The organism is Foliimonas ilicis (genome assembly GCF_039939195.1).
Taxonomy (GTDB): domain Bacteria; phylum Pseudomonadota; class Alphaproteobacteria; order Rhizobiales; family Rhizobiaceae; genus Foliimonas; species Foliimonas ilicis.
In genome coordinates this window covers 1-54,755 of record NZ_JBDUUH010000009.1, presented here as the reverse complement: position 1 = coordinate 54,755, position 54,755 = coordinate 1, and the positions used below count along the sequence as shown (strand labels likewise).

Annotated in this window: 59 protein-coding genes (1 of these 59 running past the window's edge); 28 read left to right on the top strand and 31 right to left on the bottom strand. The window is 59.5% G+C overall.

What is annotated here, in order from left to right; all coding sequences use genetic code 11:
• Positions 1–1,039: the 5' portion of an exodeoxyribonuclease VII large subunit gene (gene xseA, locus ABFT80_RS18695; RefSeq protein ID WP_347973448.1), read on the bottom strand. Its footprint begins 533 nt before the window's first position; only the first 1,039 of its 1,572 coding nucleotides appear in the window; the start codon lies at positions 1,037–1,039; the stop codon falls past the left edge of the window.
• Between the two features lie 126 nt (positions 1,040–1,165).
• On the opposite strand from xseA, the gene ABFT80_RS18690 reads away from it, so the two are divergent.
• Both ABFT80_RS18690 and ABFT80_RS18685 read left to right on the top strand, forming a co-directional pair.
• Positions 1,166–1,843, top strand: coding sequence for a DMT family transporter (locus tag ABFT80_RS18690; protein WP_347973447.1), 678 nt, complete (start codon positions 1,166–1,168; stop codon positions 1,841–1,843).
• Positions 1,795–2,115: a DMT family transporter gene (locus tag ABFT80_RS18685; RefSeq protein ID WP_347973446.1), complete on the top strand. Its 321-nt coding sequence runs from the start codon at positions 1,795–1,797 to the stop codon at positions 2,113–2,115. The genes ABFT80_RS18690 and ABFT80_RS18685 overlap by 49 nt, the downstream gene beginning before the upstream one ends.
• 142 nt (positions 2,116–2,257) lie before the next feature.
• On the opposite strand, the gene ABFT80_RS18680 is transcribed toward ABFT80_RS18685, so the two are convergent.
• The gene (locus tag ABFT80_RS18680) at positions 2,258–3,214 is read right to left on the bottom strand and encodes a LysR substrate-binding domain-containing protein (protein WP_347973445.1); all 957 of its coding nucleotides are present in this window, start codon (positions 3,212–3,214) and stop codon (positions 2,258–2,260) included.
• Between the two features lie 161 nt (positions 3,215–3,375).
• Here ABFT80_RS18680 and ABFT80_RS18675 point away from each other — a divergent pair, with 161 nt between their 5' ends.
• A complete protein-coding gene (locus tag ABFT80_RS18675) occupies positions 3,376–3,666 on the top strand; it encodes a DUF1127 domain-containing protein (protein WP_347973444.1) in 291 nt (96 codons plus the stop codon).
• 147 nt (positions 3,667–3,813) lie between these two features.
• On the opposite strand, the gene ABFT80_RS18670 is transcribed toward ABFT80_RS18675, so the two are convergent.
• The 5 genes from ABFT80_RS18670 to ABFT80_RS18650 form a co-directional block, all read right to left on the bottom strand.
• On the bottom strand, positions 3,814–4,680 hold the full coding sequence (locus ABFT80_RS18670; protein WP_347973443.1) for a DUF937 domain-containing protein: 867 nt from the start codon (positions 4,678–4,680) through the stop codon (positions 3,814–3,816).
• Positions 4,681–4,756: 76 nt separating this feature from the next.
• Positions 4,757–5,866: a DegT/DnrJ/EryC1/StrS family aminotransferase gene (locus ABFT80_RS18665; RefSeq protein ID WP_347973442.1), complete on the bottom strand. Its 1,110-nt coding sequence runs from the start codon at positions 5,864–5,866 to the stop codon at positions 4,757–4,759.
• The gene (locus ABFT80_RS18660) at positions 5,863–6,423 is read right to left on the bottom strand and encodes an acyltransferase (protein WP_347973441.1); all 561 of its coding nucleotides are present in this window, start codon (positions 6,421–6,423) and stop codon (positions 5,863–5,865) included. The genes ABFT80_RS18665 and ABFT80_RS18660 overlap by 4 nt, the downstream gene beginning before the upstream one ends.
• Complete coding sequence (locus ABFT80_RS18655; RefSeq protein ID WP_347973440.1) at positions 6,423–7,484, bottom strand: Gfo/Idh/MocA family protein; 1,062 nt, start codon at positions 7,482–7,484, stop codon at positions 6,423–6,425. The genes ABFT80_RS18660 and ABFT80_RS18655 overlap by 1 nt, the downstream gene beginning before the upstream one ends.
• 1 nt (position 7,485) lies before the next feature.
• Positions 7,486–8,793 carry a nucleotide sugar dehydrogenase gene (locus ABFT80_RS18650; protein WP_347973619.1) on the bottom strand — a complete coding sequence of 436 codons (1,308 nt, stop codon included), beginning with the start codon at positions 8,791–8,793 and terminating at the stop codon, positions 7,486–7,488.
• A 318-nt stretch (positions 8,794–9,111) separates the two neighbouring features.
• On the opposite strand from ABFT80_RS18650, the gene ABFT80_RS18645 reads away from it, so the two are divergent.
• The 4 genes from ABFT80_RS18645 to ABFT80_RS18630 all read left to right on the top strand — a co-directional run bounded on the left by ABFT80_RS18645 (position 9,112) and on the right by ABFT80_RS18630 (position 11,990).
• Positions 9,112–9,366 carry a hypothetical protein gene (locus ABFT80_RS18645; RefSeq protein ID WP_347973439.1) on the top strand — a complete coding sequence of 85 codons (255 nt, stop codon included), beginning with the start codon at positions 9,112–9,114 and terminating at the stop codon, positions 9,364–9,366.
• Between the two features lie 161 nt (positions 9,367–9,527).
• The gene (gene eno / locus ABFT80_RS18640) at positions 9,528–10,805 is read left to right on the top strand and encodes a phosphopyruvate hydratase (RefSeq protein ID WP_347973438.1); all 1,278 of its coding nucleotides are present in this window, start codon (positions 9,528–9,530) and stop codon (positions 10,803–10,805) included.
• Positions 10,806–10,905: 100 nt separating this feature from the next.
• Positions 10,906–11,313, top strand: coding sequence for an antitoxin Xre-like helix-turn-helix domain-containing protein (locus ABFT80_RS18635; RefSeq protein WP_347973437.1), 408 nt, complete (start codon positions 10,906–10,908; stop codon positions 11,311–11,313).
• Positions 11,310–11,990: an RES family NAD+ phosphorylase gene (locus tag ABFT80_RS18630; RefSeq protein ID WP_347973436.1), complete on the top strand. Its 681-nt coding sequence runs from the start codon at positions 11,310–11,312 to the stop codon at positions 11,988–11,990. Before ABFT80_RS18635 ends, ABFT80_RS18630 begins: the two co-directional genes overlap by 4 nt.
• Here ABFT80_RS18630 and ABFT80_RS18625 read toward each other — a convergent pair.
• Positions 11,977–12,510 carry a GNAT family N-acetyltransferase gene (locus ABFT80_RS18625; protein WP_347973435.1) on the bottom strand — a complete coding sequence of 178 codons (534 nt, stop codon included), beginning with the start codon at positions 12,508–12,510 and terminating at the stop codon, positions 11,977–11,979. The two genes, ABFT80_RS18630 and ABFT80_RS18625, sit on opposite strands and share 14 nt — an antisense overlap.
• Before the next feature lie 112 nt (positions 12,511–12,622).
• Here ABFT80_RS18625 and ABFT80_RS18620 point away from each other — a divergent pair, with 112 nt between their 5' ends.
• Positions 12,623–13,063, top strand: coding sequence for a DUF2214 family protein (locus ABFT80_RS18620; protein WP_347973434.1), 441 nt, complete (start codon positions 12,623–12,625; stop codon positions 13,061–13,063).
• Here ABFT80_RS18620 and nth read toward each other — a convergent pair whose 3' ends face one another.
• Positions 13,064–13,822, bottom strand: a complete 759-nt coding sequence (gene nth, locus ABFT80_RS18615; RefSeq protein ID WP_347973433.1) for an endonuclease III — start codon at positions 13,820–13,822, stop codon at positions 13,064–13,066.
• A gap of 22 nt (positions 13,823–13,844) precedes the next feature.
• Here nth and ABFT80_RS18610 point away from each other — a divergent pair, with 22 nt between their 5' ends.
• Positions 13,845–14,342: a DUF2244 domain-containing protein gene (locus ABFT80_RS18610; RefSeq protein ID WP_347973432.1), complete on the top strand. Its 498-nt coding sequence runs from the start codon at positions 13,845–13,847 to the stop codon at positions 14,340–14,342.
• 100 nt (positions 14,343–14,442) lie between these two features.
• Positions 14,443–15,342, top strand: a complete 900-nt coding sequence (locus ABFT80_RS18605; RefSeq protein ID WP_347973431.1) for a ribokinase — start codon at positions 14,443–14,445, stop codon at positions 15,340–15,342.
• On the opposite strand, the gene ABFT80_RS18600 is transcribed toward ABFT80_RS18605, so the two are convergent.
• The gene (locus ABFT80_RS18600) at positions 15,339–16,283 is read right to left on the bottom strand and encodes a nucleoside hydrolase (RefSeq protein ID WP_347973430.1); all 945 of its coding nucleotides are present in this window, start codon (positions 16,281–16,283) and stop codon (positions 15,339–15,341) included. The genes ABFT80_RS18605 and ABFT80_RS18600 overlap by 4 nt on opposite strands.
• A gap of 126 nt (positions 16,284–16,409) precedes the next feature.
• On the opposite strand from ABFT80_RS18600, the gene ABFT80_RS18595 reads away from it, so the two are divergent.
• The 3 genes from ABFT80_RS18595 (at position 16,410) to ABFT80_RS18585 (ending at position 18,363) form a co-directional block, all read left to right on the top strand.
• Positions 16,410–16,835, top strand: a complete 426-nt coding sequence (locus ABFT80_RS18595) for an Hsp20 family protein (protein ID WP_347973429.1) — start codon at positions 16,410–16,412, stop codon at positions 16,833–16,835.
• Between the two features lie 70 nt (positions 16,836–16,905).
• Positions 16,906–17,160 (top strand): BQ00720 family protein, encoded by a 255-nt coding sequence (locus tag ABFT80_RS18590; RefSeq protein WP_347973428.1) that lies wholly within the window; start codon positions 16,906–16,908, stop codon positions 17,158–17,160.
• A 126-nt stretch (positions 17,161–17,286) separates the two neighbouring features.
• Complete coding sequence (locus ABFT80_RS18585; protein ID WP_347973427.1) at positions 17,287–18,363, top strand: D-alanine--D-alanine ligase family protein; 1,077 nt, start codon at positions 17,287–17,289, stop codon at positions 18,361–18,363.
• Positions 18,364–18,425: 62 nt separating this feature from the next.
• Here the strand turns inward: ABFT80_RS18585 and ptsN are convergent, their stop codons facing one another.
• The 6 genes from ptsN to lptC form a co-directional block, all read right to left on the bottom strand.
• Positions 18,426–18,890 (bottom strand): PTS IIA-like nitrogen regulatory protein PtsN, encoded by a 465-nt coding sequence (gene ptsN / locus ABFT80_RS18580; RefSeq protein WP_347973426.1) that lies wholly within the window; start codon positions 18,888–18,890, stop codon positions 18,426–18,428.
• Positions 18,891–18,955: 65 nt separating this feature from the next.
• Complete coding sequence (gene hpf / locus ABFT80_RS18575; RefSeq protein ID WP_347973425.1) at positions 18,956–19,537, bottom strand: ribosome hibernation-promoting factor, HPF/YfiA family; 582 nt, start codon at positions 19,535–19,537, stop codon at positions 18,956–18,958.
• Positions 19,538–19,769: 232 nt separating this feature from the next.
• Positions 19,770–21,287 (bottom strand): RNA polymerase factor sigma-54, encoded by a 1,518-nt coding sequence (rpoN, locus tag ABFT80_RS18570; RefSeq protein ID WP_347973424.1) that lies wholly within the window; start codon positions 21,285–21,287, stop codon positions 19,770–19,772.
• Positions 21,288–21,477: 190 nt separating this feature from the next.
• Positions 21,478–22,296, bottom strand: a complete 819-nt coding sequence (gene lptB, locus ABFT80_RS18565) for an LPS export ABC transporter ATP-binding protein (RefSeq protein WP_347973423.1) — start codon at positions 22,294–22,296, stop codon at positions 21,478–21,480.
• Complete coding sequence (locus tag ABFT80_RS18560; RefSeq protein WP_347973422.1) at positions 22,296–22,892, bottom strand: LptA/OstA family protein; 597 nt, start codon at positions 22,890–22,892, stop codon at positions 22,296–22,298. The genes lptB and ABFT80_RS18560 overlap by 1 nt, the downstream gene beginning before the upstream one ends.
• Positions 22,892–23,629: an LPS export ABC transporter periplasmic protein LptC gene (lptC, locus tag ABFT80_RS18555; protein ID WP_347973421.1), complete on the bottom strand. Its 738-nt coding sequence runs from the start codon at positions 23,627–23,629 to the stop codon at positions 22,892–22,894. Before lptC ends, ABFT80_RS18560 begins: the two co-directional genes overlap by 1 nt.
• Before the next feature lie 414 nt (positions 23,630–24,043).
• Between lptC and sppA the strand changes: the two genes are divergently transcribed.
• The 9 genes from sppA (at position 24,044) to ABFT80_RS18510 (ending at position 32,548) form a co-directional block, all read left to right on the top strand.
• The gene (gene sppA, locus ABFT80_RS18550) at positions 24,044–25,036 is read left to right on the top strand and encodes a signal peptide peptidase SppA (protein WP_347973420.1); all 993 of its coding nucleotides are present in this window, start codon (positions 24,044–24,046) and stop codon (positions 25,034–25,036) included.
• 45 nt (positions 25,037–25,081) lie between these two features.
• Complete coding sequence (locus ABFT80_RS18545) at positions 25,082–25,360, top strand: integration host factor subunit beta (RefSeq protein ID WP_347973419.1); 279 nt, start codon at positions 25,082–25,084, stop codon at positions 25,358–25,360.
• Between the two features lie 47 nt (positions 25,361–25,407).
• A complete protein-coding gene (locus tag ABFT80_RS18540) occupies positions 25,408–25,734 on the top strand; it encodes a LapA family protein (protein WP_347973418.1) in 327 nt (108 codons plus the stop codon).
• 16 nt (positions 25,735–25,750) lie between these two features.
• Positions 25,751–26,716, top strand: coding sequence for an ornithine cyclodeaminase family protein (locus tag ABFT80_RS18535; RefSeq protein WP_347973417.1), 966 nt, complete (start codon positions 25,751–25,753; stop codon positions 26,714–26,716).
• Positions 26,717–26,834: 118 nt separating this feature from the next.
• On the top strand, positions 26,835–27,839 hold the full coding sequence (locus tag ABFT80_RS18530; RefSeq protein ID WP_455189965.1) for a class I SAM-dependent methyltransferase: 1,005 nt from the start codon (positions 26,835–26,837) through the stop codon (positions 27,837–27,839).
• Entirely contained in the window at positions 27,836–28,687 is an 852-nt protein-coding gene (locus tag ABFT80_RS18525) for a TrmH family RNA methyltransferase (RefSeq protein ID WP_347973416.1), read from the top strand. Before ABFT80_RS18530 ends, ABFT80_RS18525 begins: the two co-directional genes overlap by 4 nt.
• Complete coding sequence (lspA, locus tag ABFT80_RS18520) at positions 28,684–29,184, top strand: signal peptidase II (protein ID WP_347973415.1); 501 nt, start codon at positions 28,684–28,686, stop codon at positions 29,182–29,184. Before ABFT80_RS18525 ends, lspA begins: the two co-directional genes overlap by 4 nt.
• Positions 29,185–29,256: 72 nt before the next feature.
• Positions 29,257–31,539 carry a PAS domain-containing hybrid sensor histidine kinase/response regulator gene (locus ABFT80_RS18515; protein ID WP_347973414.1) on the top strand — a complete coding sequence of 761 codons (2,283 nt, stop codon included), beginning with the start codon at positions 29,257–29,259 and terminating at the stop codon, positions 31,537–31,539.
• A 208-nt stretch (positions 31,540–31,747) separates the two neighbouring features.
• Positions 31,748–32,548: a GNAT family N-acetyltransferase gene (locus ABFT80_RS18510; protein ID WP_347973617.1), complete on the top strand. Its 801-nt coding sequence runs from the start codon at positions 31,748–31,750 to the stop codon at positions 32,546–32,548.
• A 1-nt stretch (position 32,549) separates the two neighbouring features.
• Here ABFT80_RS18510 and ABFT80_RS18505 read toward each other — a convergent pair whose 3' ends face one another.
• The 9 genes from ABFT80_RS18505 to cysG all read right to left on the bottom strand — a co-directional run bounded on the left by ABFT80_RS18505 (position 32,550) and on the right by cysG (position 39,346).
• Complete coding sequence (locus tag ABFT80_RS18505) at positions 32,550–33,182, bottom strand: trimeric intracellular cation channel family protein (RefSeq protein WP_347973413.1); 633 nt, start codon at positions 33,180–33,182, stop codon at positions 32,550–32,552.
• A gap of 71 nt (positions 33,183–33,253) precedes the next feature.
• Positions 33,254–33,484, bottom strand: a complete 231-nt coding sequence (locus tag ABFT80_RS18500) for a hypothetical protein (RefSeq protein WP_347973412.1) — start codon at positions 33,482–33,484, stop codon at positions 33,254–33,256.
• Entirely contained in the window at positions 33,481–34,116 is a 636-nt protein-coding gene (gene grpE / locus ABFT80_RS18495; protein WP_347973411.1) for a nucleotide exchange factor GrpE, read from the bottom strand. The genes ABFT80_RS18500 and grpE overlap by 4 nt, the downstream gene beginning before the upstream one ends.
• A gap of 253 nt (positions 34,117–34,369) precedes the next feature.
• A complete protein-coding gene (locus tag ABFT80_RS18490; protein WP_347973410.1) occupies positions 34,370–34,507 on the bottom strand; it encodes a hypothetical protein in 138 nt (45 codons plus the stop codon).
• Positions 34,508–34,553: 46 nt separating this feature from the next.
• Positions 34,554–35,093 carry a DUF934 domain-containing protein gene (locus tag ABFT80_RS18485; RefSeq protein ID WP_347973409.1) on the bottom strand — a complete coding sequence of 180 codons (540 nt, stop codon included), beginning with the start codon at positions 35,091–35,093 and terminating at the stop codon, positions 34,554–34,556.
• 90 nt (positions 35,094–35,183) lie between these two features.
• Positions 35,184–35,936, bottom strand: a complete 753-nt coding sequence (locus tag ABFT80_RS18480) for a phosphoadenylyl-sulfate reductase (protein ID WP_347973408.1) — start codon at positions 35,934–35,936, stop codon at positions 35,184–35,186.
• Positions 35,911–37,581 (bottom strand): nitrite/sulfite reductase, encoded by a 1,671-nt coding sequence (locus tag ABFT80_RS18475; RefSeq protein WP_347973407.1) that lies wholly within the window; start codon positions 37,579–37,581, stop codon positions 35,911–35,913. The genes ABFT80_RS18480 and ABFT80_RS18475 overlap by 26 nt, the downstream gene beginning before the upstream one ends.
• Positions 37,582–37,592: 11 nt before the next feature.
• On the bottom strand, positions 37,593–37,901 hold the full coding sequence (locus tag ABFT80_RS18470) for a DUF2849 domain-containing protein (RefSeq protein WP_347973406.1): 309 nt from the start codon (positions 37,899–37,901) through the stop codon (positions 37,593–37,595).
• Positions 37,898–39,346 (bottom strand): siroheme synthase CysG, encoded by a 1,449-nt coding sequence (cysG, locus tag ABFT80_RS18465; RefSeq protein ID WP_347973405.1) that lies wholly within the window; start codon positions 39,344–39,346, stop codon positions 37,898–37,900. Before cysG ends, ABFT80_RS18470 begins: the two co-directional genes overlap by 4 nt.
• A 460-nt stretch (positions 39,347–39,806) precedes the next feature.
• On the opposite strand from cysG, the gene ABFT80_RS18460 reads away from it, so the two are divergent.
• On the top strand, positions 39,807–40,256 hold the full coding sequence (locus tag ABFT80_RS18460) for a host attachment family protein (protein WP_347973404.1): 450 nt from the start codon (positions 39,807–39,809) through the stop codon (positions 40,254–40,256).
• A gap of 182 nt (positions 40,257–40,438) precedes the next feature.
• The gene (gene ybaL / locus ABFT80_RS18455; RefSeq protein ID WP_347973403.1) at positions 40,439–42,256 is read left to right on the top strand and encodes a YbaL family putative K(+) efflux transporter; all 1,818 of its coding nucleotides are present in this window, start codon (positions 40,439–40,441) and stop codon (positions 42,254–42,256) included.
• A 217-nt stretch (positions 42,257–42,473) separates the two neighbouring features.
• Here ybaL and ABFT80_RS18450 read toward each other — a convergent pair whose 3' ends face one another.
• The 4 genes from ABFT80_RS18450 to ABFT80_RS18435 all read right to left on the bottom strand — a co-directional run bounded on the left by ABFT80_RS18450 (position 42,474) and on the right by ABFT80_RS18435 (position 47,340).
• On the bottom strand, positions 42,474–43,223 hold the full coding sequence (locus ABFT80_RS18450) for an SDR family NAD(P)-dependent oxidoreductase (RefSeq protein ID WP_347973402.1): 750 nt from the start codon (positions 43,221–43,223) through the stop codon (positions 42,474–42,476).
• A gap of 128 nt (positions 43,224–43,351) precedes the next feature.
• Complete coding sequence (locus ABFT80_RS18445) at positions 43,352–45,622, bottom strand: transglycosylase domain-containing protein (protein ID WP_347973401.1); 2,271 nt, start codon at positions 45,620–45,622, stop codon at positions 43,352–43,354.
• A 426-nt stretch (positions 45,623–46,048) separates the two neighbouring features.
• Positions 46,049–46,753, bottom strand: coding sequence for a hypothetical protein (locus ABFT80_RS18440; RefSeq protein ID WP_455189964.1), 705 nt, complete (start codon positions 46,751–46,753; stop codon positions 46,049–46,051).
• A 98-nt stretch (positions 46,754–46,851) separates the two neighbouring features.
• Positions 46,852–47,340 carry a hypothetical protein gene (locus ABFT80_RS18435; protein ID WP_347973399.1) on the bottom strand — a complete coding sequence of 163 codons (489 nt, stop codon included), beginning with the start codon at positions 47,338–47,340 and terminating at the stop codon, positions 46,852–46,854.
• 340 nt (positions 47,341–47,680) lie between these two features.
• Between ABFT80_RS18435 and ABFT80_RS18430 the strand changes: the two genes are divergently transcribed.
• Both ABFT80_RS18430 and ABFT80_RS18425 read left to right on the top strand, forming a co-directional pair.
• The gene (locus ABFT80_RS18430; RefSeq protein WP_347973398.1) at positions 47,681–47,947 is read left to right on the top strand and encodes a PepSY domain-containing protein; all 267 of its coding nucleotides are present in this window, start codon (positions 47,681–47,683) and stop codon (positions 47,945–47,947) included.
• A gap of 188 nt (positions 47,948–48,135) precedes the next feature.
• A complete protein-coding gene (locus ABFT80_RS18425; protein WP_347973397.1) occupies positions 48,136–48,336 on the top strand; it encodes a hypothetical protein in 201 nt (66 codons plus the stop codon).
• Between the two features lie 61 nt (positions 48,337–48,397).
• Here the strand turns inward: ABFT80_RS18425 and ABFT80_RS18420 are convergent, their stop codons facing one another.
• A complete protein-coding gene (locus ABFT80_RS18420; RefSeq protein WP_347973396.1) occupies positions 48,398–49,015 on the bottom strand; it encodes a ribonuclease D in 618 nt (205 codons plus the stop codon).
• 67 nt (positions 49,016–49,082) lie between these two features.
• Positions 49,083–50,471: a dipeptidase gene (locus tag ABFT80_RS18415; protein ID WP_347973395.1), complete on the bottom strand. Its 1,389-nt coding sequence runs from the start codon at positions 50,469–50,471 to the stop codon at positions 49,083–49,085.
• A gap of 396 nt (positions 50,472–50,867) precedes the next feature.
• Between ABFT80_RS18415 and polA the strand changes: the two genes are divergently transcribed.
• A complete protein-coding gene (gene polA / locus ABFT80_RS18410; protein ID WP_347973394.1) occupies positions 50,868–53,849 on the top strand; it encodes a DNA polymerase I in 2,982 nt (993 codons plus the stop codon).
• A gap of 63 nt (positions 53,850–53,912) precedes the next feature.
• A complete protein-coding gene (locus tag ABFT80_RS18405; protein WP_347973616.1) occupies positions 53,913–54,707 on the top strand; it encodes an alpha/beta fold hydrolase in 795 nt (264 codons plus the stop codon).
• Positions 54,708–54,755: the final 48 nt, after the last annotated feature.

Below are 54,755 nucleotides of genomic sequence, written 5' to 3'. Positions count from 1 at the left end.
GTTTCTTTTCCGTATTGACCAGCAGTGCGCGGGAAAACCGCGCCGTCGTCTCGTCGAAATGCCTGCGCGGCAAAGCCAGAAGCTGGTCGGCGGATGGCAGCGCGCGGCCAGCGGCGCGCAATGCCTGCGTGCGTTTTTCATGCAATCGCGACATGCAGCCGCGTAGCCGCGCCGAGAGGCTGGAAAGCGTCGCTTCCAGTTCGGCCCGCACCGGCACAGCCATTTCGGCGGCACCAGTCGGCGTCGGCGCGCGCCGGTCGGCAACAAGATCGATCAGCGTCCAGTCCGTCTCGTGGCCGACCGCCGAAATGACCGGGATGTGCGACGCGGCCACGGCGCGCGCCAGCGCCTCGTCGTTGAAGCCCCACAAATCCTCAAGGCTGCCGCCGCCGCGCGCGACGATCAGCACATCCGGCAGCGGGATCGATCCGGCCTGCCCGAGCGCGTTGAAACCATCGACGGCAGCGGCCACTTCCGGCCCGGACGTTTCGCCCTGCACCCGCACCGGCCAGACAAGCACATGAAGCGGAAAACGGTCCTTGATGCGGTGGATGATGTCGCGAATGACAGCGCCGGTCGGCGACGTGACCACGCCGATGACACGCGGCATGAACGGCAGAAGCTGTTTACGCGACGCCTCGAAAAGCCCTTCGGCGGCGAGCTTGCGCTTGCGCTCTTCCAGCAGGGCCATAAGCGCGCCCGCGCCTGCCGGTTCGAGATTGTCGATGACGATCTGGTATTTCGACGAGCCCGGATAGGTCGTCAGCTTGCCGTTGGCGATGACCTCCATGCCCTCTTCGGGGCGAAAGCGCAGCTTGCTCATCGTGCCCTTCCAGATCACGGCTTCCAGCCGCGCCCGGTCGTCCTTCAGCGCGAAATAGGCATGACCCGAAGAATGCGGCCCGCGATAGCCCGAAATCTCGCCGCGCACGCGCACATTGCCGAAAGCGTCTTCGACAGTGCGTTTCAGCGCGCCGGAAATTTCGCTTACGGTGAATTCCGCGGCGTTGGTCTTCGATTCGATGCTCGTATCCGTCATGGTTCGATAGGGCCGCTTCGGGCGTTGAAAATCAAGTGCGCAGCGGGTCTTATCCATCGCCCTTTGCAATGGGTGCATCAGAACATTTGGTTCGACAAGCGCTCAGCACTCGCATTAAGTCCGCCCATGAGCGCCGCTTCAACACCTGACGAACCAGTTCCCGCAAAGCCCGTTCGCCCGGTTGGAAACGACCATGCATTCGAGGCTACCGACTACGGCCTCTACGCGCTGACCGTTCTGACATGGAGCGTTTCCTGGTTCGCGATATCGTTGCAGGTCGGCGTCGTCTCGCCGGAGGTCAATCTGGTCTGGCGCTTCAGCATAGCAACCATCCTGATGTTCGGCTGGGTGATCGTCAGCGGGCGCCAATTGCGCTTCGGGCGCGCCGACCATCTGCGCTTCCTTGGCCTCGGCATGCTGATCTTCTCGACCAATTTCGTCTTTTTCTATCACGGCGCGCTTTATCTGGTCAGCGGGCTGCTATCCGTCGTGTTTTCGCTGGCATCGGTCATCAACATGCTGCTCGGCGCAGTCATCATGCGGGAGCGGCCGTCGCCGCGCATTCTGCTTGGCGGGTTGATCGGCTTTTCCGGTATTGCGTTGATGTTCCTGCCGGAGATTGCAGCGCACGGGCTTTCTGGCGGCACGCTTACCGGGCTGATTTTGTGCATATGCGGAACATTCTGCTTCTGCCTCGGCAATCTCGTTTCAGCATCGGCGCAAAAGCGCGGCCTGCCGCTCATTTCGATGAATGCATGGGCATGCTCTACGGCACGATCTGGTCGGCGCTTCTGGCGTTTCTGATGGGAAAGCCCTTCATCATCGAGCCTACCGTGACCTATCTTGGATCACTGCTGTTCCTGGCAACCGTCTCGACCGTGGCTGCATTCGCAGCCTATCTGACGCTGGTCGGACGCATCGGCGCAGCGCGCGCTGGCTATGCCACCGTCATGTTCCCGATTGCAGCCCTTCTCGTTTCGACCGTGATGGAAGGCTATGTCTGGACACCTTACGCGATTGCCGGCCTGGCCTTCGTCGCAGCAGGCAATGTGCTCGTCATTCGCGGAAAGCGCTAAGAGACCGTTTGATAATTCGCCCTGGCGAGTCATATGGCGTGGTTTTCGAGAACCGGAGCGGAGCGTACATAAAGTACGTGAGCACCGGAAGCGCAGAAAACTGCGTCAGATGGCCGGCAGGGTAGAATTTGCAAGCGGTCTCTTACCAGCCGGGCATGATGTGGCTGGGCTTCAGCCGCCTGCCCTTGATCGCGCCGAGTGCTGCAAAATCGAAAGTGCCCGTATCCTCGACCACCGGCACGGAGATGTTGTCCAGGCTTTCGGAAATATGCCGAGCCAGTGCGTCTACGAGCTCGGGCTGCGAGGTGTGGCCGCGCATGATGCCGATCTTGCAATCGGGTAGGGCGCCGAAACCATCTGCCTCGCCCAGTACACGCATGCCAGGACGCAGCGCGCATTCCGGCAGCACGGAAATCGCCAGACCGGCCATGACTGCGGCGGTGATGACGGTTGCCGACCAGCTTGAAAACAGAATGCGGTATTCGCGGTTCATCTGGTCGAGCTGATCGCAGGCGGCACGCCGCCATATGCAGGTCGGGCGGCCGAAAGCCAGCGGCAGAAGCGGCTGTTCATGCGTCGCGTGGTTTGCCGAGCTGACCCAAAGCAGCGGCTCGCGGCGCACCACCTCCGACTGCCCCTTGGTTCCGTCATGCGTGACCAGAGCAAGGTCCAGATGACCGCGCTTGATGTGCTCGACGAGATTGAATGTAGGCTCGCAGATAACGGTCAACTCGACCCGCGGGTTGGAGCGGGTGAAGCGCGCCATGATTTCGGGCAGGAAGCGGTCGGCATAATCGTCTGGCGTGCCGATCCTGATCGTGCCTTCCAGGCGCCGGTCGTCGAAAGCCGCCAGCGTTTCGCGGTTCAGATGGAGCAGGCGGCGCGCATAGGAAAGCAGCTTCTCGCCCTCCTCGGTGAGCCTGTTCGTGCGGCCATCCTTTTCGAACAGCGGCTTGCCGATGCGATCTTCCAGCCGGCGCATCTGCATGGAGACTGCCGACTGCGTCCGGTGCACGCCTTCAGCGGCGCGTGTGAAGCTGCCTGTATCGGCAATTGCGATGAATGTCTGGAGTTGATCGAGATCGAGAGGAGCGGACATGACGCCATCCATCATTGATGTTGATGCTAAACATTAGAAACATTCGTTGGATTAATCAATCAGCCGATGGCATATTCTGGTTGTTACTAAAAACCCCGGCGAATGCCCTACCGGCAGCGCAACAGCGCTGCGGATGGCTATGCTTTTCAAGGAGAAATGAAATGGCGGCCCTCAATCACGCAATGGCAACCATGCATGGGACGACGCGTCCGGCATTTGCGGCGCGATTTGTAAGCGGCGTCGTGAATTTTCTCCGTGCGATTAAAAATCGACGTCAATTCTACCGGCTTGGCGAAATGTCCGATGCGGAACTTGCTGACATTGGTCTCGTCAGAACCGATCTTCTCGTCGCGCTGCAGTCGCCCTTCGGCACCGATCCGACCGTCAAGCTCGGCGTTTTGGCCGAGGAACGGATCAGCATGATCGAGAATATGGCGCGACGCGTTTCCTGATTTCGCAGGCCATTCCCACGCCGGCTCCCCATTCCGGCCCGGCCTGCGCACTGCCCGGTCCTCTGGACCGGGCATTTTCTTTGCGTGCAAAGTTCTTTTTCGCAATTCCGAACGGAAAACTGCTCACACTTTTCCTGGAATTGCTCTTTAGCGCCGACGATCCATGCCCTTGGTGAACTGATCGAAGATCGATTCCATGCCTTGCTGATAATCGTCGCGCTGCTTGCGTCCGGTGTCGAACATCTGCCCGAACAGATCATCATAAGGGTTCTTTGCCCGCCCGCTCGGACTAGGCTCGCTGCGTGTCTGCGGCTGCGGTTCGGGCGTCGGCTGTGCCCTGCCGCCGCCAAGCATGTCCTCAAAGATTTTTCCCAGCGGATTTTCGCCGTAAGGGCTCTGGCCTTGCGGCTGGCGCTGTGGCGCACCGGGAGTGCCGCCGCCGAACATGTCCTGCAGCATTTTGCCAAACGGATTTTCCGCCGGAGCCGATTGCTGCTGCTGAGGGGCCGCACCGCCACCGCCCTGGCGCATCATCTGTTCTATGATTTCGCCCAGCGGATTGCCGCTGCCGCCGAAACCGCCTGCCTGCGCCTGATTGGTGGATTGCTTGAAAAGCCCGCCCATGATCATCGATGCGATAACCGGCAGCATCTGCTTCAGCACGTCCTGGCCGATGCCGGTTGCCTGCGCAGCCTGCCCGGCAACCGCGCGGCTCAAATCCTTCGAGCCGAAGAGATGGCCGAGAATGCCATTGCCTTCTTCGACACCTGATGGCGAGAAGGCCTTTCCGGCGTCTTCGAAATACTTCGCATGCTGGCCGCTGGCCATCGCAGTGACGAAGGAGCCCATGCCGTATGGATCGGCGGTGTTGCGCCTGAGGCCCTGTGAAAAGGCGGGCAGCAAGGCCTCGACGGCCGATTGCGTTTGTTTCTGAGACAAGCCGAACTGGCGCGACAACGCCTCCAGCCCGTTACCATTCTGTGCATTCGCCAGCATGTCGAACAATGGGAGCATTTTATCCTCGCCTGTAAATTTAGACGAGAAGCCTACTCCAAATGTTTTGTGCTTTCCAGAACGCTGTTGCGCGTTTTCAGGACTGCGTGGCGAGCAAAGCGTCGATGATTTTCTGCTGCGTTTCCGCCTCGATGTAAGGGTGCAAAGGCAGGCTCAGAACGCGCGTCGCGACATGCTCGGCATTGGTGAGCGAGCCGGAAATGCGGCATGCATCCTTGTAGGCCGGCTGGAAATGCAGCGGCACCGGATAGTGGATGGCGGTTGGTATGCCATTGTCGCCAAGCGCCTTCACAACCGCATCGCGGTCCGGTACCTGAACGGTGAACTGCGCCCAGACGCAAGTGCGGTCGCTGCGCACGACCGGCGCAACGACGGCATTCGAACCTGCCAGCATGTCGATGTAGCGCTGGCCCGCTGCGAGGCGCTGCTCCACTTCCCAATCGAAATTGTCGAGCTTTCCGAGCAGCACCGCGCATTGCAGCGTGTCCATGCGTCCACCGACGCCGACGCGCGTATGGTAATAGCGGCGTTCCTGGCCGTGGACGCGAATTTCGCGCATCGCTGTTGCCAGCGCATCGTCATTGGTGAAAATCGCGCCGCCGTCGCCGTAGCAGCCGAGCGGCTTGCTTGGGAAAAAGCTGGTGCAGCCGATCGTCGTCAGGCCGCAGCTTTTGTCGTCGCGGTAGGTTGCGCCGAAGCTCTGCGCCGCGTCGTCGATCACCGGCAGGCCGTGCTTTGCGGCAATCGCGCCGATCTCTTCCATGTCGGCTGGCTGGCCGTAGAGCGAGACGGGCATGATGGCGCGCGTCTTGTCGGTGATTGCCGCTTCGATCAGGCTGGCGTCGATGTTGCAGGTGTCCGGCTCGACATCGACGAAAACCGGCGTCGCGCCGACCAGCGCGATGACTTCGGCAGTCGCCGCAAAAGTAAACGGCGTGGTGATGACTTCATCGCCAGCCTTGATGTCCAGTGCCATCAGCGCGATCAGCAGCGCCTCGGTGCCGGAGGCAACCGTGATGCAATGTTTGACGCCGACATAGGCTGCCAGCCGCTCTTCCAGCTCGCGCACTTCCGCGCCCATAATGTACTGGCCATGGTCCAGCACCTTATGGATGCGCGCGTCGATATTGTCCTTGAGCGCCTTGTATTGCGATTTCAGGTCGATGAATTCGATTTTGCCGGTCATATCCGCCTGCAGCTATCTTCTGTGATTTCGTATTTCAGGCCAGCTTCGCTGGTGACGATGCCGGTGCCTTTCAGGCGCGTGCCCGTTTCGCACATCCAGCCGATGCGCCGCGCCGGAACGCCAGCCATCAATGCATGATCCGGTACGTCGCGGTTGACCACCGCGCCCGCCGCGACAAAGGCGAACCGCCCGATCGTCGCGCCGCAAACGATGGTGCAATTCGCGCCAAGCGTCGCACCCTTTTTCACCAGCGTCGGGCGATACTCATTCTTGCGAATGATGGCCGCCCGCGGATTGTAGACATTGGTGAAGACCATGCTGGGGCCGCAGAACACGTCGTCTTCGAGCGTTACCGCATCGTAGACCGAGACATTGTTCTGGATCTTCACATTGTTGCCGATGACAACATCGTTGCCGACATAGACGCCTTGGCCGAGCGAGCATTTCTCGCCGATCCTGGCCTTTGCGCTGACATGGACCCAATGCCAGACGCGGGTGCCTTCGCCGAGTTCGGCGCCCTCATCGACGATTGCCGTTGGGTGAATGTTGACGCCCATCAATAATCCAGCGGCAGGCTGACCCGCCGTCCGTCGCGCGCCGAAAGATAGGTCGCGATCAGCGTTTCAAGGCTTTTCAGCCCTTCGCGGCCATCCGTTTCCGGCTCAGCCTCGCCCTTCAGCACCTTGATGACATTGTCGTAGTAGAGCGGGTGGCCGAAGCCGTAGACCGATGTCGTCTCATAGCTTGCGCCGGCGAGCTTCTCGTCGTCGGCATGCGGCTCGGAAAATTCCCAATGCTGGATTTCGTTGACGGCAACGCCGCCGACCCGCACGGTGCCTTTTTCACCGATGATGGTGATGCTGCCTTCGAGGTTCTTCGGATAGGTCAGCATCGTGACATTCATCGAACCCATCGCACCCGAACGCCAGCGCACGCTGACGACGCCGGTATCCTCGACTTCGATATTGCGGGCGAGCGTGCCTGTATAAGCCTGCAGGCTTTCGATCGGGCCAATTAGCCAATCCAGAAGATCGACATAATGGCTCGCCTGATTCATGAAGGCGCCGCCATCATATTCCCAGGTGCCGCGCCATGCTGCGCTGTCGTAATATTCCTGCGGGCGCGTCCAGAAGACGTTGATATTGACCATGTAGATGCGGCCGAAACGGCCCTGCTCCACGGCGCGCTTCAACAATTGCAGCGTCGCATTGCGGCGGTTCTGCTTGACCACGAACAGACGCACATTGGCCTCGTCGCAGGCCTTCACCATGCTCAAACCATCGTGCCAGCGCGTCGCCATCGGCTTTTCGGTGATGACGTGGCGGCCAGCAGCCGCAATCGCCTTCGTCTGGTCTGCATGCAGGCCGCTCGGCGTCGTCAGGATGACGGCATCGGCATTGGTCTTTTCGAGAAGGTCGCTGAGATTCGAATGCCCGGCGGCACCCGTCGTCTCGCACCCGGCAGCAACCGCCTTTGGGTCGACATCACAGATGTCTACGACTTCAGCACGGTCGCCATGTTTGGCGATTGCAGCGAAATGGTTTTGCGCGATGCGGCCTGCGCCCACGAGCGCAAAACGGACCTTGCGGCCGGAAACCGGTGAACCAAAATGTCTCATATCAGGCCTTTACGATATTATCGGCTGGGTCGAGATAGCGTCCGCGTGTATCGACCAGAAGTCGCGCATTCGCCTTGATGAGTTCGTAGTCGTAGCTGTCGTGATCGGTCGCCAGCAGCACACAATCATACTTGGCAAGCGATTCCGCCGTCAGATCGACGCTCTGCAGATCGAAATGAACATGGTCGCGCAGCTTCGGGAACACCGGCACATGCGGATCGCTGTAGGCGACCGTCGCGCCGAGCGCCTGAAGCTTTTCCATCAGCACGACGGATGGCGACTCGCGCATGTCGTCGACATTCTTCTTATAGGCGATGCCCAGAACGAGGATCGACGTACCGTTAACCGATTTGCGCGCGCCGTTCAGCGCTTCCGTCAGCTTGGCGACGACATAATCCGGCATGTTGGAGTTCACTTCACCGGCAAGCTCGATGAAGCGTGTGTTCACGCCATATTCGCGCGCTTTCCATGTCAGATAGAACGGGTCGATCGGGATGCAGTGACCGCCGAGACCCGGACCCGGATAATAGGCCACGAAGCCGAACGGCTTGGTTGCAGCCGCGCGAATGACCTCGTGAATGTCGATGCCCATCTTGTCGGCAACGATCTTCATCTCGTTGACCAGACCAATATTGACCGCGCGGTGAATGTTTTCGAGAAGCTTGGTCAGTTCGGCAGCGCGCGTCGAGCTAACCGGAACAACCCGGTCGATGACCTCGCCATAAAGCGCCATGCCTACGTCGAGGCACGCAGGCGTGTAGCCGCCACAAATCTTCGGGATCGTGCTCGTCGTAAACTGCGTGTTGCCCGGATCTTCGCGCTCGGGCGAATAGATAAGGAAGAAATTCTCGCCGACCTTGAACCCGCGCGATTCAACCCGCGGCAGAAGTTCCTCGTCGGTCGTGCCGGGATAGGTCGTGCTTTCCAGCGACAGAACCTGCCCTTCGCGCAAATGCGGAACCAAGGAATCCACCGTATCGATCACGAAGCGCAGATCCGGCTCGCGATGCGAATCGAGCGGCGTCGGCACGCATAGAATCAGCGCATCGGCCTCTGCCGCACGCGCGAAATCGGCGGTGCACTCGAAACCATTGGCGGATGCCTCGGCGATCTTGTTGCCGTCGATATGCTTGATATAGCTTTTGCCTGCTTGCAGCTTTTCGATCTTTTCAGGATCGATATCGAAGCCGAGCACCTTGTAGCCCACTTCACTGAACCGCAGCACGAGCGGCAGGCCGACATAACCAAGGCCCACAATGCCAATCACCGCCTGCTTGTTACGAAATTTCGCAACAATGTCGGTCTTCATATCAGTCGCTTCGGTCAAAACTCGCTCCAGGCGCAATCTCGGACAGCTTTCGGTCCGCGTCGCTTCTATATGTTTTGTATGCCAAACCCGCGCCGCGTTCCTTGCTGGAACAAGGCCGATCTGTCAAGGCGCGGGCTGCGGCCGGACCGCTCCAGAGGCCAGGTTACGGCATCTGCAAATGGCATAAAGTCTTCATCGAATGGTAAGCGTCCCACGCCGGGAACGTCTGGGGCTTATCGGCCTCCTATGCTGATTTTACCTTGCCGAAGGGGCGCAACGGCTAGAAACTGACAAATGTGCCGCTTCGAGACCCAATCCATGCGACGTTTTCCGATTATGAGTCTTGGCCTGCTGGCCGCATCGCTAATCGCCCTGTTCGTCATCGGGCAATGGGCCAAAAGTCTCTGCGCCTTTGGCTTTGGCGGATTTCAATGCAATGATCCGTTGAGCGGCTGGGGCGAGACCATATTGGTGGCCATCCTCGCCTTGACGGTTGTAGCTGTCATTCTGGCGGTTACCGCGAGCTATCAGGTTTTCCGCTGGTGGAGAGGCTCGCCCACCCCTTGTCGGTAAAGTGCTTGCCCAAGGCCGTGCCGGTGCGCCTTTTTGCTGCTCGCCTTTCACAAATTTCACGAAGCTTGTGCCGCAACGGCACTCACCTGGCGCGCCAGCCTTGATCGTGACTGGGCTATATGTAAAAGACTGGCTCCCTTCCACGGAGCGCGCTGACGGCAATGACCGCAATCATCAATATTCTGGGTCGTGAAATTCTGGACAGCCGGGGCAACCCGACGGTCGAGGTGGATGTCATTCTCGAAGACGGCTCGCGTGGTCGCGCCGCCGTGCCATCGGGCGCCTCCACCGGCGTTCACGAGGCAGTTGAGCGCCGCGACGAAGACAAGAGCCGCTATATGGGCAAGGGCGTGCTGAAGGCCGTTCAGGCCGTCAATGGCGAATTGTTCGATGCGATCGGCGGCATGGATGCTGAAGACCAGATCGCAATCGACGAGACGATGATCGAGCTCGACGGCACCGAAAACAAGTCTCGCCTCGGCGCAAACGCGATCCTCGGCGTTTCGCTGGCGGTCGCAAAGGCTGCCGCGGAAGCATCGAACCTGCCGCTTTACCGCTATGTCGGCGGCGCGCATGCCCGCACCCTTCCAGTGCCGATGATGAACATCATCAATGGCGGCGCCCATGCCGACAATCCGATCGACTTCCAGGAATTCATGATCATGCCGGTCGGCGCGCCGACACTTGCCGAAGCCGTGCGCATCGGTTCGGAAGTGTTCCACACGCTGCGCAAGGCGCTGAAGGATGCCGGCCACAACACCAATGTCGGCGACGAGGGCGGCTTTGCGCCGAACCTCAAATCGGCTGACGAGGCGATCGGCTTCGTGCTGCGCGCCATCGAAAAGGCAGGCTACCGGCCGGGCGAAGATATCGCTCTGGCGCTCGATCCCGCCTCCAGCGAGTTCTTCAAGAACAATGTCTACGATTATGAAGGCGAAGGCGTTAAGCGCACCATCGAGCAGCAGGTCGATTATCTGGCCGATCTCGTCAAGCGCTACCCGATCGTCTCGATTGAGGACGGTCTGGCCGAAGACGACATCGAAGGCTGGAAGCTCGCGACCAAGAAGTTCGGCGATAGCTGCCAGCTCGTCGGCGACGATCTCTTCTGCACCAATGTCGTGCGCCTGCGCGAGGGCATCGTGGGCGGCTATGCGAACTCGATCCTCGTCAAGGTCAACCAGATCGGCACGCTGACGGAAGTTCTGGATTCGGTCGAGACGGCGCATAAGGCAGGCTACACCGCAGTCATGTCGCACCGTTCGGGCGAGACCGAGGATTCGACGATTGCCGACCTCGCCGTCGCGGCCAATTGCGGGCAGATCAAGACCGGCTCGCTGTCGCGTTCGGACCGTACCGCCAAGTACAACCAGCTCATCCGCATCGAGGAAGAGCTCGGCTCGCAGGCGCGTTATGGCGGCCGCACTGCATTGAAGCGTTAAGCCGAAAACGCAGTATCTTCAAAGAACGGGCTTTCGGAAAACCGGGAGCCCGTTTTTCTTTATCTTGAATATGGCCAATTGGCATGATATTTAATGACATATGGCAAACTTATCGCAAACTCTGGAAAACCGCGGATCGGTCGATCAGCAGACCGCAGAAAGCGTGGCGGTGAAAGCCTATGCCCGCATTGCGGATTTATGGAAGCTGCGAAACGAGGAGGCTGCCGAGCTTGTCGATGTTTCGCCGCGCACATGGGCGCGCATCAAGGCAGGCAATTGGTCGGGGCGGCTCTCGCGCGACCAGATGCTGCGCATCAGCGGCGTCGTCGGCCTCTACAAGGCACTGCATCTTTATTTCAGCGACAGGCTGGCGGATGATTGGGTGCAGCTTCCGAACGCGGGCGCGAATTTCGGCGGACACAGGCCGTTGGCGCGCATGATCGACGGCGGGCTGCCTGCAATCATGCAGACGCGCGATTATGTCGATGCGCTGCGGGGCGGCGTATGAGCCTGCCCGTCACGGCGATTGCCGAGCCGGCAACGGTGCGCCTTATCTCGACCGCCTATTACAAACCTCCTGTGCTGAAAGCGCTGGTCGATGACGACCAGGAATTGCAGCTACTGGAAGAAATCGAGGGCCTGACCAATCGCAGACTGATCGCCGAACGCAGCGGCGTCGGTTCGCTCGACGCGCGCGAGACCGTCTTTCGCGCATGGGGCCGCACCTATATCAACGCCGCCTTCGCCTACACGCGGCCGGAGGGTAACCGCTTCAACAGCGGCGACCGCGGCGCGTGGTATGCAGCCTTCGATGAAGCGACCGCGCTTGCCGAGGTCGGATTTCATCGCACGCGCGAACTGGCGAACATCAATCGCTTCGAGGATGAAGCCGTCTATCAGGCACTGCTCGCGGGCTTCATCGGTGATTTTCACGATCTGCGGAAAGTCACGCCGAAGCCTGCATGTCTTGGTCCCGATACAGCGATTTCTTATCCCGAAGGGCAATCGCTGGCGCGCGCTCTACGAGCCGAGAATGCGCGCGGGCTTATCTATCCGTCTGCGCGCCGCAAGCGCGGCATCTGTCTCGTCGCATTTGAACCGCATGTCGTGCAGAATGTGCGTCCCGCCGCGCGGTGGAAGCTCGTCTGGAACGGCAGTCCGGCCTACACGATCACGACCGTCTAGGCCGTTCCAGTAGCACAATCGGCGCGTCATTGAATGTTGCCATCTCTCTGTGAAAATAGCCGTTCTTTTCGGCCACCCGCATTGATGCGCCATGTTCCGGCCGGATTATGCAGACGGTTTTCTCCCCGCTCAGTTCCGCATCGCTCCATGCGACCAGTGCTGCGACGATCTCGGTGGCCGCGCCCTTGCCATGGATGGCCGGCGCAAGAACCCAGCCGATTTCCGGCAGACCCTCGATTGAAGGCGTCATGGCGCGCTTCATGTCCTGAAAGCCAACCGTTCCGGCAAATTTCCCGCTCATCTTGTCTTCGACAGCCCAATAGCCGAAACCCAGAAACTTCCAAAGATCGCCATTGCGCAAAAAGCGCAGCCAGCTTTCATCGCGGCTGCGCGGTCCGCCGTGAATGAAGCGTGTCACGACCGGATCGGCCCAAAGCTCCGCAAAAGCTTCGAAATCGCCATGTTCATGCGCACGCAATATGAAGCGCGCTGTTTCGAGGGTCGGGGCTTTGTCGTGCATGAGATAATCCGATTCCATTCAAATAATGCCCATTAACACGGCTTGAGAAAAACTGGCATTCGTCAAGAAACTGCGCGAGATTGGAACGCGGAATTTTCGGGGGACGATTTTCATGGCCGATCTTATTCTCGCAATCCTGCATCACATTCTGGTCTTCGCGCTGGCGGGCATTCTGGGGGCTGAGATGGTTCTGATGAAGCCGGGCCTTGGCGGAAAGAACCTCGCCGTGCTCGCCCGCATAGATGCGGTTTACGGTGGTCTTGCCGCTGCAATTATCGTCATTGGCGCATGCCGCGTGGTCTATGGTCTGAAGGGCTGGGAGTTTTACGTCTACAATTCGACCTTCTGGGCAAAGATGATCGCCTTTGCCGCCATCGGCCTGCTGTCGATTGCCCCGACGATGCGCATTCTGCGCTGGCGCAAGGCGGCGACTGACACGGCCTACATGGTGCCGGACAAGGAGATTGCCGGGGCGCGCGCATTCCTTCGTGCTGAAATGTTAGCCCTTGTGCTCATCCTTGTATTCGCAGCCGCGATGGCGCGCGGCTACTGATTACTGCGAAGCCGCGACCGCGATCTCGTCGATAGGCGCGATTTCCACGAGCGGTGCGGGGATGTCGGTCGTCTTTTCCGCAGCCTTGCAAATATCTGCGATCACACACATCGGACACTCCGGCTTGCGCGCCTTGCAGACATAGCGGCCGTGCAGAATCAGCCAGTGATGCGCATGGCGCATGAATTCCGCAGGAATGATGCGAACAAGTTCGTCCTCGACCTGTTCGGGGGTTGTTCCGGGTGCCAGGCCGATGCGGTTTCCGATGCGCAGAATATGTGTATCGACCGCCATTGTCGGCTGACCGAAGGCCATGTTGAGCACGACATTCGCAGTCTTTCGCCCCACCCCCGGCAGTTTCACCAGCGCATCGAGATTGCCCGGCACCTCGCCCGCGTAATCGTCGATCAAAGCCTGCGAAAGAGCGATGACGTTCTTAGCCTTGTTGCGCCAAAGGCCGATTGTGCGGATGAAGTCGCCGACCTTGGCCTCGCCGAGCGCCAGCATTTTTTCCGGCGTATCGGCGACCTTGAACAGCCCGCGCGTCGCCTTGTTGACGCCGATATCGGTCGCCTGCGCGGAAAGCACGACGGCGACCAGAAGCGTGAAGGCGTTCACATGCTCCAATTCGCCCTTGGGCTCCGGGCGCTGTACTTCGAAACGCCGGAAAATCTCATGCACTTCCGCCCGCGTATAGCGGGATCGAGGTGCGCGCCGCGCGGCAGGCTTCGCACGCAGTTTTGACTTGGGATTTTTCATGCGCCTTCTATAATCACTCACCATGAGCGAGACAAACGCCATAGCCGCACCTGACGAGCCCTTTTTTCATGCGCTTTTGACGCCGTACCGGTCGCTCGGGCGCAAGGGCTTCCTCATTCTCATGGGCGCGCTGACCTTCGGCTGGATCGTCACCGGCACGATCTTTCTGGCTAATGGCGCTTGGCCGATTTTCGGCTTCTTCGGGCTGGACGTGCTGCTTCTCTACATCGCGTTCAGGGCAAATTACCGCGCCGCCCGCGCCCGCGAAGAAGTCTTCCTCTCCCGCACCAGCCTCGACATCCGCAAGACTGCCCCTTCGGGCAAATCCGTGCAGCATCACTTCAATCCGTTCTGGTCGCGCTTTTCGGTCGCCCGGCACACGGAGATCGGCATCACGTCGATGGAAGTCACATCGCGCGGGCATGAAGCCGTCAGCATCGGCGGGTTCCTGAATCCGGATGATCGCGAGAGTTTTGCCAAGGCATTTTCAAGGGCACTGGCGACTGCAAAGGGACGGTAGGGACTGCGTCCAATACCCTCCCCATACCTCTTAGCTCTGGCCACGCTCCAGGCAATCGCGCTATAGGCAAGCGTCAGATTTTGCAGCGCGTGAGGCTTTCGTGATTACAGTCATCGGTTCCATCAATCTCGATCTCATCGCGACCGTCGAGCGCATACCGCAAGGCGGCGAAACCGTTCCCGGCCACGAATTCAAGACATCGCCTGGCGGCAAAGGTGCCAACCAGGCGCTGGCTGCTGCCCGCGCTGGCGCACAGGTGCGTATGGTGGGTGCGGTCGGCAAGGATTCCTTCGCTGCCGACGCGCTTGAACTGCTCAAGCAGGCGGGCATCGATCTTTCATCCGTGCGCGAAACGCATGCGGCAACCGGCATCGCCTCAATCATGGTGGCAGATGACGGGGAAAACGTCATCGCGGTCGTGCCCGGCGCGAATGGCACGGTTCTGCCCGGCGATGTAAAGAACGCGCAGCTTGCAAAGGGCCAGATCGTCCTTCTGCAGCATGAAATCCCGCTGGAAAGCGTTGAAGCCGCTCTGAATGCAGCCCGCGAGGCAGGCGCTATCTCGATCCTCAACACCGCGCCCGCCCGCAAGGATGCCACGGCACTGATTTCGCAGGCCGACTATGTCGTCGCCAACGAGACGGAGTTCGACATCTATGCCGACGCATTGTCGCTGAAAGGCGCAGACCGCAAGGCGCGCATGGCAGCCTTCACGGCTTCCACAGGCCGCATCGTCGTGGTGACGCTGGGCGGTGAAGGCGTTCTGGCTTCGACACCGGATGGCCTGTTCAGCGTGGCTGCATTGCCCATCACGCCTGTCGACACGGTGGGCGCGGGCGACACGTTCTGCGGCTACCTCGCAGCCGGTCTGGCCGCGGGCAAGGGCCTTGAAGACGCTCTCACTTTCGCGGCGGCGGCAGGCTCGCTTGCCTGCCTGAAGCCCGGCGCACAGCCGGCCATACCGCTCGCAAAAGACGTGGAAGACGCGCTGAAAGCTTAGTTCAGCCGTCCCAACCGCTCGGTCAGCAGCGCGAAGAAGCCGTCATGGTCGATCTCGCGCATGACCTGCGCGTTTTTCGGGCGCTTGGTGACACCCCACCAGTCGACCACAGTCATGCCCATTGTGAGTTCCGAACCGATCTCGACCGTGACATTGCAAAGCCTGCCCTTGAAAAGCTCTGGCTTCAGCAAATAGGCGATGACACATGGGTCGTGCAGCGGCCCGCCATCGGACCCATATTTTTCAACATCGAAGCGCTCGAAGAACTCCAGCATTTCCGCCGTTGCGGTGCCAACCTTGTTGCCGAGCGCGCGGATCGCCGCGACACGCGGCGCGGTCGTCAGCGCCTTGTGCGTCACGTCCAACGGCATCATGACGATCGGCACGCCGGATTTCAGCACCACGTCCGCCGCATGCGGATCGACGAATATGTTGAATTCGGCGGCAGGCGTGATGTTTCCGCCTTCGAAAAATCCGCCGCCCATCAGCACGATCTGCTTGATGCGCGGCGCGATTTTCGGCTCGCGCAGCAGCGCCAGAGCGATGTTGGTCAGCGGTCCGAGCGGGCATAGCGTCACCGTGCCTGCCTCATGCGCCAACAATGTCTCGACGATGAAATCGACGGCATATTGCGGCTGGAGCTTCATCTGCGGTTCCGGCAGATCAGGACCGTCGAGGCCGGTCTTGCCATGCACTTCTTCCGCCGTCACCAGTTCGCGCAGCAACGGCCGAACGGCACCCGAATAGACCTTGATGTCAGTCTTTCCGGCCAGTTCGCAAATCTTCAGCGCATTATTTTCCGTCAGTTTCAGCGGCACATTGCCTGCAACTGCCGTGATGCCCAGAATTTCGAGCTCGGGGCTTGCAAGCGCAAGCAATATGGCGACCGCGTCGTCCTGGCCGGGGTCGGTGTCGATGATTATTTTCTGCGCTTCAGCCATGCTTTTTCCCGTGTTTCCCGCTCTTGCTGTAAAGACTTGAACTTGCCGTTCCAACCGACCATATCAACAGACATGGGAAAGATGCCATCCGGGTCTGTCCCTAAGTCGCTCTCAGAGGACACGTAAATGAGCCGTATGACGACCTTTTCGAGCCCGCTTCTACTTGGGTTCGACGCAATGGAAAAGACCTTGGAACGCCTGGCGAAATCCGGCGATTCCTATCCTCCGTACAATATCGAACGGCTGCGCGGAAACGAAGGCAATACGGAAAAGCTGCGCATTACGCTGGCCGTTGCCGGTTTTGCCGAAAGCGACCTCGAAGTGACCATCGAGGAAAACCAGCTCGTCGTGCGCGGACGCCAGAATGACGACACGGAACGCGAGTTTCTGCATCGCGGCATCGCCGCAAGGCAGTTCCAGCGAACCTTCGTGCTGGCGGACGGAATGCGGGTGACTTCGGCCGATTTGAAGAACGGACTTCTGTCCGTCGAACTCGACCGGCCGGAATCGGAAAGACTGGTACGAAAAATAAACATTTCGGTGAAAGACTGAAAAAGTCCCACCGGAACAAACAGCTCTATGGTGGGTTGGTCTCAAGGACGCCCCGCAGAAGGAGGCTCAGATGACACATAACGAAGCACATGAATTTACCCTGTCCGATCTCGCCCATCTTGGCGAGGGAACCGTCGCTTATCTGCGCGAAATGGATAGCGACGATCTCCAGGTGAAATTCCCTGGCCTGCCGGAAATCGAGTCCGGCACGCGCCTTTGGGCTCTTTTCGCTGCGGATGGACGTCCGATCCTCTTGTCGGATGAACGTGACCGCGCCCTTGCCGGGGCGATGGAAAACGATCTGACACCGGTCGCCATCCACTAAACCAGTTTGCAGCGGGCACCTCAAAAGGGTGCCCGTATTTGCGAAACGTTCATTCCTATGGCTTTTAAGTCGGTTTATCCGGCAAAGCGCGGCTGAGGCTGCGCGCTATAGCGAGTGTATGTTTCGATGACAAAAAGCACGACCAATACGAAACCGTGCATTGCGGTTCTCTTCGGCGGACGCTCTGCCGAACATGATGTTTCCGTGCTTTCGGCAACCAATGTCGTGCCCGCCATCGATCCTCAAAAATACGATGTACTGCCCGTTTTCGTCACGAAAAACGGCGAATGGCTTTTAAGCGCCTATGAAAACGGCGCTTTGCTGAAGCCGGAGAGCGGAACCTCCGTTTCGCTGATCCCCGGCGGCAAAGGCCGGATGCTGACAATCCCCGCTGACGGCGGTGCCTGCGGCCAGTTGCAGATCGACATGCTTTTCCCGGTGCTTCACGGCCCGCATGGCGAGGATGGGTCGGTGCAGGGGTTGGCCGAGGTGGCGCGCGTGCCGCTGGTTGGCTGCGGGATTTTGGGCTCCGCGACGGCAAACGACAAGGACATCACCAAGCGCCTGCTAACTGAGGCAGGCGTGCCCAACGCACTTTCGGTCGTCATTCATTCCGACACGGTGCCGAGCTATGCCGAATTGAAGGAGAAGCTCGGCCTGCCGATCTTCGTAAAACCTGCCCGGCAGGGCTCCTCCGTCGGTGTCAGCAAAATCACTGGCGAAGAAGGATATGAAGCCGCACTCACTGAAGGCTTCAAGCATGACCGCAAGCTGCTTGCGGAAGAATTCATTCAAGGCCGCGAGATCGAATTCAGCGTTCTGGAAAAGGCGAATGGCGAATTGTTCGTTTCGCGACCGGGCGAGATCGTCTCGGCCTCGACACATGCATTCTACAGCTATGACGCAAAATATATCGATGCGGATGGTGCCGTTCTGAAAGTTCCGGCGGAGCTTCCGGGCGATGTCGAAGACGCAATGCGCAGCGTGGCCGCAAAGGCGTTCAGGGCAATCGGCTGCGACGGCATGGCCCGCGTCGATTTTTTCCTGAGGCCCGACATGCGATTCCTCATCAACGAGATCAACACGATACCGGGCTTCACCAATATCAGCATGTACTCCAAAGCGATGGAAGCAAGCGGCGTATCCTATGCCGGGATCATCGACCTGCTTGTGGAGCACGCATTGGCCAGAGCTGCGCGATAGATCGCTTCATGCAAAAGCCGCCCGTGATCGCTCATGGGCGGCTTTTGATGTTGTCGCTTTGCTTACGCTGCGTTTGAGGCAGGCGCTTCCGAAAGCAGTGCATGGATTGCAGACGCATCACGCGTGCCGCGCACCTTGGCAACCGTATCGCTGTCACGCAGGACGCGCGCGATCCGCGACAATGCCTTCAGATGGTCCGCTCCCGCACCTTCCGGTGCCAGAAGCAGGAAGACGAGATCGACCGGCTGATCGTCCAGCGCCTCGAAATCGACCGGCGATTCCAGCCGCGCGAACACGCCGACGATCTGCTTCACGCCGGAGAGTTTGCCGTGCGGAATGGCGATGCCATTGCCGACGCCGGTGGAGCCGAGCCGTTCGCGCTGCAATATCGTATCGAAGATTTCCCGCTCTGGAATTCCTGTCACGGCGGCGGCCCGTTCGGCCAACATCTGCAGGAGTTGTTTTTTTGAGTTTGCCTTCAAGGCCGGCAGAATTGCCTGCGCCTCGATCAGATCACTAAGATCCATTTCTAAATCCTCTGCTTTGCCAGTGCCGCCGCCGGTCCTCCCGCCCGCGGCTCTGTCAGGAAGCGCTACCCTTTAGCGGTTTTTGCCGTTGAAGGGTCGATCCAACCTATATTTCCGTCCGAGCGACGGTAGACGATGTTGACGGAGTCATTACCGGCATTGCGAAACACGAAGACAGGGCTGTCTTTCGTATCCAGTTCCATCACTGCCGAGGCCACAGACATGGTCTTGAGCGCGACGGTCGACTCGGCAACGATCGCCGGTGCGTAATCTTCCGCAACCTCATCCTCGTCATCGCCAACAGCCGCCATGACGGTATAGGCGATGTCGGTCAGTGCGCCATTGGCGCCCGAGCCATGCGACTTCAGCTTTCTCTTGTAGCGGCGAAGGCGCTTTTCAAAGCGCTCTGCGGCTGCGTCGAAAGCGGGTATCGCGTCCTGTCCCTGGCCTGTTGCCTGCAACGCCATGCCCGTATCGAGATAGATCATGCAGTCGGCAGAGAAACGCGAGCCCTCTTTTACGACGGTGACGTGGCCCGAAAAACCGCCGTCGAAATACTTGTCTACGGCTTCCCCGATACGCCCTTCGATGCGCGTTCTAAACGCATCGCCGATGTCCATATGCTTTCCCGATATGCGAAGACTCATCTGAAAACTGACCTTTCTGTACAGATTCAAACCTGTCCGAGTTTATACCGGTGACCGGCGCGCACAAGCTTCACGGCGTATTTCTCGCCGATTTTAGTGTTGAACTTTCAGCTTAGTCACAGCCGTCTCCCCGACGACGTTCAGCATCTGGATTTCAAAATCCATCCCATGCGGGCGGGCTTCTAGTCACTTCACGAACGCTTGTCAATGAACGCACGGGACAGCCGGAGGTTCACCCCGCGGCAATGGCAACTGCACGCTTTTCGCGCCGGCGCTGCACCGAAGAGGGAATGTTCATTCCTTCCCGATACTTGGCGACCGTTCGGCGTGCGATATCGACGCCGCCTTTCTTGAGAATATCCACAATCGCGTCGTCCGACAGAACGTCGCTTTGCGCTTCCTGCTCGATCATTTCGCGGATGCGATCGCGCACCGCCGTCGAGGAATGCGCGTCTGCGCCCTCCATTCCGGCGATCGAGGCCGTGAAAAAATAGCGCAGTTCGAACACGCCGCGCGGCGTCAACATATATTTATTTGCAGTGACGCGGCTGACGGTCGATTCATGCATGCCGATCGCATCGGCCACGGTGCGAAGGTTGAGCGGGCGCAGATGCCTGATACCATGCATCAGGAACGCATCCTGTTGTTTGACGATTTCGGTCGCCACTTTGAGAATCGTTCTGGCGCGCTGATCGAGGCTTCGCGTCAGCCAGTTCGCATTCTGCATGCACTCCGCCAGGAAAGCCTTTTCGGCCTGATTTTTGACCGCGCCGGAAACCGTGGTGAAATAAACCTGATCGACCAGCACTTTGGGAAGCGCGCTGGCGTTCAGTTCGATCGCCCATCCGCCCTCATTCGTGGCGCGAACTTCGACATCCGCCGTCACGGATTCTGCGACACCGCCTGAAAACGCCGAGCCGGGGCGCGGGTCGAGCGCACGAATCTCGGCCAGCATGTCGAGCAGATCTTCTTCATCCACCCCGCAAATCCGTTTCAGGCTGACGAAATCCCGCCGCGCCAGAAGGTCCAGATTATCGACAAGCGCACGCATCGCCGGATCGAAACGGTTGCGGCGCACAAGCTGCAGGGAAATGCATTCTGCAAGATCGCGGGCGAAAATTCCTGCCGGATCAAGCGCTTGGCATTTTACGAGGACTTTCTCGACCAGACCCGTATCGACACCCAGCCTTTCAGCCGCATCCTCCAGAGAGCTGCGGAAATAGCCCGCATCGTCGAGCGAATCCATGAGGTCGATGGCAATCAATCGTTCAAGCCGATCAAGCGTCAGAAAGGCGATCTGGGCGCCGACATGGTCGCGCAGCGTTTCTGCCGCAGCCGCCATGTCCTCCATCTCGAAATCACCGAACCCGTTGCCGGACTGGCCTGCCGATTTCCACTGCGCGGTCAGATCCGGGCCAAGACGCTCCGAGACGCCCGGATCGTCGGGAAAGACATTTTCCAGCGACGTATCGAACCGCTCTGACATGGTTTCGGCACTGAGCGTGTTGTCTGTTTCGAACCAGTCGGCATCCGCGCCCGGCTCAGAGATCGGCTCTTTTGCCGTGTGTTCGAGGATCGGTTCGTCACGCGTATCGACGCGTTCGACAAGCGGATTGCGCTCGATTTCTTCCTCGACGAAGCGCTCCAGCTCCATATGCGTCATCTGCAGCAGCTTGATCGACTGCATGAGCTGGGGCGTCATCACAAGCGATTGCGATTGCCGAAGCTGAAGTTTTGCCGCGAGCGACATACCGGTACGACACCCCGTAACTCTACACCGCGCTCCGTCGCGCGGAACGCATTTTTCTTTGCGCTAATACAAACTGGCCCAGCTTTTGCTTGTCAAGCAAAACGCTTAAAAATTGCGCAAAACGGTGACGATTTGACGGGAAAGATCGCGGTTTTTCGGCCAGCTTGGCGAAAACTGCGTGAACGAAGGCCTAAAGCGTAAAGCCTTCGCCAAGATAAAGACGGCGCACATCCGGGTTGGCCACCACTTCGTCGGCGCGCCCATGGGTCAGCACCTGACCGGCATGGATGATATAGGCGCGATCGATGAGGCCGAGCGTTTCACGCACATTGTGGTCGGTGATCAGCACGCCGATGCCGCGCTTGGTCAGGTGACGCACAAGCTCCTGAATGTCGGCCACGGCAATCGGATCGATACCCGCGAAAGGCTCGTCCAGAAGCATGTAGTTCGGACGGCTGGCCAATGCGCGCGCAATTTCGAGACGCCGGCGCTCGCCGCCCGAAAGCGCGATGGAAGGCGCTTTGCGCAGATGCGAAATATGAAATTCGTCGAGCAGCGCGTCGAGATTGCGATCCCGCTCCTTGCGGCTCGGCTCGACCACTTCCAGCACGGCGCGGATGTTCTGTTCGACGGAAAGGCCGCGAAAGATCGATGCTTCCTGCGGCAGATAGCCGATGCCGAGGCGGGCGCGGCGGTACATCGGCATCGACGTGACGTCGAAACCGTCGATCTCGATCGTGCCCTGATCGACAGGCACGAGACCCGTAACCATGTAGAAGCAGGTTGTCTTGCCCGCGCCGTTCGGCCCAAGCAGGCCCACGGCCTCGCCAGCGCGAACGCCGAGCGAAACACCGCTGACCACCTGCCGGCCCTTATAGCTTTTCGTCAGGCCGCGCGCGATGAGCGTCCCCTTGAATTCGGACTTGGTCGTACCCTGCACGGCGGGAGCTGGCGGCGTACGTCCGAAGGGGCGCGACAAACGCGCCATGAAACGGTTGCGGTCGGACATTACTGATTCTGATTCTGACTTCCGGACTGGTTCTGGCTTCCGGGCGTGATCGACATCATGACGCGACCCGAACCCTGTTCGGTGCCCTTCTTGCAGCCATCGACCTGAGCTTCGCCGGATTGCATCTGCACCGTCAGCTTGCAGCCAACGAGCACGTTCGGCCCATCGGAAAGTACGACTTCCTTGCCGGTCATGACCAGAACTTCGGTCTTCATGTCGAATGTGCCGCGGTCGCCGGTTGCAACCTGCGTGTTCGACTTGACGTAAACCTTGTCATCGACTTCCAGGCGCTCGATGTTCGAGGAACCGGTCGTCGCAGAGCCGCCATCCTTTGCGTAAAAGACGGTCATCTTGCCAGCCTTCAGCAGCGTTGGCCCCTGATTGACCGTCACATTTCCGCTGAACACGGCCATGTTCTTCGATTCATGGACTTCGAGCTTGTCGCTTTCGATCTGGATGGGGTCCTTGCCGGAGAGGCTCAGACCCGAAAGGCGGCTTTCGGCAGTACCTTGCGCCAGAAGAGCACCGGCAGAGCCAGCGAGCAAGGCCAGCCCCAAAGCCGTTGCCAGAACCGGACGAAACTCAAATCCCCGCATCAAGAGCCTCCATCAGCCGCGGCTTCATCCTGCGCAGCTTTTGCCCGTGCAGGGTCTATATTCATACGAACCTTGTTCTCGAATACTAAAACCTTGCCGTTTTCAAGCACGCTCATCGAATCGGACGTTATTTTGGTGCCGTTGAGCGTAATATCGACCGCGTCACTCGTCTTGAGATCGCCCTTGGCGATGTCAAGAAAAGCCGACTGGAGCTTGGCGACCATGCCCTCGGTTGTGGTGACGGTGATCGGGCTGGTGATGTCGAGCGTGTTGGTGTTGCGGTCGAACACGCCGCGCGTTGCATCGATCGTCGCGATATTATCGGCGCTGATCGGCAGCTTGGCGTCGATGCCCTCGAGTTCGATGACACCTTCGTTCTGGAAATCCTGAATGGCGCGCAGCGCCTTCATGGAATAGGGCAGATTGTCCTTGGTCAAACCGTCCAAATTGGGATTGGCCATGACCAGCCGGCCATCGGATATGGTTCCGCCTTCCGCATGCACCGCCATGGAAGACGGCGTCGAGAAATAGGAAACCGACACGAAGGCAACCGCCATGATGACAGCGGACACCGGCAATATGAATTTGAGAACCTTCACCGAGCGCGAATGACGCGCCGCGCGCGCGAAAGCGTCCGCGCGTTCGGGCGTTTCAGCCTCGACGGGGGTAATGCTCAGACCAGAATGGTCATTACCGCCTGAAGCCATCCGGTTCCGGTGGCGTTTAATCAGCCTCAATTTTCAGCCTTCCTACCGCTGGCAAAAAGCCAGACGGTCCAACTCGACCAGATCGCCCCGACAAGGCGTCTTGAACCCTCTCAAAGCCACGAAATTGTGGCCATTCGGTTTCCGTAGCCAAAAAAGCGGAAGCTTCGCATCGCGAATATCGGCCGCTCATTTTTCATTAACTATAAAGCTACCCAGCCCCGACCGTCGTTTTGCGACGGCGACATATACGCGCCCCGCAAATCATATACTCGAAAATCGGGCCTTTGTCGCTATATGGTGTGGCCGGCAGCAAATTTCAGCCTATAGGCGCATCTTAGTTAAAATTGCGTCTAAAGGCGCAGCATATGCTTAATATCAAACGGGTGGCCCTCGGCCTCAGCTTGCGTTAAAAGCGATCGCCTGCGCCCCTATACGAGGATAGACATGGCATCCAGAGCCGACGATCTCATCGACCGCCGACATTTGCGGCGCAAGCTCACCTTTTGGCGTATTGCAGCTATTCTTTTCGTGGCGATCGGTATTCTCGGCGTCTCGGCATGGCTCTACCGGGCCGATGTCGGCGGCAGCTCGGTAAACCACATCGCCAAGGTCAAGATCGAGGGCACGATCCTCGACGATCAGGATCTGCTCGACCGGCTGAAGGACATTCGCGAATCCTCCTCCGTCAAAGGCGTCATCGTCGCGATCAACTCACCGGGCGGAACAACTGCCGGTGGCGAAGCGATCTTCGATGCCGTTCGCGAACTGGCAGGCGAAAAGCCGGTCGTCGCACAAGTTGGCACGCTTGCCGCATCGGCAGGCTACATGATCGCCAGCGCCACCGACCATATCGTCGCGCGGCAGTCCTCCATCGTCGGTTCGATCGGCGTTCTGGTGCAGTTTCCCAACTTCACCGGCCTGATGGAAAAGGTCGGCATCACGCTGGATGAAATCAAATCCTCGCCGCTCAAGGCCGAACCGTCGCCCTTCAACCCGACGACCGACGAAGAACGCGCCATGATCCGCTCTCTGATCATGGACAGCTATGAGTGGTTCGTCGGTCTGATCGTGGATCGCCGCGGCATGTCGCGCGCCGAAGTGCTCGCCCTTGCGGACGGCTCGATCTTTACCGGGCGTCAGGCGCTGGCGAACAAGCTCATCGACGAACTGGGCGGCGAAAAGGAAGCTGTGGCCTGGCTCGAAGGCAAGGGCGTTGCGAAAGACCTCAAAGTGGTCGAATGGAAGCCCAAGGAAAAGGGCGCCTACAGCATGTTTTTCGGAAGCTCGCTCCTGAACGCGGTCGCCGAGAGGCTTGGCTTTCCCGGACAGGGTGCCGATCTTTTGAAGGGGCTGGGCGCGGATCGCATATTCCTTGACGGTCTCGTATCGGTCTGGCAACCTCTGGGAAGCTCGTCAGGGCGACTGAAAAGCGAATAAAAACATTTACATAATCTTGCCGCTCCTATCACGGGAACATCGCTCATGATCAAATCGGAACTCGTGCAGCTCATCGCTACGCGCAACCCGCATCTCTTTCTGCGGGACGTCGAGAATATCGTAAATGCCATTTTTGAAGAGATCACCGACGCGCTTGCCGAGGGAAACCGGGTCGAATTGCGTGGTTTCGGCGCATTTTCGGTGAAAAACCGCCCTGCCCGCACCGGCCGCAACCCGCGCACGGGCGCTTCCGTCGATGTCGAGGAAAAATGGGTGCCGTTCTTCAAGACCGGCAAGGAGCTGCGCGAAAAGCTCAACAAGTAATGTCCATTCGCCAGACAATGGCGGCGGGCTGATACCCGGAAAGTTTCATGTTCAATCGTTTCCTACTGATCGTCGTTTTCGTGCCGCTGGCAATCGTGCTGATCGCGCTCGCCGTCGCGAACCGCGCATCGGTGCCGTTCACGCTCGATCCGTTCAATCCCGGAAATCCGGCGCTGACGCTGCAAATGCCGCTATTCGTGCTTTTGTTCGCTGCAATCGTTGTCGGGCTGCTCATCGGCAGCATGGCGACGTGGTTCAAGCAGGGGCGCTACCGCAAGGCGGCGCGCCAGCGCGGGCTGGAAGCGCAATATGCCGAGCAGCAGGCCGCCGCAAAAACCTCGCACGGCCAGTCGCTGGTCAAAACAGCCTCGTAACGGACGGATACCGCACATGCTGACGATTTCTGCGGCGGAAGTCGATGGCGCGCTGACTTTTCCCGATCTGGTGGAAACGCTCCGCAACGCCTTTCGCGACGGTGCAGTGCAGCCTGTTCGCCATCATCATGCGGTTTCACGGCCCGACGGTGCCGATTCAACGCTGCTCCTGATGCCTGCATGGAGCGATTTCAACACATCCGGCACGTCCGCCGACGGCCATATCGGCATCAAGATCGTCACCGTTTCGCCCGACAACAACAAGCGCGAGAAGCCCGCCGTGATGGGCGTCTATCTGCTGCTCGACGGCACGACCGGCGAGCCTTGCGCGCTGATCGACGGCCAGCGCCTGACGCAATGGCGCACGGCTTGCGCTTCCGCGCTGGCCGCAAGCTATCTCGCCCGCGAAAACGCATCGCGCCTGCTCATACTTGGCGCAGGCGCGCTTTCGCCATTTCTCGCCAAGGCACACTCCGCGGTGCGCCCGATCAAGACGGTGCGTATCTGGAACCGGACGCCGGAAAATGCGGAGAAAGTCGCGGAAGGCCTGCGCGCCGAAGGCTTCGATGCTGAAGCCGTTACCGATCTCGACGCGGAACTCGCCGAGGCGGACATAGTTTCATCTGCAACTATCTCCAACGATCCGTTGATCAAAGGCGCTCTGTTGAAGCCGGGCATCCATGTCGATCTCGTCGGCGGTTTCACGCCCGATATGCGCGAGACGGATGACGAGGCAATCCGCCGCGCCCGCGTCTATGTCGACACCCATGCCGGTGCGACGAAGGAAGCAGGCGACATCGTTCAGCCGCTGGCATCCGGCGCTTTGACCAAAGAGACGATCATCGCCGATCTGCACGAACTGACGCGCGGCGAAAAGCCGGGACGCAAGGACGCGCATGAGATCACGCTGTTCAAATCGGTGGGCGCAGCGCTTGAAGATCTGGCGGCGGGCATTGCAGTCTACCGCAAGCTTTCCGCCTGATTGTTGCGCCTTCCCCTGCCCTGTGGCAGAAGCGCCTTCAGGAGCAATTCCAGGAAAAGTGTGTAGCGGTTTTCCGTCCGGAATTGCGTGAGATAGAGTTTGCCGGAGACGATCCTTCTTGAAACCCTCGCGTGACAAACGCCGCGACAGGCACGACGACCGCACGCCGCAAAGGCCGAGCGAGCCCGCTTCGCCGCCGCGCGTTCTGCGCCGCCGCGAAGGCGCGCTGCCAGCCGAAAAATTGCCGCTCATTCTCGAAGTGCTGCCCAATGCCGATTACGCGCTGATCGACAGCGGAAACGGCGAAAAGCTGGAGCGATACGGTCCTTATCTGATCGTCAGGCCGGAAGGTCAGGCCATCTGGCAAAAATCCCTGCCCGCGAAGAACTGGGAACAGGTCGATGCCATGTTTACCGGCGATACGGACGAGGAAGGCATGGGCCGCTGGCGCTTTCCCAAGGCAGCGCTCGGCGAAACATGGCCGATGCTGCATGACGGAATTTCCTATCACGGCCGTTTCACTTCTTTCCGCCATGTCGGCGTTTTCCCCGAACAGGCGTCGCACTGGGAACATATGGCGAAGCTCATCGAAGGTGCCAAGCGCCCGGTGAAGGTGCTCAACCTGTTCGGCTATACCGGCCTCGCCTCGCTGGTCGCAGCGCGCGCAGGTGCTGAAGTCACCCATGTCGATGCCTCGAAAAAGGCGATCGGCTGGGCCCGCGAGAACCAGCTTTTGGCCGGGCTTGGCGACAAGCCGATCCGCTGGATTTGCGAAGACGCCATGAAATTCGCCGAACGCGAAGAGCGTCGCGGCAGTCAATACGACATCATCCTTTTCGATCCGCCTGCCTATGGGCGCGGGCCGAAAGGCGAAGTCTGGCAGCTTTTCGAGCATCTGCCTGCACTGACCGACATTTGCCGCTCGATCCTGACGCCGAAGCCGTTGGCCGTCGTGCTGACCGCCTATTCCATCCGCGCATCCTTCTTCGCGATTCATGCGCTGATGCGCGATACGTTTGCGGGCATGGGCGGGCGCATCGAATCCGGCGAACTCATCATCCGCGAGGAATCAGCGGGCCGCGCGCTTTCCACCTCGCTTTTCTCACGCTGGGTCGCGCAATGAGCGAACATCGCACCGTCGCACCCGGACAGGTGAAAGAGGTGACGAGCCTCGCCAATCCGCTGGTGAAGGACATCAAATCGCTGGCGCTCAAGAAATTCCGCGACCAGCAGAACGCCTTCATGGCCGAAGGCCTGAAACTCGTCATCGACGCGCTCGATCTCGGTTGGTCCATCAAGACGCTGGTCTTCGCGAAAGCCGGTCGCGGCAATCCGGCTGTCGAGAAGGTCGCAGCGCGCACGGTGGCGCTCGGCGGCACGGTTCTCGAAGTCAGCGAAAAGGTGCTGGCCGCGATCACGCGACGCGAAAACCCGCAAATGGTCGTCGGCGTGTTTTCGCAGCGTACGCTTCCCCTGAAAGATGTTCGCCCGGCCCTAGGCGACGTCTGGGTGGCGCTCGACCGCGTGCGCGACCCCGGCAATCTCGGCACGGTGATCCGCACGATCGATGCGGTCGGCGCGAAAGGCGTCATTCTGGTCGGGGAGACGACCGACCCATTTTCCATCGAGACGGTGCGCGCGACGATGGGGTCGATCTTCGCCGTGCCGGTTGCCAAGGTCAGCGTCGAGTCATTCCTCGCCTGGCGCGCCAATTTTCACGGCATTGTCGCCGGAACCCATCTCAAGGGTGCCGTGGATTACCGCTCGGTCGATTTCAGCGGCAAGCCGGTTCTGCTGATGATGGGCAATGAACAGCAGGGCCTGCCCGACAATCTCGCGGAAAGCTGCGACCGTCTGCTGCGCATTCCGCAGGCAGGGCGCGCGGATTCGCTCAACCTCGCGGTTGCGACCGGCGTGATGCTGTTCGAGATCAGGCGCGGCGACCTCAAGCTCGACGCGGAGACCGCATGAAGTTCAAATCGCTCTTCGCCTATCTCATATTGATCGCGGCTGCCGTCGGCCTCGATCAGTGGATCAAGTTTCTGGTCGAGACGCATCTTGTCATGCATGAGAAGGTCGATGTCGTGCCGTTTCTGGCGCTCTATCGCACCTTCAACACCGGCGTCGCCTTCTCGATGTTCTCATCGGTCGGCGACAAGGGCCTCGTCATCGTGTCGGTATTGGTCATCGCCTTCGTGCTTTACCTCGCAAGTCAGACCGCCCCGCGGCAGATATTGTCGCGCATAGGCTTTTCGCTGGTCATTGGCGGGGCGCTCGGCAATCTCATCGACCGTTCGACCTATGGCCACGTAGTCGACTACATATTGTTCCATACGTCGACATGGTCGTTTGCCGTGTTCAATCTGGCCGATGTCTTCATATCGATCGGTGCCGGTCTGGTCGTGTTGGACGAACTTCTCGGCTGGCTGCGCGAGCGGGCTGCAAAAAAGCAATCGCCGACCGAATAGTGCTGCAAAATCGGTAAAATTCGAACAAATCCCCGCAATAATCCCTAATGGCTCCGTGCTATTGATCCTTTCATGATCAAACCGACGGGCCTTAGCGACGCCGACCTGCTTGAAGACGATATTGACGAGGAGCACGCAGAGCCCTTGCCTGCGCAGGCCATGCCGGCGTCTATCGTCCCGAAACCTGCTGACAAGGAGTGGCCGCGCTGGGTGTTTGCCGCCACCATCGCCGTGTTCGTTCTGGCTGCGATTTCCTACCTGACCGGTGCGGCACACATCGTCACAATCGGCATTCTGTGCATCGGCATGACATGTTTCGCGCTGTTTCTGCGTGGCCTGAAAACACATCGCAAGACGGCTGAACTCTCCAATGACAATGCAGTGCGCAGCCGCGTCGAAATCGAGCGCCTTGCCGACCGCATCTGGGAGTTGCGCGAAAGCGAGGAGCAGTTCCTTGGGCTGATCGACGCGCTGGGCGATGTCGTCGTGCATCGCAACCGCGAGGGCCGGATCGTCTACGCCAACAAGGTGTTTGCCGAACTGATCGGCGTGGACCGCGGCGAGTTCACCGGCAAGACGTTGCGCGAACTTGGCATCGATGTCGGGCTTGTGCCGGATGCGGCTTTTCTCGATGCCGAATGCCTGAGCTCCGCCGATGTCGCTATTCGTACGCCGAACGGCATGCGCTGGTTCTCATGGATCGAGCTTTCCGTGCGCGACGATTCCGAAAACGCCATATGCCACCGCGCAATCGCCCGCGACATCACCGCTCGCAAACGCGCGGAAACCGCACTGATTACCGCACGCGAGCGCGCCGAACATGCGAGCCAGGCGAAGTCACGCTTCCTTGCCACGGTCAGCCACGAAATCCGCACGCCGATGAATGGCATTCTGGGTATGGCGAAACTTCTTGCCGACACCAACCTTTCGCAGGAACAGCGCTCCTATGTCGGCGCTGTCTCGACCTCGGTCGGCGCGCTTCTGGCGCTGATCGAGGATTTGCTCGACTATTCGAAGATCGAGGCGGGGCGCTTCCTGCTCGACCCGCAGGCGATGTCGCCGCGCGCGCTTCTCGACAATGTCGTGGAACTCATGGCTTCGCGCGCCTATGGAAAATCCATCGGCATTGCCGGCTATGTAGCACCTGACGTGCCGCAAACGATCACGGCCGACCCCGGACGCATGCGTCAGGTTCTGCTCAATCTGGTCGGCAACGCCATCAAATTCACCGAGGAGGGCGGCGTTCTGGTCAGCCTGTCGATGGCCAGCGACGAGACCGGCGCAAGGGTGCTGAGTTTTGCCGTCGCCGATACGGGAATAGGCCTTCGCGAAAAGGATATGGCGCGCATCTTCGAGGAGTTCGAGCAGGCCGACGACACATCGACGCGCATCTATCCCGGTGCCGGGCTTGGCCTTGCCATTTCGCGCCGCCTCGCACGCTCGATGGGCGGATCGCTGGAAGTCAGCACCGAGCATGGACACGGCTCGACCTTCACCTTCGCCATTCCCGCGGAAACCGTGACGCCAGGCGATGAAACGCGTATCGCTGCGCTCAGCAGCCGGAAGGTTGTAATACTGTCCAGGAACATGCCCGAAGCGGAGGCCCTGGCGCTGATGGTGCGCGCGCATGGCGGCGAAGCTTTCGTCTGCGCGACGCCAGAGCAGGCTCTTTCCGATGTTCCCGGCTGCGACACGATCATCGTCGATGCAGCGATGGAAGACATAGACGGGCGCACGCTGTCCGGCCTCAGGCAGAACGGCCTTTCGGCGCAGGAGGCGATCATCCTCATCGCGCCGAACGAGCGCGGCATGCTCGGCGAATTGCGCGCGCATGGCTATCCGCGCTTTCTGGCAAGACCTGCGCGCGGCGAAACGTTGATGCGCCTGCTCTTGACCACGACGCCTGCACAAGCCGCGATCTCGGAAATTGCCCCTCCAAATACCCCCCATCAAAAAGATGCTGCCCTGCCGCTATCCGTGCTCATTGCGGAAGACAATGAAATCAACGCACTTCTGGCCCGCAAGACGCTGGAAAAGGCAGGGCATTCCGTCGAGGTCGTCACCAATGGCAAGGCCGCGGTCGAAGCCGTGACCGCACCGGATTCGGCACAACGCTACGATATCGTGCTGATGGATCTGCACATGCCTGTCATGGACGGCCTCGATGCGATCTCGATGATCAGGCGGCATGAGGAGCAGCAGGGTTCGCCGCCGGTTCCGATCATGGTGCTTTCGGCCGATGGTCTTGAGCAGACCCGCCATTCCGTTCTGGCGCATGGGGCAAGCGGTTTCGTCACCAAGCCGCTCGATCCGGCGGCACTCGTGCTGGCCGTAGAACAACACGCCGCGATCTGAACAAGAGATTAGCCGGCTTCGTCCGATGCTTTCCCGGAACTTGTTTGCCGCATTCCTGCAGGCTAAAGTCACAATATTGTTGCAGAGTGCGCTTATCCAAGCGCCACGAAAGACGGCTCGAAGGAGAATCGCGATGCGAACGGGCTTAGACAATCGTGTGGCTGTTTTGAACACGCGGGACGTGGCAATCCCTGACGATACCTTGCCGATGGCAACGCCTCTGGGCAGCATCGGCACGCTTGAAGTCAGGCTGGCACGCAACGAGGCGGAGATTGCCGCCGCACAGGAAGTCCGCTACCGGGTTTTCTATGAAGAGCTCGGCGCGCTGGCCCCTTCGCAAACTGCCGAGGATCGTCGCGACAGTGACCGCTTCGACGGCGTGTGCGACCATCTTCTGGTTTTCGATACGTCCCTGCCCGGCCCGTCGCATCGCCGCATCGTCGGCACATATCGCCTGCTCAGGCAGGAAATGGCAGAAAGCACCGGCGGCTTTTATTCCGAAGACGAATTCGAACTGGGCAAGCTGATCGCGCGGCATCCGACGCATCGCTTTCTCGAACTCGGCCGCTCCTGCGTGCTTCCCGAATATCGCTCGAAACGCACCATCGAAGTTCTATGGCAAGGCATCTGGGCCTATGTCTGCCGCTACCGCATCAGCGTTTTGACCGGCTGCGCCTCGTTTCAGGGCACTGTGCCTGCCGCGCATGCCGAAGCGCTTTCCTATCTGGCGCAGAATTACCGCGCCGCGCCCGCATGGGACGTGAAGGCGGTCGCCTCGCGCTACTACAACACCGACCTTATGCCTGCCGAGGCGATCAACCCGAAGGCGGCACTTTCGGGCCTGCCAACGCTCATCAAGGGCTATCTGCGGGTCGGTGCGCGCATTGGCGATGGCTGTGTCATCGACCATGATTTCGGCACTGTGGATGTCTGCATCATCCTGCCCATCAGCCAGATCGGCGCGCGCTATCTGAACTATTATGGCGGTTCGGAACGCTACAACTCTTAGATCAAGGAATATCCTCAGGACGCCTGCCCGGCCTGCTTTTGTAGGTCGGGAAGGTCCAGCCGAATTTCAGCGCGCCGCCACGCACGGCCAATGCCGCCAGAAATGCCAGAACCGCAACGCCCTGCGGCGGGAAACCAGCCATATCGGCCAGCGTGAACACGACCGAGCCCACCAAAGCCGCTGTGACATAGACTTCCGGTCGCAGAAGAACCGAGGGTTCGCCTGCCAGAAGGTCGCGCAGCACGCCGCCGAATGTTGCCGTCAAGACACCGGTGACGATTGCGACGGAGGGTGAGCCGGTCGCAGCCAATCCCTTGCTCGCACCCAGAACGCAGAAGGCTGCAAGGCCAATCGCATCCAGCCACAAAAGCAGCTTGTATCTGCTCTCGACCAGATGGGCGGTGAAGAAAGTTACAATTGCAACTATTACACAAATCCAGAGATAGTCAGGATTCTGAACCCAGAATACGGGCAGTCCAAGGATGAGGTCTCGAAACGTGCCGCCGCCGATAGCGGTGACGGATGCGAGAAAAAGAAAGCCGATAAGATCGAGCTGTTTGCGCGATGCAGCCAACGCGCCGGTCGCCGCGAACACGGCAACGCCGGCATAATCCAGAAGCATCAGCAAATTCATCGGCAAAGTCCCGCGCAGCAATTTGCGCGACGATAAACCGTCCGGCCTAAAACATCATGTGTAAAAAGCCGTCAGCGCGGCGCGATGGCTTCCGCCGCTTCGCATTCCGGGAACCAACCTCCGCCGGAGCGGCAATCTTCCAACACCTTGCGATGCTCTTGCGGATGCGCCTCGAAATAAGCGACATCCCGCGCGTTCATAAAACCCACAATCAGCAAAGCCATATAGGCAATGATCACGGTGAGGATTATTCCGGCAGCCCAAAGCAATGGGCGTTTCAGGCCGCCGGTCACAAGGCTCAAGCGTCTTTTTCAGCCTGTTCGTTGATCGGGCCGGGCTCTGCGGGCGCATCGCTTGGCACATGCTTCGGGCCGCCCTTGGAGACGCCGACCATGGCAGGACGCAGCACGCGCTCTCCGATCGAGTAACCCGGCTGAACGACCTGCACAACCGTATTGGCGGGAACTTCAGTGTTGGGAACCTCGAACATCGCCTGATGGAAATTCGGGTCGAATTTCTCACCCTCCGGGGCAAGCCTTTTGACGCCATGGCGCTCAAGCGCGGAAAGCATTGCGCGCTCCGTCATCTCGACGCCTTCGATCAGGCCCTTGAAGCCTGCATCGTCGGAAGCCCTCACCTCGGCCGGGATGGCTTCGAGGGCGCGGTTCAGATTGTCGGAAACGGAAAGCATGTCGCGGGCGAAATTGGCGACCGAATAGGAACGGGCATCCTGAAGCTCGCGCGCCGTGCGGCGGCGCAGGTTTTCCATCTCGGCGGCCGCGCGCAGCGCCTTGTCCTTCAACTCTTCGTTTTCCTTGAGAAGCCGGACCAGCGCTTCGTAATCGCCGCTCACCGCTTCATCGCCGGTTTCGGTACCGATCTCGGCTTCCATGCCCTCATCGAGGTCGTGTTCGTCTTTTGCCTGATCGCTCATCGCTATTTCCCGTTATTTCAGTGGTTCGGAAGTTGCGCCCGATATCGAGGTTCGGGCGGCAAAAATCAAGGGGCAGCGGCCAATCGGACGCTTGCCGAAGGTACGAACAGTTTAATTAAAACTTTACCGTAATTGCAGACCCTGACTTGCAGCTTTAGTCGAACAGGGGAACCATCGCACTGCAACAGGAGTTCCTTCAGCAACGAACGGATCAAATGTTATGAGTAGAAACGAACAGTATAAAGATAGACTTTCAGCCGAAATAAGGCGGCAGGCCAGCGGCGAAGGCATGCAACGTTTTTTGCGCAGCCTCCCTGCATTCAGCGCAGAGAGTACTCTTCCTGACCGTTTCAACGATCTGCTCGAAAAACTTAGCGACGCCGAAAAGCATGGCAAACGCGTTCGCCAGTAAATCAGTGCGCCAGTAAATCCGCGGATCAGTTCGGAGCGCGCAGACGCCGCCACGAATAATTCGCGGTCTTTTCGGATTGCTTGGCAGTCGGCTGATATTGCTGAGCTATTCCGCCGACGCGGCCTTCTTCAAGGCGCTTCAGCAGAACCGGGTTCGAAATCTCGAATTCGTCGAAACCGACACGCAGCATATGCGGAAGCTGGTCTACCAGCACGTCGCCAACCGCCCGCACCGCACCTTCGAAGCCATGCCGGCTCCGCAAAAGCTCAGCCTTCGAATAGCTCCGCCCATCGCTGTAGACAGGAAAAGCAAGCGCCACCAGTGAAAGCGTGTCGAGATGGCTGACGATTTCGTCAAGTTGCTCGCCCGGCTGAAGCACAACGCCAAGCCGGTCCTTCGAATTGCGCCGCGTGTCGTCGTCCAGGGCCAGAAACTCGGCCAGAGGCAGAATGATCCTGCTGTTGCCCGCAAGCGCATCAGCCGTTTCGGCAAGGTTCCACTCATCCTCACGGAAGCCGGTTTCCGCCCAAAGGCGCGTCGTCTTTTCAGGCGACTGTTCTGTCATTGTAAATTTCACCCTGGAGGTTGAGATTTTCACGCTTTCAAGCATTTTTCGCGCCTAAAATCTCACTGTTTTTTCGAAAAAACTTCATTTTCAAATGCGCGAGCGGCCGGATTCGAGCGTTTTGTCGAGCCCTTCCAGATGAATGCCGCATTCCGTCTTGGCCTGTCCGACCCAGCGACCGCTGCGCGCATCTTCGCCCGGCTTGACCGGCTGCGTGCACGGAAAGCAGCCAATCGACAGATAGCCATAGGCGACCAGCGGATTTTCGCGCAGGGCGTTCGCCTTCATATAGTCGCCAAGTTCGGTCGACGACCATTTCGCGAGCGGATTGATGCGAACACGCGGACCGACCGCCTCGAAGGCTGGAAGCGCCTGACGGGTCGCTGCCTGAAAGCGCTTGCGCCCGGTGAACCACGCGCTGAACGGCTCGACACCGCGCGCCATCGGCTCGACCTTGCGGATGGCGCAGCAGGCTTCCGTGTCGGTCTGGTGCAGAACGCCCTTGGGATCGAGTGTCGCCAGTGCCGCGGCTTCCGGCTCGACCACGCGAATATCGCTCAGGCCGAAATCCTCGGCCAGCGCATCGCGGTAACTCAGCGTTTCTTCGAAATGCTTGCCCGTATCGAGGAAAATGATCGGCAAAGCAGCATCAATTTGCGCAATCATGTGCAACAGCACAGCCGAATCCGCGCCGAATGACGAAACGGCGGCGATTTCACCGGAAAACTGGCGCAGAACGGCTTCCTCGATTATGCGCTGCGGGTCGAGATTCCCGTAACGCGCATCGAGGTCAGCCGCGAATGCCGCAATCTCTGTCTCAGGCAGCTTTTGCTTCGCCACCATAAAGCGCCTCCTTGAACGGCGCGGTGCCGACCCGGCGATAAGCGTCCAGGAAGGTTTCGGACTTGTCGCGTCGCACGGTCAGATAAGTCTCGACGACGGTTTCGATCGCATCGGTGATTTCTTCCGGGCCGAAGCCGCGACCGACGATTTCGCCGATCGACGTGTTCTCGTCACCCGAACCGCCAAGCGTGACCTGATAAAGCTCGGTGCCTTTTTTCTCTACGCCCAGAATGCCGATATGGCCGACATGATGGTGTCCGCAGGCATTGATGCAGCCGGAAATCTTCAGCTTCAATTCGCCAATGTCGCGCTGACGCTCCAGCGAGGCGAAGCGCTCCGAAATTTCCTGCGCGACCGAAATCGAACGGGCATTCGCAAGTGCGCAATAATCGAGGCCGGGGCAGGCGATGATGTCGGTGATGAGCCCCGAATTGGCGGTCGCCAGTTCGGCCTCAGCCAGCGCATCGTAAACGGCCTTCAGATCGGCCCGCGCGACATGCGGCAGAACCAGGTTCTGCTCATGCGTCACGCGGATTTCGTCAAAGCCGTAACGCTCGGCAATGTCGGCCACGACTTCCATCTGCGTATCGGTCGCATCACCCGGCGCCTCACCTGTGCCTTTCAGCGAAATGGTGACAGAAGCATAATCGGGATTGCGATGGGTGATGACGTTCTGGTCGAGCCATTCCGAGAAGCTGCGCGAATCCAGCCTTGCAAGCTTGATCACCTCGTCGCCTTCCGGGCGCGCTGCCAGCGGCGGTAACGCGAAATAGGCCTCAATAGCGCGAATATCGGCTTCCGGCAGTTTCAGATCGCCATCCTTCAGCGCCTGCCATTCGGCATCGATCTGGCGCTTCAATTCCTCGGTTCCCGTCTCATGGACGAGAATCTTGATGCGCGCCTTATATTTGTTGTCGCGACGGCCATGCAGATTGTAAACGCGCATGACGGCAGTCGTGTAGGAAAGCAGGTGCTCTTCCGGCAGGAAGTCCTGAATTTTCTTGGCGATCATGGGCGTGCGGCCCTGTCCGCCGCCGACATAGACGGCAAAGCCCAGCTCGCCCTTTTCGTTCTTCTTCAGATGAAGACCGATGTCGTGAACCTGAATTGCGGCACGGTCGCGCTCTGCGCCCGTCACCGCGATCTTGAACTTGCGCGGCAGATAGGAAAATTCCGGGTGCACCGACGACCACTGGCGAAGGATTTCCGCATAGGGGCGCGGATCGGCAACTTCATCGGCAGCGGCCCCGGCGAAATGATCTGCCGTGACGTTGCGAATGCAATTTCCCGATGTCTGGATCGCATGCATTTCGACGCTTGCCAGATCGGCAAGGATCGCCGGAATGTCGGACAGCGACGGCCAATTGTACTGGATGTTCTGGCGCGTCGTGAAATGCCCGTAGCCCTTGTCATATTTGCGGGCGATATGCGCCAAAATGCGAAGCTGCGCCGAGTTCAGCGTGCCATAGGGGATCGCGACGCGCAGCATGTAGGCGTGAAGCTGCAAATAAACGCCGTTCATCAGCCGCAGCGGCTTGAACTGGTCTTCGGTGATTTCGCCGGCAAGACGCCGCTCCACCTGATCGGTGAATTCCGCGACGCGGGCATTTACGAAATCGTGGTCGAACTCATCGTAACGATACATTGTCGTCTTCCTTAGGCTGGCTGTCCGGCCTGTGGCCGTGCCTGCTTGCCCAGATCCGGGCGGTTCGTCGGGCCTGACGCCCTGATCTGTTCGCGGAGCCGGTTCGGCACAATCCTGCCATCGACGAGCTGCACGTCGATGATCGCCAGATCGACAACCAGATTGTTCTGCGCGGCGCGCTTGCCGACACGGTCCAGCCGTTCTTCCTCGGCCTTGTCGTTCACCAGTTCGGCCTGATCGATCGTCTCGGCCCACACATCGTTTCCGGCGTACCAGACGGCCTCGCCATCGGTCAGGCGGTTTGCGGTCAGTATCTTCATGCCTGCAATTCCATGTTGTTGAGGGCGACCGAAGAGCGGCGCTTTGCCGTCAGTGGTTCGGAGCGCTCGAAATTTGCGCCTGCGACCGCATCGCCGATGATCGTCATGACCGGGCCGGTCAAATCTTCACGGGCTTCCAGCGAGGGAAGATCGGCCAGCGTTCCGTGGAAACGCCGCCGGTTTGGAAGGCTGGCATTCTCGACCACGGCAACCGCCGTATCCGGCGAAAGGCCAGCCGCGACGAGGCGCGATGCGACATCGGCAGCGACCGTGCGGCCCATATAGACGGCAACGGTTGCGCCCGAAATAGCAAGCTTTGCCCAATCGGGAAGCGACTTGCCCTTGAGATCATGCCCGGTCGTGAAGACCATCGAGGAGGTTACGCCGCGCAGCGTCAAAGGCAGTTCGAAATCGGCAGCGGCAGCGAATGCGGCGGTGACGCCCGGCACGACCTCGTAAGAAACGCCCGCATCGCGCAGCGCCTGCATCTCCTCGCCCGCACGGCCAAACACCAGCGGATCGCCCGATTTGAGGCGCACGACGCGCTTGCCCTCGCGGCCAAGGCGCACCAGAAGCGCGTTGATCTCGGCCTGGCTTTTCGAGTGGCAACCCTTGCGCTTGCCGACCGATAGACGTTCGGCATCGCGGCGGCCCATGGCAACGACCGCTTCCGGCACCAGCGCGTCATAGACGATCGCATCGGCGTCCATCAGATGGCGCTGGGCGCGCAGCGTCAGCAAATCTTCCGCGCCCGGACCAGCGCCGACAAGCGCGATATACCCATGTCCATTCGTGTCTTCGCGGAGCAGGCGCGTTGCGGACTGACGTGCCTCGTCGATCCGACCTGCCTCGACCGAACGTGCGGTCTCACCGCCGAAGAACTGGCTCCAGAACCGGCGACGCACCGCGCCGCGCGGCAGCGTATGTTCGACCGCATCGCGAAACGATGCGGCAAGCGAGGCGAGAGAACCGAGCGACGGCGAGAACATCTGGTCGATGCGGGCACGAACCATCTGCGCCAGAACGGGGCCGGCACCTTCCGTTCCGATAGCGATTGCCAGCGGCGCGCGGTTGACAAGGGCGGGGGTGAAGAAGTCGCAGAGTTCGGGACGATCGACGGCATTTACCGGAATGCCAAGCGCGCGCGCATCTACCGAGACCTGCCGGTCGAAAGCCTCTTCTCCGGTCGCAGCAAATATGAGCGTTGCGCCTTGCAGATGGGCGCTGTTGTAAGCTTCACGAATGAGCGTGACACCATTTTGCGCGATCCACTCAGCGAAGTCATGCTCGACCTCTTCAGCGATGACGGAAATCGTCACCTCGGACTGGGACATAAGCCGCGCCTTGGCGAACGCTTCGTCACCGCCGCCGATGATGGTCACACCTCGGCCCTCGACCCGCATGAAGACGGGGAACGCTTTTAGCCTGGCGACCTGCTGGAGCATGAAAACGAGCTTTCTGAAAAGAGGCCCATTTTTACGCCTGTGCCGCCTTGATCAGAAGGAATGCAGTGGCGCGTCTCACGTACGGACGCGATTCCTTTTTTGTCGCTTCAGGCGCCGGAGAAAAATTATTCTCAAAGTTAGAAATATACGGATTCCGACTGTTCGCTGGGCCTGTTTGCAGATCAGGCTTTCTGCACTTTACGATCGGGCAGAAAAATCCAATGGAAACAGTGATTTTTCCGCTATCGCCAGATGGTTTCGCCACCACTCAATTGCGCATGCCGCATGCTTCGGGCGAACCGGCCAAGGAGTGCCAAAGGCATTAAAATTCCAAATTCCACAAATTTAGTAGAATTAAGCCCGATGATAAAACCGTGACCGTTTGCGCAGGAACAAGCATTGAGACGAGGCGTTGGCCATGAGGGTGGTTAGAGCTCGCAGTAATCTACAGGAGACCAAGATGCAGAATGTGAAACTCAAACATGGCACATGGGTCATGGTCGCGGATGGTGAAAAAGCGCTGTTCCTTCGCAACGAGGGCGACATGCAATATCCCAATCTGGAAGTCATTCGCGTTTTGCATGAGGACAATCCTTCGACGCAGGAACAAGGCACGGATCGTCCCGGTCGCTTCAATGACGGGCCGGGCGTGCATCGCAGTGCCGTTGAGGAAACCGATTGGCACCGTCTGTCCAAGGAACGTTTCGCGGAAGAGATCACGCAGCGCCTCTACAAACTCGCGCATAAGGGCGATTTCGACAACATCGTGCTTGTCGCACCGCCGCTGGTGCTGGGCGAAATGCGCAAGAAGCTCCACAAAATGGTCGAGGATCGGGTGATTGCCGAAATCCCGAAGACCCTGACGAACCACGCTCTGCCGGAGATCGAAAGCATCCTGCAGGCGGCTTGATCACGCAAACCGGCGTTAAAAAGGCGCGGCATCCAGCCGCGCCTTTTTACTATGTGAATGCAGGGGCACAAAAATCGGAAATATCGCCATGAAGGCTTGCACATAAGGTCACACGCCAACCATATTGGCAGGGCATCGTTCGGTGCCCTCCTCCGCAATCGCCTTGAAGAAAATCACCCTTAATGCCGCACGATACGCCCCTCATCGCTACAATCGTCGCAGGCCTGGGACTGGCCTTCGTGTTCGGGGCTCTCGCAAATCGTTTTCGCATTCCGCCGCTTGTCGGCTACCTCGTGGCAGGCGTGCTCGTCGGCCCGAATACGCCCGGTTTCGTTGCCGATCAGGCGCTGGCGCTGCAGCTTGCCGAAATCGGCGTCATCCTGCTGATGTTCGGTGTCGGCCTGCATTTTTCGCTGAAAGATTTGCTTTCGGTAAAAGCAATCGCAGTTCCGGGCGCCATCGCGCAGATCGCGTTTGCGACCGTGCTCGGCGTCGGGCTTTCCTGGCTTCTGGGCTGGACGCTGGGTGCCGGTCTGGTCTTCGGCCTCGCATTGTCGGTTGCCAGTACGGTCGTGCTGTTGCGCGCCTTGCAGGAACGCCGCCTCATTGAAACGGAACGCGGGCGCATCGCGGTCGGCTGGCTGATCGTCGAAGATCTGGCGATGGTTCTGGCGCTGGTTCTTCTGCCCGCACTTGCGGGCGTCCTCGGCGGCAATGAGCAGGCACCGGCTGCATCGAGCAACCTTTTGTCACTCCAGTTCGATCTCGGCCTGTGGGGCGTCGTCGGCGTCACGCTCTTCAAAGTCGTCGCCTTCGTGGCGGTGATGCTGTTGTTCGGGCGGCGCATCATTCCGTGGATCCTGCACTATGTTGCCCATACGGGCTCGCGCGAATTGTTCCGCCTAGCGGTGCTGGCAATCGCGCTCGGCGTCGCTTTCGGTGCGGCACATCTCTTCGGCGTTTCGCTGGCGCTCGGCGCGTTCTTCGCCGGCATGATCATGAGCGAATCCGAGCTCAGCCATCAGGCGGCAGAAGAATCCCTGCCGCTGCGCGATGCATTCTCGGTTCTCTTCTTTGTGTCGGTCGGCATGCTGTTCGATCCGATGAGCCTGCTCCAGAACACCGCGCCGGTGCTGGCCACGCTGTTCATCATCGTCATCGGCAAATCGGTGATCGCCTTCCTGATCGTGATCGCCTTCGGCTATCCTGTCGCCACCGCGCTCATCATTTCGGCCAGTCTGGCGCAGATCGGCGAATTCTCATTCATCCTTGCCGAACTTGGTGTCTCGTTCAATCTTCTGTCGGCGCAGGGGCGCGATCTCATTCTGGCGGGCGCAATCCTCTCCATCGTGCTCAATCCGGCAGTCTTTGCCGCGGCTGACAGATTGAGACCCTATCTCGAAAGGAAGATGGGCAAGGAGCCGCTACCAGCCGAACCCAAGCCCATGGCACCGGCGACGGAAGTCGGCGCGTTTGCCACTCAGGCTTCCACCAAGGTCAGTGACGACGAGGCCCCGCCCGCGACCAAGCTTACCGGCCATACGATTCTTGTCGGTTATGGGCGCGTCGGCACGCTGGTCGGCAAAGCGCTGAAGCAGGCCGGAATGCCATTTCTGGTGGTCGAGGATTCCGTGAAGACGCTGGCACGGCTACAGGCCGATGGCGTCGAAAGCCTGTCCGGCAATGCGGTGCGACCCGAAGTATTCGAGGCTGCAAATCCGAAAGGCGCGCGGCGGCTGATTATCGCCATTCCGAACGCATTCGAAGCCGGACGCATCATCCAGCGCGCCCGGACCATCAACCCGGACATAAGAATAGTCGGGCGCGCGCATTCGGACGCGGAAGTCGATCATCTGACCGGGCTTGGCGCGGATACAGTAATCATGGGCGAACGCGAAATCGCGCGCGGCATGATGGAAGCGGTTCTGGATGAGAAATCAGACGGGCAGAAATTGGCCGAAAGCCTGCCGCAGAAGCCGCCTTCGCCAACGCCTGCTTAGAGCGGTTCATTGAGACGCTAGCGGGACAACACCCCCCTCTGCCCTGCCGGGCATCTCCCCCTCAAGGGTGGAGATTACTCTGTCATAAAAGTGCGGCACCAATCGCTAACGTTGCAAAATGAAAGCGGAGAAATGTGTCAGCCAATCTCCACCCTTGAGGGGGAGATGCCCGGCAGGGCAGAGGGGGGTGCCTCGCGATTCCATCAAACAGGAATGGCTAAACGTGCTGGCCGCCATTGATGTGGATTTCACTGCCCGTCACATAGGACGACTGCGAAGAACACAGGAAGAAGATGATGTCGGCGACTTCCGCCGTCGAGCCGAGGCGGCGCAGCGGGATGGTCTCGACGATCTTGTCCGTGCCGGGTGACAGGATGGCGGTGTCGATTTCACCCGGCGCAATTGCATTTACGCGGATACCGTGCGGACCGAAATCGGCCGCCATTTCGCGGGTCAGCGAGCCGAGGGCGGCCTTCGACGTCGCATAGGCGGTGCCTGCGAAGGGATGGACGCGCGTTCCGGCAATCGATGTCACGTTGACGACCGAACCCTTGGCCGCCGAGAGTTCCTTGAACAGGCCGCGCGCCAGCATGATCGGCGCGAAGAAATTCACCTGAAACACATCGCGCCAGACATGCATGGGCGTGTCGATGGAGTTCATCCGGCCATTGTCTTTGAGCTTCGGCGAAATGCCCGCATTGTTGACCAGCGCGTGAAGCTCGCCGCCCTGTGCTTCCAGCCGATGGCGGATTTCGGATACGGCGATGCCGACATCTTCCTGATCGGCCAGATCGACCTTGATGTGGTCATCGGCACCAGCGGGCCATGGGCAATCCTGCGAGAAAGCCTGCCGCGAGCAGGTGATGACGCGCCAGCCCTCGCGCGAAAAGCGCTTGACCGTCGCATGCCCGATCCCCCGGCTCGCACCGGTCAGAACGATGGTTTTTCTTGGCTCGGTATTGCTCATGCGAATATCTCCAGACCGCTATGTAGACCATAGCTACGATGCTGGCGAGTAACGGGCGCTTGCGACATAAAGCGCATCCGGCTCTTCAGTCCCTGTTTTCGTGAGACATACTCTGGTGACGGGCGCCGTCAGTTTCCCATGATGATGTCGAGGATCGACGTCTGCCGGCGCACCGGCTGCCCGCCGACATCTGCCTGCGGCACCGGCCTGTTGACCGAGGCAGTTGGCGCATCGCCACCTTGGGGGACGAAGCCGCCGCCCATCTCGACCGTCTCCACCGGCTGCGAAGCAACCGGCTCGCCAGCAGGCACGCCGCCCGGAGGCGGCGGCGCATCCGGGAACTGCGCCATAGGCATGGATTCAGGGATGCTGTCGTCGATCTGCGGAATGGACTTCCAATCGCCCGGAAGCGGTGCAGGCGGCAAGCCTTCATGCGCCGCCACCATGAAATCGTGCCAGGCCTGCGCAGGCAACGCGCCGCCGGTTACCCGTTTCATGGGCTTGCCATCGTCATTGCCGAACCAGACAGTCGTGGTGAGGTTGGCCGTATAGCCGACGAACCACGCATCGCGCGAATTCTGGCTGGTTCCGGTCTTGCCTGCGGATGGCCAGTTGAAAGCCGCCTTGCGCGCCGTTCCGGTTTCGACGGTTCCCGCCATCATCGCATTCATCATGCCGACGATTTCAGGCCGCAACACGCGCGGCCCACCGCCACCCGTATATTCGTAAAGCACTTCGCCCGCTGTCGTGGTGACGCGCTGCACGAAATGCACTTCGGGCCGGTAGCCGCCATTGGCGAAAGGCACATAGGCCGCGGTTAGTTCGAGCGGCGTCACTTCCGATGTGCCGAGCGCCAGCGATGCATTGTCTTGCAATGGCGATTCGATGCCCATGCGATGCGCCACCTCGATCACGGTCGGCGCACCGACTTCCATGACGAGCTGTGCTGCAACCGAGTTCAGCGATTTCGCAAGCGCGGTTGCCAGCGTCACTTCACCGAAATACTTTCCGCCGTAGTTTGCGGGCGTCCATTTGCCTATCTTGATGGGCGCGTCATTGCGCAAGCTGTCGGGCGTGCGGCCTTGTTCCATCGCGGCCAGATAGACGAAGGGCTTGAATGCCGAGCCGGGCTGGCGGCGTGCTTCGGAAGCGCGATCAAACTGGCTGGTCGCATAATCTGCGCCGCCGACCATGGCGCGCACCGCGCCGGAATTGTCGATGGAGACCAGTGCGCCCTGGCTGACATCCAGCTTTGTGCCATTCTCGTCGATCAGCTTGCGGATAGACTTTTCGGCAATGCTTTGAAGGTTCAGGTCGATGGTCGTATCGACGACGATGTCGCTGCGCACTTCGCCGATGAGGTTGGGCAATTCTTCCATGATGCGGTCGGCGACATAATGTTCCGAACCTGTCCAGAAGGCAGCGGCGCGGGTTGCCGGTGCGCTCATTGCGCCGGTCAGCTCCTGATCGCCGATCATGTTTTCCTGTCGCATCGCGCCCAGAACGAGCTGCGCACGCGCTTCGGCAGCAGCAGGATCGCGCGCCGGCGAAAGCCGCGACGGCGCCTTGAGCAAACCTGCAAGCAGAGCGGCCTCGGACAGCGTTACATCACGCGCGGACTTGCCGAAATAACGGCGCGACGCGGCCTCTACGCCATAGGCACCCGATCCGAAATAGACCCGGTTCAGGTACATTTCGAGGATCTGGTCCTTGGTGTGTTCGTGCTCCAGCCAGAACGCCAGCAGCAATTCCTGCACCTTGCGCTCGATGGTGCGGTCGGGCTTCAGGAAAAGGTTTTTGGCCAATTGCTGCGTCAGCGTCGAGCCGCCCTGATTGAAACGCCCTTGCGTCAGATTTCCGAGCACGGCGCGTCCGAGACCCATCGGATCGACGCCGAAATGTGAGTAGAAGCGCCGGTCTTCGATGGCCATGACGGCCTGCGGAATATAGGGCGACATTTCATGCAGGCCGACGGCCTCGCCGCCGGTCATGCCGCGATTGGCGACCAGACTTCCATCGACGGAGACGATCTTGACGTTCGGCGGGCGGTCGGGAATGGACCAGCTCGTCGCGGAAGGCATCTGCGCGCCGTAATAGATGGCGATACCGACACCGGCGATGCCCGCCCATATCGCCAGCACGAAAGACCAGTAAATCAGGCGACCGAAAATACCGAACATGCCGCGGCGCTGCTTCTTCGCCTTGGGCGCGCGGCGTCTGCGGCCGCGCGGTTCGTCGTCTTCGATCTGAGGTTCCTTGCGGCGCGTGCCAGCCTTGCGCTTGGCATTGCCTGGCACAACACGATCGTCTTCGCTGACCGAAAACCCGCCCGAGCGACGATCGTCTTCTTCCGGACCGCCGAAGGTCGGCTCTATGCGTGTGCCATCTCTCTTAGCCATAAGGCCCCTGGTTCAATTGCCGCCAGCTCCCGGTTTAAGGCTAAATGCGGCGATTTAAGGGGGCGTTAAGCCGGTTCAAGAAAGAAACGCATGGTGTCGGGTCTTTACCACATGCCCGCTACAGCTCCGTTCAATGCGATCCAGTCCGCAGCCTCAAATGCCGTGGGCATCAGTGAATCTATCAGGTAATGATGCAGGTACGCGGCCAATCACTGCAACGCCGATTTGCACAGCCGGATGTGGTTACGGCAACAACCGCCAGGCAGATAAGGATAGTAAGAGCCTTCATAATATCTCCTGCAAATTAATCTCTTTCTTTGCCTTAACGAACACCAACATGAACCGTCCAAAGGCAGAATAATACATTTGCCAGCTATGTCAGTTTCTTACAACAGGCTGATCGCTATTGGCAAAGCTGCTCATGCATCACGAACGATGATCGTTTTGGTCGCCCATTCCAAGGCCGCCACCCATACCGCCTCCGCCCATTCCACCGCCCATGCCACCACCTCCGCCGCCGCCACCACGAGAACCTGTGCCACCGCGCTCGCTCTTGGCGCGCCCGCCGGAAGCTGAAGGACGTGTCGGCCCTTGCATCGGAATCGCTATGTCTGAGGGGATCGGGGCGAGATCGAGTGCTTCGCGGATGAAATTGCGCAGCGAAACCACGAGTTCATGTATCTGCACGGGACGCCCGGCGACCAGTTCCCGCACGGCGCGCTCGGCCAGACGAACTTGTTCCTCGGTCCCAAGCAGGAGAATATCCGACAGCGCCGCTTCAACGGCATCGCGAATGCGTCTCGGGCGATCCGATCCTTCGCCGCTGTCGGCAACCGGCTCCGTGTCCGAAGCCTCGCCTTCGATGATCGGCACATCGCGGCGGCGTATATCGCGCAAATGTCTCGGATCGACGGTCAGATCACCGGTGAACGACCCGCCCAGCGTTTTGTAAGCGGCCATCAATGTCCGCAGGCGCTCATTGATCTGGCGGTTCGCCCGCTCGCGCCGCTGCTGGATCGTGACCATCATCAAAAGCCGGATACCGATGCTGATAAGCGTGAAAAGCGCCAGGCCGATCAGCGTTGTAAGGAGGCCCTGCCATGAGCTGAAATCAAAGTTGCGCAAGAACACCCCTCCTGAAGCTTCCGGCGACAGTGTTGGATTTACCGGGCACAGGCAAGATGAGGTGTTGCGAAATCAAGCTTTGCAGCAAAATCGGCTGCTCACACTCAGCATTTTCCTGATTGCGTCAGAGCGTGAAACTCCAGCAGCTCCGCCTTCCAGGATTGCGCGATATCCTGAATGGACGGAGCATCTTTGGACCCTTCGTCGCCGGTAACGTCCTTTATGAAACGAACGCCCGAAAAATTAAAATTCGCGCTTGAGCCGTATTTTTGCGGTTCGGGCCAAGCGTCCAGAACACACCGAACCATGTCGTCCCTCGGAGCTTCCCAACTATGTCGCACCAAAATGTTCGAGCATTTGCCGTCGTTTTCGCAAAGCATGAGCTCGGCGGTATATGGCAGAGCCTGACCGTCAGGTGCCTCGATCGAGCCTTCAACATTTTTGCCATCGACCTGTTCGGCACTGCCTACGCTGCGGAAAGCCTCCAGAGTCGAGGGCGCATCATACAAACCCGGAGTGAAAACCTGAGCAAAACTCAAACCGCTTCCGGCCATTAGAAAAACGCCCGTCAACGCTGTAACCATCTTGTTCATTTCAAACCTCCCATATTATTCAAAGAGCTCCTGCAACTCGCAATTTTCACGGCCTTATCGATCGACGCGCCAGTCGTCCCGCTCAGGCGAGATAAAGCACCGTCAGCGTCACGCTCGTTATTACTAGGGTCAGACGAAGATAGAGGATTTGATCTGTCATTGCGCTCGTAAATGGCCGGAAAGCGCGACTTGTTCCCAACTCTGAGTTGTGGCGCAATAAAACTTACGTAACGTCGCCTCATGCAATGTGACTTGCGGCAGGCAATTGCGCGTGCTGCGGGAACTTTGCTGCTGCATATCCGTTTTAAACCGTCGATTTTTAACGGATCAGGATTTGAAAATGAACAATCGCATCATTCTTGCAGCCGCTGCCGCGACCATGTTTTTCAGCGCTCATGCCTATGCGCAGACATCGGACAGACCCGTTCCGCCGCAGGATGGCATGAAGCTCTCCGAGATCATTGCCAAGATCGAAGCCCGCGACAAATTCCAGTACATCAAGGAAATCGAGTGGGATAGCGATGGCTATTATCAGGTGGATTACTACACCACCGACAAGGCCAAGGTGGAAATGAAGCTCAACCCGGTGACCGGCGAGCCTCAATAGTTTCCGAAACGCCGGATCCGGCTTTCAGGAACCAAACCGGCATAGGTCTGTTTACGCTTCAAATATCTTTTCAAACGCCGAGCGGCTCACATGAAAATTGCGCGCATCGTTTATTCGTTCCTTGCGAAACCATGGTTCGCACATTGGCCCTCTGAGCCGGCCGATTTCAGACCTTACAGGAGACGGTCATGATCAGACTTATATTTCTCGGACTTGCCGGCTGGGCCGCCAGCCGCATCATCGAAGAAAACAGCGCGCCGCCTATCGTGCGGAAAGTCCGCCAGGCGACGCAACCGGCACGTGCTGCCGCATCGCGCGCGGCTTCCAGCGTGAAGCGCGCAGCCGCATCAACGGGCCGCGCACGCAAGCCTGCTACGAAAGCACGCTAAATACTCTTATTTATGCATGTCTTTTTCCCAAAACCGGTTTCCACTTTTGGGAGACATGCTTTTAGCTGTGGGCGAAGATGTCCGTTTCTTCCCAGCCCATCAGATCGAGCTTCGAGCGCGTCGGCAGGAAGCGGAAACATGCCTCTGCTTCCTTTTCACGATCCTCACGCGCCAGCCTCGTCTTGAGCACATCGCGCAAACGATGAAGATAAAGCACGTCTGAAGCGGCGTATTCGAGCTGTTCGGGCGTCAGCGTTTCGGCTGCCCAATCGGACGATTGCTGCACCTTCGACAGGCTGACCCCCAACAGTTCCGAACAGATGTCCTTGAGGCCGTGGCGATCTGTGTAGGTACGGGTCAGTCGCGAGGCGATCTTCGTGCAGAAGACCGGCTCCGGCATTGCGCCGAATGCGTTGTAGAGCACCGCAAGGTCGAACCGACCGAAATGGAACAGCTTCGTGATTTTGCTGTTCTCAAGGATTTTCACCAGGTTCGGCGCTTCCTTCTGACCCTTGGCGATCTGGATCACATCGGCGCTGCCGTCGCCCGGCGAGATTTGCACCACGCACAAACGGTCGCGGTGCGGGTTCAACCCCAGCGTCTCCGTGTCGATTGCAACGGCATCGACATTGTAGTGATCGAGATTGGGCAAATCGTTCTTGTGAAAGCGGATCGTCATAATCATCTCCGAAGGGGCTGTCTCGTCCTCGCCCCTTCAACCAGAAAAATCAACAGCCAGCCGATATTTAGCGGCTGAGCGCGTCCAGAATGCGTGCCCAGGAACGCTGGCCCTTGTGGAACGACGTCAGATCGTACTTCTCATTCGGCGAATGGATACGGTCGTCCGACAGGCCAAAACCGACCAGCAGCGATTCCATGCCGAGGTAATTCTGGAAATCGCCGACAATCGGGATCGAGCCGCCCATTGCGATCATCACGGCTTGCTTCGACCATTCATCCGACAGCGCATCCTTTGCCTTGTGCAGGAACGGAGATTCATAGGAAAGCTGGATTGCAGGTGAACCGCCATGCGGGTGAAACTCGACCGAGCAATCGGCCGGAATACGGTCCTTCACGAATTGCTGGAACGCAGCGCGGATTTTGTCCGGGTCCTGCTTGTGCACCAGCCGGAACGAGATTTTTGCCGATGCTTCGGCGGCAATCACCGTCTTGAAGCCCGCGCCGGTGTAGCCGCCATTGATGCCGTTGAACTCGGCAGTCGGGCGCGCCCAGACGAGTTCGAGAACCGAACGGCCTTTTTCACCCGAAGGGATGGAAAGTCCGACCTCCCCCAGGAAATTCTCGGCCGTTTCGCCAAGCCCTTCCCATGATTTCAGGATTTGCGACGGGGTTTCCTCGACGCCGTCATAGAAGCCGGGGATCGTCACGCGGCCATTTTCGTCATGAATATCGGCCAGTATCTTTGAAAGTATGCGGATCGGGTTTGCGGCAGCGCCGCCGAATTCGCCCGAATGAAGATCGCGGTCGGCAGCCTTTACGACGATTTCCTCACCGACCAGCCCGCGAAGGCCAACGCAGATCGCAGGCGTTTCGCGGTCCCACATGCCGGTGTCGCAGACCAGCGCGAAATCGGCCTTCAACTCATCCTTGTTGGCTTCGAGGAAAGGTTTCAGCGAGAACGAGCCGGACTCTTCCTCGCCTTCGAACAGGATCGTCACCTTGCAAGGCAGCTTGCCGTTCACTTCCTTGAAGGCGCGGCAGGCTTCGACGAAGAGCATGAGCTGGCCCTTGTCGTCCGAAGAACCGCGCCCGGTGATAACCTTGCGGCCCGGCTCGATTTCCTTGACCGAGGGGTCGAACGGATCGCGCTCCCACAAATTCAGCGGATCGACGGGCTGCACATCGTAGTGACCATAGATCAGGACATGCGGCGCATCAGGTGACGGGCCTTCATGATGGGCAACCACCATCGGGTGGCCGGGCGTTTTGCGCGTGCTCGCCTCGAAGCCGATCGTCTTCAAATCCTCGACCAGCCATTCCGCCGCCTTCTGGCAATCGCCCGCGAATTGCGGGTCCGTCGAAATGGATTTGATGCGCAGCAGCTCGAACAGACGCTCGATGGAGGCATCGAGATTCTTGTCGAGATGATCGAGGACAGGAGAGATTGCAGACATGATCGAACCTTTCGAATCTTTGACGGCACCCTAAAGCGATGCACATCGAACGAAAAGCCGTCATTCTGTGGGCCAGATAGAGAAATGCCGCCGTGGTGGAGGGGGAACCACGGCGGCCTTACTCTAAACGATGCGGCAGCCCGGAGAGGGGGATGAGGCTGCCGCACTGTCCGGTATAGGCGGGGGACGGGCCTTACTCCGGACTCGGCGTTAATTGCCGATACACTGTATTTGGAAGCTTGAAGATGGCTATTCAAGGGCATGAAAATTACACTTTTGTAACAAACCCGTGACCCGCGCGCGACGGCATGAAATGTCAGCTTCCTGTGGCGGATGACTGTGCAGAGCCCTCTTTGCAATGGACAGCCAAAGGCGCTCGCGGTAGGGCTTCTAGCCATGAAAAAAGGCGATCATCTCTTCCTCGTGGACGGCTCGGGATATATTTTCCGCGCCTATCACGCCCTGCCCCCGCTGACGCGCAAATCCGACGGCTTGCCGGTCGGCGCCGTCTCCGGCTTCTGCAATATGCTCTGGAAGCTGATACAGAACGCACGCGACACGGAAGTCGGCGTTACGCCTACGCATTTCGCGGTCATCTTCGACTATTCCTCGAAGACATTCCGCAACGAGCTTTACCCCGAATACAAGGCGAACCGCTCGGCACCGCCGGAAGATCTCGTGCCGCAATTCGGGCTGATCCGTCAGGCGACGCGCGCCTTCGACCTGCCCTGCATCGAGATGGAAGGTTTCGAGGCCGACGATCTGATCGCCACCTATGCGCGGCTTGCCTGCGAGGCGGGCGGCGATACGACGATCATCTCTTCCGACAAGGATCTGATGCAGCTCGTCGGCGAAACCGTCTCCATGTACGACCCGATGAAGGATCGCGAAATCCGCGTTCCCGAAGTCATCGAAAAATGGGGCGTGCCGCCTGAGAAGATGATCGATTTGCAGGCGCTGACCGGCGATTCCGTCGACAATGTGCCGGGCGTGCCGGGTATCGGCCCGAAGACCGCAGCGCAATTGCTGGAAGTTTTCGGCGATCTCGATACGCTCTTGGAACGCGCCTCCGAGATCAAACAGGACAAGCGCCGCGAATCCATCATTTCCAATGCCGAAAAGGCGCGTATCTCGCGCGAACTCGTACGCCTTAAACTGGATGTGCCGGTTACCGACGGCCTCGATGATTTTACCTTGCAGCCGCCGAACGGGCCGAAGCTCATCTCCTTCCTGAAGGCGATGGAATTCACCTCGCTGACGCGCCGCGTGGCCGAGGCAACCGGCTCGGACGCTGCCGAGATAGAGGCGACTTCGATTAAGGTCGAGCGGGCGGAAGATGTACATGGGCCGGATGTTGGCTCTGGCCCCTCATCCCCTGCCGGACCTTCTCCCCGTAAACAGGGAGAAGGAGGAAGCTCCAACGCTGACGCCCCCCTCTCCCCGTCCTCACGGGGAGAGGGTAAGGGTGAGGGGCATTTTACCCCCGAAAGCTTCGCCGCGCAGCGCGCGGAAGCCGCCGCCTCCGCCAAATTCGACACCAGCACCTATGTCTGCATTCGCGATACGCGCACGCTTGCCGAATGGATCGCCGATGCGATGCAGACCGGCTATGTCGCATTCGACACGGAAACGACCTCGCTCGATCCCATGCAGGCCGAACTCGTCGGCTTCTCGATGGCAACGCGTCCGGGCCACGCCGCCTATGTGCCGCTGATCCACAAATCCGGCACCGGCGACCTGCTCGGCGGCGGGATGGTCGAGAACCAGATTCCCGTTCGCGACGCCCTGGCTCTCATCAAGCCGCTGATGGAAGACCGCTCGGTTCTGAAAATCCTTCAGAACGTCAAGTACGACATGGTCATCTTGAACCGGCACGGCATCGACATCACGCCTTACGACGACACGATGCTGATGTCCTATGTGCTCGACGCCGGCACCGGCGCGCACAATATGGACACGCTGTCGGAGCGCTGGCTCGGCCATAACACCATCCCCTTCAAGGAAGTGACCGGCACTGGCAAGAGTTCAGTGACCTTCGATTTCGTGCCGCTGGACAAGGCGACCGCCTATGCCGGCGAAGATGCCGATGTGACGCTGCGTTTCTGGAACGTTTTGAAGCCACGGCTTGCCGCCAAGGGCCTCGTCTCGGTCTATGAGCGGCTGGAGCGTCCGCTGGTATCCGTGCTGGCCAAGATGGAGCAGCGCGGCATTTCGGTGGACCGCCAAATACTGAGCCGCCTGTCGGGCGAGCTTGCGCAGCGCGCAGCCGCCTTCGAGAGCGAAATATTCGAGCTGGCAGGCGAACGCTTCACCATCGGCTCGCCCAAGCAGCTCGGCGACATATTGTTCGGGCGCATGGGGCTTCCCGGCGGCTCGAAGACCAAGACCGGCCAATGGTCCACTTCCGCACAAGTGCTGGAAGATCTGGCCGCAGAAGGCCATGAACTGCCGCGCAAGATCGTAGACTGGCGCCAGCTCACCAAGCTGAAATCCACCTACACGGATGCGTTGCCGGGATACATCCACCCGGAGACGAAGCGCGTCCACACATCCTACGCGCTTGCCGCGACGACCACCGGGCGGCTTTCCTCATCGGAACCCAATCTGCAGAACATCCCAATCCGCACCGCCGAAGGCCGCAAAATCCGCACGGCCTTCATCGCGGACAAGGGCAACAAGCTGATCTCCGCCGACTACAGCCAGATCGAGCTGCGCGTGCTTGCCCATGTCGCCGACATTCCGCAATTGCGGCAGGCATTCGCCGATGGCATCGACATTCACGCGATGACAGCATCGGAAATGTTCAACGTGCCGGTCGAAGGCATGCCTTCGGAAGTGCGTCGCCGCGCCAAGGCGATCAATTTCGGTATCATCTACGGCATTTCCGCCTTCGGCCTTGCCAACCAATTGTCGATCGGCCGCGAAGAGGCGGGCGATTACATCAAGCGCTATTTCGAGCGCTTCCCCGGCATCAAGGATTATATGGACGGCACCAAGGCGTTCGCGCGCGAGAAGGGCTATGTCGAGACGATCTTCGGGCGCCGCGCGCATTACCCGGAAATCCGCTCGTCCAATCCGCAGGTGCGCGCCTTCAACGAACGCGCCGCAATCAATGCGCCGATTCAAGGGTCGGCCGCAGACATCATCCGCCGCGCCATGGTGCGCATGGATGCCGCGCTCGAAGCCTCCAGCCTCACGGCACGCATGCTGCTTCAGGTGCATGACGAATTGATTTTCGAGGCCGCCGACGCGGAAGTCGAGCGCACATTGCCCGTCATCAGGCAGGTGATGGAGGATGCGGCAATGCCCGCCGTTTCCCTCATCGTGCCGCTACAGGTCGATGCCCGCGCCGCCGACAATTGGGACGAAGCGCACTAACTCCGCTTCAACCCTTCAAGAAAAGCGGGTCAGTCGCGCACTGCAGCCCGGGGAGCAACAGCAATCCACCACCATATTCACTCCAGCACGCCCGGCCCTATCCATTATTGGGTTGGTCGCAACAAGGCGGCTCCGGCAATTGTTTTCCTGCATGGCGCAACCATGGACAGCGAGACTTTTGACGCGCAGATCGCCCATTTCGCGCGCGACTATCGCATCCTCGTCTGGGATGCGCCTGGACATGGCCGCTCGCAACCGCTGCATGGGCGCTTCACCATCGGTGCGGCGACAAGCGAATTGATCGCCATACTGGACAAGGAAGACATCACGCGCGCGGTTTTTGTCGGGCAATCGATGGGCGGGCTGATCGCGCAATTCGTGCTGCGGCTGAGGCCCGATCTCGTTGCCGGGATAGTTGCCATCGGCAGCCCGTTCGGCGCGCGAAGCAGAAGCATTATCGACAAGGTCGGCATGCTAGCCAGCCGCATTATTCTGCGGCTCATTCCGGCCCGCATGCTCTATCGCCTCATCGGGCGCGGCATCTCTGCCGACCCTGCCGTGCAGGCCTATGGCGAACAGGCTGCGGCCAAAATTCCCAAGGAGCAGGCGGTGCGCATCTGGGAAGCCGTTCTGGAAGGGCTCGTGCCGGATGCGCGCGAACGTTTCGACGTGCCTATACTGGTCACGCATGGCGAGAACGACAATATCGGCACCGTAAAAGCCGATGCAGCCGCTTGGGCCGCGCGTGATGCAAAAGCCAGCCTCTCGAAAATCGAGCGCGCCGGCCATGTCGCCAATCAGGACCAGCCGGACGCGTTCAACGCGCTTCTGGGCAAATTCCTTCGCGAGACTTTTTAGGGCGCTTCATTTTAGATAGAATCACGAGGCGCCCCCCTCTGTCCTGCC

Bases quoted from the DNA above. Each gene is read 5' to 3' on its own strand.
- ABFT80_RS18685 (WP_347973446.1), top strand. From the start codon at position 1,795: ATGGGCATGCTCTACGGCACGATCTGGTCGGCGCTTCTGGCGTTTCTG.
- ABFT80_RS18625 (WP_347973435.1), bottom strand. From the start codon at position 12,510: ATGCACGACAAAGCCCCGACCCTCGAAACAGCGCGCTTCATATTGCGT.
- ABFT80_RS18510 (WP_347973617.1), top strand. From the start codon at position 31,748: ATGGCAACGCCTCTGGGCAGCATCGGCACGCTTGAAGTCAGGCTGGCA.
- ABFT80_RS18475 (WP_347973407.1), bottom strand. From the start codon at position 37,581: ATGTATCGTTACGATGAGTTCGACCACGATTTCGTAAATGCCCGCGTC.
- ABFT80_RS18490 (WP_347973410.1), bottom strand. From the start codon at position 34,507: ATGCTTTTCGGCGTCGCTAAGTTTTTCGAGCAGATCGTTGAAACGGTC.
- ABFT80_RS18420 (WP_347973396.1), bottom strand. From the start codon at position 49,015: ATGACGATCCGCTTTCACAAGAACGATTTGCCCAATCTCGATCACTAC.
- ABFT80_RS18460 (WP_347973404.1), top strand. From the start codon at position 39,807: ATGCAGAATGTGAAACTCAAACATGGCACATGGGTCATGGTCGCGGAT.
- ABFT80_RS18560 (WP_347973422.1), bottom strand. From the start codon at position 22,892: ATGCGGGGATTTGAGTTTCGTCCGGTTCTGGCAACGGCTTTGGGGCTG.
- ABFT80_RS18620 (WP_347973434.1), top strand. From the start codon at position 12,623: ATGGCCGATCTTATTCTCGCAATCCTGCATCACATTCTGGTCTTCGCG.
- nth (WP_347973433.1), bottom strand. From the start codon at position 13,822: ATGAAAAATCCCAAGTCAAAACTGCGTGCGAAGCCTGCCGCGCGGCGC.
- ABFT80_RS18670 (WP_347973443.1), bottom strand. From the start codon at position 4,680: ATGCTCCCATTGTTCGACATGCTGGCGAATGCACAGAATGGTAACGGG.
- ABFT80_RS18445 (WP_347973401.1), bottom strand. From the start codon at position 45,622: ATGGCTAAGAGAGATGGCACACGCATAGAGCCGACCTTCGGCGGTCCG.
- ybaL (WP_347973403.1), top strand. From the start codon at position 40,439: ATGCCGCACGATACGCCCCTCATCGCTACAATCGTCGCAGGCCTGGGA.
- eno (WP_347973438.1), top strand. From the start codon at position 9,528: ATGACCGCAATCATCAATATTCTGGGTCGTGAAATTCTGGACAGCCGG.
- ABFT80_RS18505 (WP_347973413.1), bottom strand. From the start codon at position 33,182: ATGAATTTGCTGATGCTTCTGGATTATGCCGGCGTTGCCGTGTTCGCG.
- rpoN (WP_347973424.1), bottom strand. From the start codon at position 21,287: ATGTCGCTCGCGGCAAAACTTCAGCTTCGGCAATCGCAATCGCTTGTG.
- ABFT80_RS18415 (WP_347973395.1), bottom strand. From the start codon at position 50,471: ATGTCTGCAATCTCTCCTGTCCTCGATCATCTCGACAAGAATCTCGAT.
- lptB (WP_347973423.1), bottom strand. From the start codon at position 22,296: ATGTCCGACCGCAACCGTTTCATGGCGCGTTTGTCGCGCCCCTTCGGA.
- lspA (WP_347973415.1), top strand. From the start codon at position 28,684: ATGAAGTTCAAATCGCTCTTCGCCTATCTCATATTGATCGCGGCTGCC.
- grpE (WP_347973411.1), bottom strand. From the start codon at position 34,116: ATGAGCGATCAGGCAAAAGACGAACACGACCTCGATGAGGGCATGGAA.
- ABFT80_RS18540 (WP_347973418.1), top strand. From the start codon at position 25,408: ATGTTCAATCGTTTCCTACTGATCGTCGTTTTCGTGCCGCTGGCAATC.
- ABFT80_RS18450 (WP_347973402.1), bottom strand. From the start codon at position 43,223: ATGAGCAATACCGAGCCAAGAAAAACCATCGTTCTGACCGGTGCGAGC.
- ABFT80_RS18515 (WP_347973414.1), top strand. From the start codon at position 29,257: ATGATCAAACCGACGGGCCTTAGCGACGCCGACCTGCTTGAAGACGAT.
- ABFT80_RS18650 (WP_347973619.1), bottom strand. From the start codon at position 8,793: ATGAAGACCGACATTGTTGCGAAATTTCGTAACAAGCAGGCGGTGATT.
- ABFT80_RS18430 (WP_347973398.1), top strand. From the start codon at position 47,681: ATGAACAATCGCATCATTCTTGCAGCCGCTGCCGCGACCATGTTTTTC.
- polA (WP_347973394.1), top strand. From the start codon at position 50,868: ATGAAAAAAGGCGATCATCTCTTCCTCGTGGACGGCTCGGGATATATT.
- ABFT80_RS18435 (WP_347973399.1), bottom strand. From the start codon at position 47,340: ATGAACAAGATGGTTACAGCGTTGACGGGCGTTTTTCTAATGGCCGGA.
- ABFT80_RS18545 (WP_347973419.1), top strand. From the start codon at position 25,082: ATGATCAAATCGGAACTCGTGCAGCTCATCGCTACGCGCAACCCGCAT.
- ABFT80_RS18610 (WP_347973432.1), top strand. From the start codon at position 13,845: ATGAGCGAGACAAACGCCATAGCCGCACCTGACGAGCCCTTTTTTCAT.
- ABFT80_RS18690 (WP_347973447.1), top strand. From the start codon at position 1,166: ATGAGCGCCGCTTCAACACCTGACGAACCAGTTCCCGCAAAGCCCGTT.
- sppA (WP_347973420.1), top strand. From the start codon at position 24,044: ATGGCATCCAGAGCCGACGATCTCATCGACCGCCGACATTTGCGGCGC.
- ABFT80_RS18660 (WP_347973441.1), bottom strand. From the start codon at position 6,423: ATGGGCGTCAACATTCACCCAACGGCAATCGTCGATGAGGGCGCCGAA.
- ABFT80_RS18590 (WP_347973428.1), top strand. From the start codon at position 16,906: ATGACACATAACGAAGCACATGAATTTACCCTGTCCGATCTCGCCCAT.
- ptsN (WP_347973426.1), bottom strand. From the start codon at position 18,890: ATGGATCTTAGTGATCTGATCGAGGCGCAGGCAATTCTGCCGGCCTTG.
- ABFT80_RS18525 (WP_347973416.1), top strand. From the start codon at position 27,836: ATGAGCGAACATCGCACCGTCGCACCCGGACAGGTGAAAGAGGTGACG.
- ABFT80_RS18595 (WP_347973429.1), top strand. From the start codon at position 16,410: ATGAGCCGTATGACGACCTTTTCGAGCCCGCTTCTACTTGGGTTCGAC.
- ABFT80_RS18645 (WP_347973439.1), top strand. From the start codon at position 9,112: ATGCGACGTTTTCCGATTATGAGTCTTGGCCTGCTGGCCGCATCGCTA.
- ABFT80_RS18655 (WP_347973440.1), bottom strand. From the start codon at position 7,484: ATGAGACATTTTGGTTCACCGGTTTCCGGCCGCAAGGTCCGTTTTGCG.
- ABFT80_RS18675 (WP_347973444.1), top strand. From the start codon at position 3,376: ATGGCGGCCCTCAATCACGCAATGGCAACCATGCATGGGACGACGCGT.
- ABFT80_RS18680 (WP_347973445.1), bottom strand. From the start codon at position 3,214: ATGTCCGCTCCTCTCGATCTCGATCAACTCCAGACATTCATCGCAATT.
- ABFT80_RS18480 (WP_347973408.1), bottom strand. From the start codon at position 35,936: ATGGTGGCGAAGCAAAAGCTGCCTGAGACAGAGATTGCGGCATTCGCG.
- ABFT80_RS18535 (WP_347973417.1), top strand. From the start codon at position 25,751: ATGCTGACGATTTCTGCGGCGGAAGTCGATGGCGCGCTGACTTTTCCC.
- ABFT80_RS18600 (WP_347973430.1), bottom strand. From the start codon at position 16,283: ATGGCTGAAGCGCAGAAAATAATCATCGACACCGACCCCGGCCAGGAC.
- ABFT80_RS18585 (WP_347973427.1), top strand. From the start codon at position 17,287: ATGACAAAAAGCACGACCAATACGAAACCGTGCATTGCGGTTCTCTTC.
- ABFT80_RS18485 (WP_347973409.1), bottom strand. From the start codon at position 35,093: ATGACAGAACAGTCGCCTGAAAAGACGACGCGCCTTTGGGCGGAAACC.
- ABFT80_RS18630 (WP_347973436.1), top strand. From the start codon at position 11,310: ATGAGCCTGCCCGTCACGGCGATTGCCGAGCCGGCAACGGTGCGCCTT.
- ABFT80_RS18635 (WP_347973437.1), top strand. From the start codon at position 10,906: ATGGCAAACTTATCGCAAACTCTGGAAAACCGCGGATCGGTCGATCAG.
- ABFT80_RS18470 (WP_347973406.1), bottom strand. From the start codon at position 37,901: ATGAAGATACTGACCGCAAACCGCCTGACCGATGGCGAGGCCGTCTGG.
- ABFT80_RS18665 (WP_347973442.1), bottom strand. From the start codon at position 5,866: ATGACCGGCAAAATCGAATTCATCGACCTGAAATCGCAATACAAGGCG.
- hpf (WP_347973425.1), bottom strand. From the start codon at position 19,537: ATGAGTCTTCGCATATCGGGAAAGCATATGGACATCGGCGATGCGTTT.
- cysG (WP_347973405.1), bottom strand. From the start codon at position 39,346: ATGCTCCAGCAGGTCGCCAGGCTAAAAGCGTTCCCCGTCTTCATGCGG.
- ABFT80_RS18425 (WP_347973397.1), top strand. From the start codon at position 48,136: ATGATCAGACTTATATTTCTCGGACTTGCCGGCTGGGCCGCCAGCCGC.